At 67.3% G+C, this 57,059-nt stretch carries 49 protein-coding genes and 1 riboswitch (2 of these 50 only partly in view); of the genes, 34 read left to right on the top strand and 15 right to left on the bottom strand.

The window, feature by feature from the left end:
* The 3 genes in view from AC1RNQ_RS07485 to AC1RNQ_RS07475 are tightly spaced (each overlapping or abutting the next) and all read right to left on the bottom strand, a layout consistent with a single transcriptional unit that may run on beyond the window.
* Positions 1–381: the 5' end (the start) of an ABC transporter substrate-binding protein gene (locus AC1RNQ_RS07485; RefSeq protein ID WP_493170135.1), read on the bottom strand. The gene continues 474 nt to the left of window position 1, outside the view; only the first 381 of its 855 coding nucleotides appear in the window; the start codon lies at positions 379–381; the stop codon falls past the left edge of the window.
* Positions 378–989: a cob(I)yrinic acid a,c-diamide adenosyltransferase gene (gene cobO / locus AC1RNQ_RS07480; RefSeq protein ID WP_493170133.1), complete on the bottom strand. Its 612-nt coding sequence runs from the start codon at positions 987–989 to the stop codon at positions 378–380. The genes AC1RNQ_RS07485 and cobO overlap by 4 nt, the downstream gene beginning before the upstream one ends.
* Positions 989–2,839: a TonB-dependent receptor plug domain-containing protein gene (locus AC1RNQ_RS07475; RefSeq protein ID WP_493170132.1), complete on the bottom strand. Its 1,851-nt coding sequence runs from the start codon at positions 2,837–2,839 to the stop codon at positions 989–991. The genes cobO and AC1RNQ_RS07475 overlap by 1 nt, the downstream gene beginning before the upstream one ends.
* A gap of 178 nt (positions 2,840–3,017) precedes the next feature.
* A riboswitch (cobalamin riboswitch) is annotated at positions 3,018–3,238 on the bottom strand.
* A gap of 305 nt (positions 3,239–3,543) precedes the next feature.
* Between AC1RNQ_RS07475 and AC1RNQ_RS07470 the strand changes: the two genes are divergently transcribed.
* The 5 genes from AC1RNQ_RS07470 (at position 3,544) to AC1RNQ_RS07450 (ending at position 9,970) form a co-directional block, all read left to right on the top strand.
* On the top strand, positions 3,544–5,586 hold the full coding sequence (locus AC1RNQ_RS07470) for a transglycosylase domain-containing protein (protein WP_493170130.1): 2,043 nt from the start codon (positions 3,544–3,546) through the stop codon (positions 5,584–5,586).
* A 99-nt stretch (positions 5,587–5,685) separates the two neighbouring features.
* The gene (locus tag AC1RNQ_RS07465) at positions 5,686–5,994 is read left to right on the top strand and encodes a hypothetical protein (protein WP_493170128.1); all 309 of its coding nucleotides are present in this window, start codon (positions 5,686–5,688) and stop codon (positions 5,992–5,994) included.
* Positions 5,991–7,649, top strand: a complete 1,659-nt coding sequence (locus AC1RNQ_RS07460) for a secretin GspD/PilQ domain-containing protein (protein WP_493170126.1) — start codon at positions 5,991–5,993, stop codon at positions 7,647–7,649. Before AC1RNQ_RS07465 ends, AC1RNQ_RS07460 begins: the two co-directional genes overlap by 4 nt.
* Before the next feature lie 30 nt (positions 7,650–7,679).
* Positions 7,680–8,612: a hypothetical protein gene (locus AC1RNQ_RS07455; RefSeq protein ID WP_493170125.1), complete on the top strand. Its 933-nt coding sequence runs from the start codon at positions 7,680–7,682 to the stop codon at positions 8,610–8,612.
* 50 nt (positions 8,613–8,662) lie between these two features.
* A complete protein-coding gene (locus tag AC1RNQ_RS07450; RefSeq protein WP_493170124.1) occupies positions 8,663–9,970 on the top strand; it encodes a hypothetical protein in 1,308 nt (435 codons plus the stop codon).
* 120 nt (positions 9,971–10,090) lie between these two features.
* On the opposite strand, the gene AC1RNQ_RS07445 is transcribed toward AC1RNQ_RS07450, so the two are convergent.
* The 3 genes from AC1RNQ_RS07445 to AC1RNQ_RS07435 all read right to left on the bottom strand — a co-directional run bounded on the left by AC1RNQ_RS07445 (position 10,091) and on the right by AC1RNQ_RS07435 (position 13,991).
* Positions 10,091–11,824 (bottom strand): ATP-binding protein, encoded by a 1,734-nt coding sequence (locus tag AC1RNQ_RS07445; protein ID WP_493170122.1) that lies wholly within the window; start codon positions 11,822–11,824, stop codon positions 10,091–10,093.
* Entirely contained in the window at positions 11,825–12,451 is a 627-nt protein-coding gene (locus tag AC1RNQ_RS07440; protein WP_493170120.1) for a LuxR C-terminal-related transcriptional regulator, read from the bottom strand.
* 67 nt (positions 12,452–12,518) lie between these two features.
* Positions 12,519–13,991, bottom strand: coding sequence for a helicase HerA domain-containing protein (locus AC1RNQ_RS07435; RefSeq protein WP_493170118.1), 1,473 nt, complete (start codon positions 13,989–13,991; stop codon positions 12,519–12,521).
* A gap of 115 nt (positions 13,992–14,106) precedes the next feature.
* Between AC1RNQ_RS07435 and AC1RNQ_RS07430 the strand changes: the two genes are divergently transcribed.
* A complete protein-coding gene (locus tag AC1RNQ_RS07430; protein WP_493170116.1) occupies positions 14,107–14,367 on the top strand; it encodes a hypothetical protein in 261 nt (86 codons plus the stop codon).
* 127 nt (positions 14,368–14,494) lie between these two features.
* On the opposite strand, the gene AC1RNQ_RS07425 is transcribed toward AC1RNQ_RS07430, so the two are convergent.
* Complete coding sequence (locus tag AC1RNQ_RS07425) at positions 14,495–15,148, bottom strand: helix-turn-helix domain-containing protein (RefSeq protein WP_493170114.1); 654 nt, start codon at positions 15,146–15,148, stop codon at positions 14,495–14,497.
* Between the two features lie 128 nt (positions 15,149–15,276).
* Here AC1RNQ_RS07425 and AC1RNQ_RS07420 point away from each other — a divergent pair, with 128 nt between their 5' ends.
* From AC1RNQ_RS07420 to AC1RNQ_RS07380, 9 genes are all read left to right on the top strand, one after another.
* Complete coding sequence (locus AC1RNQ_RS07420; RefSeq protein WP_493170112.1) at positions 15,277–17,256, top strand: serine hydrolase domain-containing protein; 1,980 nt, start codon at positions 15,277–15,279, stop codon at positions 17,254–17,256.
* Complete coding sequence (locus AC1RNQ_RS07415; RefSeq protein WP_493170110.1) at positions 17,256–18,263, top strand: dipeptide epimerase; 1,008 nt, start codon at positions 17,256–17,258, stop codon at positions 18,261–18,263. The genes AC1RNQ_RS07420 and AC1RNQ_RS07415 overlap by 1 nt, the downstream gene beginning before the upstream one ends.
* A gap of 83 nt (positions 18,264–18,346) precedes the next feature.
* Positions 18,347–19,489 carry a dipeptidase gene (locus AC1RNQ_RS07410; protein ID WP_493170108.1) on the top strand — a complete coding sequence of 381 codons (1,143 nt, stop codon included), beginning with the start codon at positions 18,347–18,349 and terminating at the stop codon, positions 19,487–19,489.
* A gap of 4 nt (positions 19,490–19,493) precedes the next feature.
* Entirely contained in the window at positions 19,494–21,680 is a 2,187-nt protein-coding gene (locus tag AC1RNQ_RS07405; protein ID WP_493170106.1) for a TonB-dependent receptor, read from the top strand.
* 20 nt (positions 21,681–21,700) lie between these two features.
* Positions 21,701–22,741 (top strand): N-acetyltransferase DgcN family protein, encoded by a 1,041-nt coding sequence (locus tag AC1RNQ_RS07400; protein WP_493170105.1) that lies wholly within the window; start codon positions 21,701–21,703, stop codon positions 22,739–22,741.
* Complete coding sequence (locus AC1RNQ_RS07395) at positions 22,738–23,877, top strand: YkvI family membrane protein (RefSeq protein ID WP_493170103.1); 1,140 nt, start codon at positions 22,738–22,740, stop codon at positions 23,875–23,877. The genes AC1RNQ_RS07400 and AC1RNQ_RS07395 overlap by 4 nt, the downstream gene beginning before the upstream one ends.
* Positions 23,874–25,451 carry a serine hydrolase gene (locus tag AC1RNQ_RS07390; protein ID WP_493170102.1) on the top strand — a complete coding sequence of 526 codons (1,578 nt, stop codon included), beginning with the start codon at positions 23,874–23,876 and terminating at the stop codon, positions 25,449–25,451. Before AC1RNQ_RS07395 ends, AC1RNQ_RS07390 begins: the two co-directional genes overlap by 4 nt.
* The gene (locus AC1RNQ_RS07385; RefSeq protein ID WP_493170100.1) at positions 25,448–26,635 is read left to right on the top strand and encodes a dipeptidase; all 1,188 of its coding nucleotides are present in this window, start codon (positions 25,448–25,450) and stop codon (positions 26,633–26,635) included. Before AC1RNQ_RS07390 ends, AC1RNQ_RS07385 begins: the two co-directional genes overlap by 4 nt.
* 180 nt (positions 26,636–26,815) lie before the next feature.
* Positions 26,816–28,039: an NAD(P)/FAD-dependent oxidoreductase gene (locus tag AC1RNQ_RS07380; RefSeq protein WP_493170099.1), complete on the top strand. Its 1,224-nt coding sequence runs from the start codon at positions 26,816–26,818 to the stop codon at positions 28,037–28,039.
* 110 nt (positions 28,040–28,149) lie between these two features.
* Here the strand turns inward: AC1RNQ_RS07380 and AC1RNQ_RS07375 are convergent, their stop codons facing one another.
* Entirely contained in the window at positions 28,150–28,785 is a 636-nt protein-coding gene (locus AC1RNQ_RS07375; RefSeq protein WP_493170098.1) for a DUF4126 domain-containing protein, read from the bottom strand.
* A gap of 104 nt (positions 28,786–28,889) precedes the next feature.
* Between AC1RNQ_RS07375 and AC1RNQ_RS07370 the strand changes: the two genes are divergently transcribed.
* Together AC1RNQ_RS07370 and AC1RNQ_RS07365 are read left to right on the top strand one after the other, a co-directional pair.
* Positions 28,890–29,666, top strand: coding sequence for an NUDIX hydrolase (locus tag AC1RNQ_RS07370; protein WP_493170097.1), 777 nt, complete (start codon positions 28,890–28,892; stop codon positions 29,664–29,666).
* A gap of 177 nt (positions 29,667–29,843) precedes the next feature.
* Entirely contained in the window at positions 29,844–30,095 is a 252-nt protein-coding gene (locus AC1RNQ_RS07365; RefSeq protein ID WP_493170096.1) for a hypothetical protein, read from the top strand.
* 594 nt (positions 30,096–30,689) lie between these two features.
* On the opposite strand, the gene AC1RNQ_RS07360 is transcribed toward AC1RNQ_RS07365, so the two are convergent.
* Complete coding sequence (locus AC1RNQ_RS07360; protein WP_493170094.1) at positions 30,690–31,541, bottom strand: carbon-nitrogen hydrolase family protein; 852 nt, start codon at positions 31,539–31,541, stop codon at positions 30,690–30,692.
* A gap of 87 nt (positions 31,542–31,628) precedes the next feature.
* Here AC1RNQ_RS07360 and AC1RNQ_RS07355 point away from each other — a divergent pair, with 87 nt between their 5' ends.
* Positions 31,629–34,550: a M16 family metallopeptidase gene (locus tag AC1RNQ_RS07355; protein ID WP_493170093.1), complete on the top strand. Its 2,922-nt coding sequence runs from the start codon at positions 31,629–31,631 to the stop codon at positions 34,548–34,550.
* Between the two features lie 9 nt (positions 34,551–34,559).
* Here AC1RNQ_RS07355 and AC1RNQ_RS07350 read toward each other — a convergent pair whose 3' ends face one another.
* Positions 34,560–36,344: a cation:proton antiporter domain-containing protein gene (locus AC1RNQ_RS07350; protein ID WP_493170092.1), complete on the bottom strand. Its 1,785-nt coding sequence runs from the start codon at positions 36,342–36,344 to the stop codon at positions 34,560–34,562.
* A gap of 159 nt (positions 36,345–36,503) precedes the next feature.
* The gene (locus AC1RNQ_RS07345) at positions 36,504–37,718 is read right to left on the bottom strand and encodes an NADP-dependent isocitrate dehydrogenase (protein WP_493170091.1); all 1,215 of its coding nucleotides are present in this window, start codon (positions 37,716–37,718) and stop codon (positions 36,504–36,506) included.
* 136 nt (positions 37,719–37,854) lie between these two features.
* Between AC1RNQ_RS07345 and AC1RNQ_RS07340 the strand changes: the two genes are divergently transcribed.
* A complete protein-coding gene (locus tag AC1RNQ_RS07340; protein WP_493170089.1) occupies positions 37,855–38,586 on the top strand; it encodes a phosphatidylserine decarboxylase in 732 nt (243 codons plus the stop codon).
* A gap of 1 nt (position 38,587) precedes the next feature.
* Complete coding sequence (locus AC1RNQ_RS07335) at positions 38,588–39,361, top strand: CDP-alcohol phosphatidyltransferase family protein (RefSeq protein ID WP_493170088.1); 774 nt, start codon at positions 38,588–38,590, stop codon at positions 39,359–39,361.
* Here the strand turns inward: AC1RNQ_RS07335 and AC1RNQ_RS07330 are convergent.
* Positions 39,345–39,659, bottom strand: a complete 315-nt coding sequence (locus AC1RNQ_RS07330) for a hypothetical protein (RefSeq protein ID WP_493170087.1) — start codon at positions 39,657–39,659, stop codon at positions 39,345–39,347. The genes AC1RNQ_RS07335 and AC1RNQ_RS07330 overlap by 17 nt on opposite strands.
* Positions 39,660–39,916: 257 nt before the next feature.
* On the opposite strand from AC1RNQ_RS07330, the gene rpsB reads away from it, so the two are divergent.
* The 12 genes from rpsB to rpmE all read left to right on the top strand — a co-directional run bounded on the left by rpsB (position 39,917) and on the right by rpmE (position 51,545).
* The gene (gene rpsB / locus AC1RNQ_RS07325; protein WP_493170085.1) at positions 39,917–40,783 is read left to right on the top strand and encodes a 30S ribosomal protein S2; all 867 of its coding nucleotides are present in this window, start codon (positions 39,917–39,919) and stop codon (positions 40,781–40,783) included.
* A gap of 141 nt (positions 40,784–40,924) precedes the next feature.
* Positions 40,925–41,851, top strand: a complete 927-nt coding sequence (gene tsf, locus AC1RNQ_RS07320; RefSeq protein ID WP_493170084.1) for a translation elongation factor Ts — start codon at positions 40,925–40,927, stop codon at positions 41,849–41,851.
* A gap of 115 nt (positions 41,852–41,966) precedes the next feature.
* Positions 41,967–42,698 carry a UMP kinase gene (gene pyrH, locus AC1RNQ_RS07315; RefSeq protein WP_493170082.1) on the top strand — a complete coding sequence of 244 codons (732 nt, stop codon included), beginning with the start codon at positions 41,967–41,969 and terminating at the stop codon, positions 42,696–42,698.
* Positions 42,699–42,712: 14 nt separating this feature from the next.
* Positions 42,713–43,267: a ribosome recycling factor gene (gene frr, locus AC1RNQ_RS07310; RefSeq protein ID WP_493170080.1), complete on the top strand. Its 555-nt coding sequence runs from the start codon at positions 42,713–42,715 to the stop codon at positions 43,265–43,267.
* A 158-nt stretch (positions 43,268–43,425) separates the two neighbouring features.
* Complete coding sequence (gene uppS / locus AC1RNQ_RS07305; protein WP_493170079.1) at positions 43,426–44,103, top strand: polyprenyl diphosphate synthase; 678 nt, start codon at positions 43,426–43,428, stop codon at positions 44,101–44,103.
* Positions 44,104–44,295: 192 nt separating this feature from the next.
* Positions 44,296–44,970, top strand: a complete 675-nt coding sequence (locus tag AC1RNQ_RS07300) for a phosphatidate cytidylyltransferase (protein WP_493170077.1) — start codon at positions 44,296–44,298, stop codon at positions 44,968–44,970.
* A 1-nt stretch (position 44,971) separates the two neighbouring features.
* The gene (locus AC1RNQ_RS07295) at positions 44,972–46,135 is read left to right on the top strand and encodes a 1-deoxy-D-xylulose-5-phosphate reductoisomerase (protein ID WP_493170075.1); all 1,164 of its coding nucleotides are present in this window, start codon (positions 44,972–44,974) and stop codon (positions 46,133–46,135) included.
* A complete protein-coding gene (rseP, locus tag AC1RNQ_RS07290; RefSeq protein ID WP_493170599.1) occupies positions 46,128–47,261 on the top strand; it encodes an RIP metalloprotease RseP in 1,134 nt (377 codons plus the stop codon). The genes AC1RNQ_RS07295 and rseP overlap by 8 nt, the downstream gene beginning before the upstream one ends.
* Before the next feature lie 72 nt (positions 47,262–47,333).
* A complete protein-coding gene (bamA, locus tag AC1RNQ_RS07285) occupies positions 47,334–50,030 on the top strand; it encodes an outer membrane protein assembly factor BamA (protein ID WP_493170074.1) in 2,697 nt (898 codons plus the stop codon).
* Entirely contained in the window at positions 50,030–50,719 is a 690-nt protein-coding gene (locus AC1RNQ_RS07280) for an OmpH family outer membrane protein (protein WP_493170073.1), read from the top strand. The genes bamA and AC1RNQ_RS07280 overlap by 1 nt, the downstream gene beginning before the upstream one ends.
* A 34-nt stretch (positions 50,720–50,753) precedes the next feature.
* Positions 50,754–51,203, top strand: a complete 450-nt coding sequence (gene fabZ, locus AC1RNQ_RS07275) for a 3-hydroxyacyl-ACP dehydratase FabZ (RefSeq protein ID WP_493170071.1) — start codon at positions 50,754–50,756, stop codon at positions 51,201–51,203.
* Positions 51,204–51,317: 114 nt separating this feature from the next.
* A complete protein-coding gene (gene rpmE / locus AC1RNQ_RS07270) occupies positions 51,318–51,545 on the top strand; it encodes a 50S ribosomal protein L31 (RefSeq protein WP_493170069.1) in 228 nt (75 codons plus the stop codon).
* 9 nt (positions 51,546–51,554) lie between these two features.
* Here rpmE and AC1RNQ_RS07265 read toward each other — a convergent pair whose 3' ends face one another.
* Positions 51,555–53,027, bottom strand: a complete 1,473-nt coding sequence (locus AC1RNQ_RS07265) for a glycerol kinase (protein WP_493170067.1) — start codon at positions 53,025–53,027, stop codon at positions 51,555–51,557.
* 489 nt (positions 53,028–53,516) lie between these two features.
* On the opposite strand from AC1RNQ_RS07265, the gene AC1RNQ_RS07260 reads away from it, so the two are divergent.
* A complete protein-coding gene (locus AC1RNQ_RS07260; RefSeq protein ID WP_493170066.1) occupies positions 53,517–54,896 on the top strand; it encodes a DEAD/DEAH box helicase in 1,380 nt (459 codons plus the stop codon).
* Between the two features lie 91 nt (positions 54,897–54,987).
* Entirely contained in the window at positions 54,988–56,019 is a 1,032-nt protein-coding gene (locus AC1RNQ_RS07255) for an alpha/beta fold hydrolase (protein WP_493170064.1), read from the top strand.
* On the opposite strand, the gene AC1RNQ_RS07250 is transcribed toward AC1RNQ_RS07255, so the two are convergent.
* Both AC1RNQ_RS07250 and AC1RNQ_RS07245 read right to left on the bottom strand, forming a co-directional pair.
* Positions 55,973–56,725, bottom strand: coding sequence for an alpha/beta fold hydrolase (locus tag AC1RNQ_RS07250; RefSeq protein ID WP_493170063.1), 753 nt, complete (start codon positions 56,723–56,725; stop codon positions 55,973–55,975). The genes AC1RNQ_RS07255 and AC1RNQ_RS07250 overlap by 47 nt on opposite strands.
* A 148-nt stretch (positions 56,726–56,873) precedes the next feature.
* Positions 56,874–57,059: the 3' portion of a hypothetical protein gene (locus AC1RNQ_RS07245; RefSeq protein WP_493170061.1), read on the bottom strand. It continues 54 nt past the right edge of the window; the window shows 186 of its 240 coding nt (coding positions 55–240); the start codon falls outside the window, past its right edge; the stop codon is at positions 56,874–56,876.

Below are 57,059 nucleotides of genomic sequence, written 5' to 3'. Positions count from 1 at the left end.
CAGCCGGTCGGCGGTTTCGAGGTCGAGCAGCGGATAGTCGGCCTCGGGCAGCGCCGCGAGCGCCGCGCTGCGGCTCGCGGGCATGCCGACGATCAGGTCGGGTTCGATCGCCAATATCTGCTCGGCCGAATTGCTGAGCAGCGGGATGCCGTGAGCTTTTGCGGCCTCGCCCGACATTTCGGCGTCGGTCGCATTCTTGGTCAGCCCTGCGATCTGCCCGCGGTCGGCCAGCGCGAGCACGAGCTGGTCGGCGCAGAGGTTGATCGAGACGATGCGCTGCGGGACCGCGGGGGCCTTGGCGGCCGGGGCAGGGGCGGCCGCCCACAGCGCGCCCGCGCCGCCGAGCAGCAGCGCCGCACCGATGGCGTAGGCCGGCCTCAAAACTCGATCCCCGCCTGCGCGCGGACATTCTGTTCGCGGAAGGGATGCTTGACCTGCCCCATTTCGGTGACGAGGTCGGCGGCGTCGATCAGTGCCTGCGGCGCGTTGCGGCCGGTGATCACGACATGCGTCAGCGCGGGCTTGGCGGCGAGCGCCGCCAGCACCTCGTCGACGGGCAGATAGTCGTAGCGCAGCACGATGTTGAGCTCGTCGGCGATGACCATCCTGTACGCGGGGTCGGCGATCATGCGCTTGGCCTCTTCCCATGCGGTGCGCGCGACCGCGATGTCGCGGCTGCGGTCCTGCGTGTCCCAGGTGAAGCCCTCGCCCATCGGCTTGAATTCGGCAAGCTCGGGAAAGCGGTCGAACACCGCCTTCTCGCCGGTCGCCATCGCGCCCTTGACGAACTGGACGATGCCGACCTTCATCCCGTGCCCGATCGCGCGGATCGCCATGCCGAGCGCGGCGGAGGTCTTGCCCTTGCCGGGTCCGGTATGGACGATGATCAGGCCCTTCTCGACGGTCTTTTTGGCGACCTTCTTCGCCTGCGCCGCCTGCAGCTTCTGCATCTTCGCCTTATGCTCGGCGTCGGTGCGGGGCGGCTTCATCAGAAGCGCACCCGCACGCCGCCATAGGCCGAGCGGCCGTAGGTGCCGTAGTTGAAGGCGGTGGCGTAATCGGCGTCGAACAGATTGTCGATGCGGCCGTAGAGCTCGAGATGTTCGCCGATCGGGAAAGACGCGCGCACGCCCGCGAGCGCATAGCCGTCGAGCCGGACATTGTTGGCGAAATCGTCGAAGCTGTCGCCGACCAAGGTCAGCGTTGCGCCGGTCGAGAGGCCGAACGCCCAGTCATAATCGACCGACAGGCTGGCGGCATGCTCGGCGCGGCGCGGCAGGCGGTTGCCGTCGAACCCCGGGCGGCCCGAGCGGTCGCGCGCGTCGATCAGGCTGTAGGAGGCCGTCAGGTTCAGCGCGTCGACCGGGCGCAGCACCAGCGCCGCCTCGATCCCCTTGGCGCGCGTGCGGTCGATATTGCCATAGGTGAAGGTCGCATTGTCGAAATTGATCTGGTCGGTCGTGTTGCGCAGGAAGGCGGTGAGCGAGAGCGTCGCGCGGCCTTCCGCGAGGCTCTGGTCGACGCCGATGTCGTAGCTTTTCGACCGCTCGGGACGCAGTGCGCCATTGCCGCTGAACGCGTCGAAGAGCTGGTACAGCGAGGGTGCCTTGAAACCCTCGCCATAGCTCAGGCGGATGTTCGTCGCGCCGTCGTTCGGCGAATAATTGGCGTTGGCGCCGAGCGTGGTGGCGCCGCCGAACTGGTTGTGGTCGTCGTGGCGGACGCCGCCGGTCAGCGAAAGGCCGGTCAGCGGCTGGACGATGGCGAGCGCGTAGACGCTGTCGATATTCGCCTTCTGGCGGTCGGTCGACCCGAAGCCGAAGAAATCGTAATCGGGGCGCTCATGCTCATAACCGAAGATCAGCTTCGCCGCCTCGCTCGGCGCGACGACGCCCTGATATTCGAAGCGCAGATTGGTGCCCGAATAGCCGTAATCGGGCGCGGTGCCGCGCACGAAATAATAGTCGCGGTCGTTCTGCAGCCAGGTCACCGCGGTGCGGCTGGTGAAGCGGCCGTCGAACAGCGCGACGTTGAGCCCTGCATAGCCCGTATATTGGTCGAGCTTCGCGGCGTCGCCGCTGTCGGCGGGGGTGCCGAAGAAGCTGTCGAAATCGACGTCGGCGTGAATGTAATAGCCGCGCAGGTCGAGGCTGAGCGTGTCGCTGAACGCGATCTTCAGCCGCGCGTTGCCGGCGAAATTCTTGTAGCCGTCCTTCTCCGGCCCGACCGTGACCGCCGGAATGCCGCCGGTGCGAAAGTAAGCAGCGCCGATGCCGCCCGAAATGCGTCCGGTCGTGCCCGACACGTCGGCTTTGGCACCGAGGGTGTCGCTATAGCCGTAATCGGCCGAAGCATTGGCCGCAAAGCCCTCGGCGGGGGTCGCGGTGGTCAGGCTGACCACGCCGCCGATCGCCTGGCTGCCGTGAACGACCGAGTTCGAGCCGCGCAGCACCTCGATCCGGTCGATATTGGCGGTGAGCAGATGGCCGAAATCATAGCCGTCGCCGATGCCGCTCGGGTCGTTGACCTTGACCCCGTCGATCAGCACCAGCGTTTGCGTCGTCTCGGCGCCGCGTAGCGAGATGCCCGTGACCGATCCGGTGCCGCCGGTGCGGCTGAAGCGCACGCCGGGGGTGGTCGCGAGCAGGTCGACGACATCGACCGACTGGCGTGTCTCGATCGTCGCCGCGTCGATGATGGTGATCGCCTGGCCGGCCTCGTCGCGCGGCTGTTCGATGCCCGACGCGGTGACGACGATGTCGTTTTCCGGGCTTTCGGCGGCGAGCGCGGGTGTCGAAACCGCTAGCGCGGCGGTGGAAAGGAGAAGCGGCTTGAACATCGAAAACCCCCGTACGCCATGAGCGAGGGCGGGAGCCTGCCGGGGCGCGGGCGCGACCGGCCGGGCGAGGGGCGGACGGGCGTTGGCGCCAGACCCCTTGCACCGAAGGCGGCTCCAGCCCGCCTTGGTCGTCGCTCGACGGAAGTCTCCGTGCCCTGGCCTTTCCCTGGACCGAGGCATTGAGCGACCCACGCCGGCAGGTCTCCTGGCTCGCGGGTCAGGGCCCGATGCACGCCTTCCCAGGTTGCCCCAGTGGCCGGCGCGGATAACCCGCGCCTGTGCATCGCACTCGCCGCTTACAGTTGCAGGGACAGCCGCGGAATCGAAGGGCTTGCGGGCAAGCCTTCTCACCGCGTTCCCATTTTAAGCCCTTTCGGGCACCGGTGCGATCTTGCGGGGGCCGAGGCTCCCGCGGGGGTGCCCATAAAGGAGCGGCGCATTTTGGCAATCGGCTTTTGCGGCGGTGGATCGGCAGGTCGTGGGCGAAGGCGAACAAGCTGATCCTCCCCGGAACGGGGAGGGGGACCATGCGAAGCATGGTGGAGGGGTACGGGAGATCATGCGCCGCGCCCGACTGCCCGTACCCCTCCACCACCCTTCGGGTGGTCCCCCTCCCCCTGCGGGGGAGGATCGGCGACGTCCACCCCCAACACCCGCCAAGTCATTTGCCAAGGCTGTGTTGGCCATTTAATACGGCCCCGAAGATGTTTTCATTCCGCCGTCCCGTGACCATGCCGCCCGCGACCGAAGAGCCGGGCCTCGCGCCGCTCCCCGACCCCGGCGCGGCACCTCCGCCCGAGTCGCCGCGCCGCCGCCGCTGGCGGCGTTTCCTGCGCGTCCTGACCATCGCCTTCCTGCTCTTCCTGCTGCTCGTCGGCTGGCTCGCGATCACCGCACCGCTGTCGAAATCCCTGGAGCCGATCGCGCCGCCGCAGATCACCCTGCTCGCGTCCGACGGCACGCCGATCGCGCGCATGGGAGCGATCGTCGACGAGCCGGTGAAGGCGGGGGACCTGCCCGACCATGTCAAACAGGCGTTCCTCGCGATCGAGGACCGGCGCTTCTATAGCCATTGGGGCGTCGACCCGCGCAGCATCGCGCGCGCGGTGTGGGCCAATGTGACCGGCGGGCGCACGCAGGGCGGCAGCACGATCACCCAGCAGCTCGCCAAATTCACCTTCCTCTCGCCCAAGCGCACGCTTGGCCGCAAGGCGCGCGAGGCGCTGATCGCCTTCTGGCTCGAAGCCTGGCTCAGCAAGGACGAGATCCTCGAACGCTATCTTTCGAACGCCTATTTCGGCGACAACACTTACGGGCTGCGCGCCGCGTCGATGCATTATTTCTATCGCCAGCCCGAGAAGCTGACCAAGGCGCAGGCGGCGATGCTCGCGGGGCTGGTGCAGGCGCCCTCGCGCCTCGCGCCGACCAAGAATCCCAGGCTCGCCGAGGCACGGATGCGGCTGGTGCTCGGCGCGATGGCCGACGTCGGTTACCTGACCGAGGCCGAGGCGAAGGCGATGCGCACCCCCCGGATCGACGTGCGCACGCGCAATACCTTGCCGACGGGCACCTATTTCGCCGACTGGGCGCTGCCCGAGGCGCGCAAGCAAAGCGACGTCGGCTATTCGCGCCAGACGATCACCACGACGCTCGATTCGCGGCTGCAGGCGGCGGCGCGGCGCGCGGTCAACGGCGCGGCGCTCGGCAAGGCGCAGGTCGCGCTGGTGGCGATGCGCCCCAATGGCGAGGTCGTCGCGATGGTCGGCGGGCGCGACTATGCCAAATCGCCCTTCAACCGCGTGACGCAGGCGCGGCGCCAGCCGGGCTCGACCTTCAAGCTCTTCGTCTATCTCGCCGCGCTGGAAGCGGGATGGGATCCCGACGATATCATCGACAACCGGCCCATCGAGACCGGCAGCTATCGCCCGAAAAATGCGGGCGGGGCCTATTCGGACACGATCACGCTGGAGGACGCTTTCGCCTCGTCGAGCAATGTCGCGGCGGTGCGGCTGATGGGCGAGGTCGGCAGCGAAAAGGTGATCGCCTTGGCGCGGGCGCTCGGCGTCACCGCGCCGCTCGCCGAGGGCGATCCCAGCCTCGCGCTCGGGACGTCGAGCATGACGCTGATGGAACTCACCGCGGCCTATGCGGGGGTCGCGGGCAACAGCTATCCGGTCGAGCCGCACGCCTTCGAGACCGAGGAAGCCGGCTGGTTCGAAAGCCTGTTCTCGGGCCCCGACAGCTTCTCGTCGGACGATCATGAGGCGATCGAGCAATTGCTGCGCGCCGCGGTCAACCGCGGTACCGGGCGTGCGGCGCGGCTGCCGACCGCCAATTTCGGCAAGACCGGGACCAGCCAGGATAGCCGCGACGCGCTGTTCGTCGGCTATGCCAATGGCCTCGTCGTCGGCGTGTGGGTCGGCAACGACGACAACACCCCGCTGGCGGGGGTGACCGGCGGCAGCATCCCCGCGCGCATCTGGCGCGACTTCATGGTCCAGGCGTCGGGCAAGGGCCAGCGCGCGCCGCCGCCGACGAAGAGCCGACCGACCGACCCCGTCCAGCCGCTCGACGTCCCCGATATCGGCGCCATTCCTGTGGGCGAGACGACGCAGATCGGCGTGCAGGACGGCAATGCGGTGATCACGACCGAGATCAACGGCACACGCATCGACCTCAAGCTCCCGATCCCCAAGGACCGCCCGACTGAAACGCCACCGCCCGAACCGCAGCCACCGCCGCCATAAGCGAACCCCGGCCGGGCTAGGCCATCGGGTGTAGCCCGTCCGGGCGATGCGCCCGGCGGCGGCGCGCCGCACACTCTCCTGGCTTGAAGGGGAGTGGCAATGCGGCCTGATCCGGCAGTCGGACTGATCATCGGGATGATCGTGGCAGCGGGTGCGCCGCCGGCGATCGCCGCGCCGCCGGCCGAGCCGTCGGTTCCGCCGGTCTGCCAGCGCGCCAGCCACGAGCGACTGCTCGTCCGCGAGGGGCGCGACGTGTGCGGCGCCAGCCTCAATCGCGCGGGGCAGCCGATGGCGATGGGCTATCTGCCCACCGCCTGCCCGCGCGACAGTGACGTCTATCGCATCGACGCTGCGGGGCGCGCCGATCGCTGCATCCGGCGCCCCGCGGCTCAGGGGGAAAAATCATGATCCGTCATCCGCTCGCGCTGGTGCTCGCCGGCGCGTCGCTGCTCGCCTTCGCCGCGCCGCCCGCCGAGGCGCGCAAGCGCGAAGCCGCACCCGTCGATCTGTCGGGCGAAAGTCCCGCCGCGCTCGCGGGACAGGGCGCCGCGGCGCTCCGCGCGGGCGACAGCGCCAGGGCCATCGGGCTGCTCTCCGAACTCGTTGCGCGCCAGCCGCGCCACGGCGGGAATCAGGCGCTGCTCGCGCTCGCCTGGCAGATGCGCGGCGAGAGCGACGCGCAGGCGCTCGACCTCGCGCAGGCGGGCTACGATCTCGCCGGGCGCGCCGAGCCGGGGCAATATTGGCCCGCGGCGATGGCGGGGCGTGTGGCTTTCGATCAGGGCAAATATGATCAGGCTGCCGACCATTTCGCGCGCGCCGCGCTGCTCCGTCCCGCCGATGGCCGCGCGCTCGCCGCGCTGGCGTCGGCGGCCTATATGAACGGCGACCTCGGGCTCGCGGGGGTCGCCGCCGAGCGCGCCGTCGCGCTCGATCCGGCCGATGTCGCGTCGCAGCGGGTCGTCGCCTTCGCCGCCGCGGCGTCGGGCGACCGGGCGGGAGCGCTGGCGGGGCTCGACCGGCTTGCGGCGCTGGCCCCGGCCGAGGCCGATCGCGACCGCGTGCGTGCGATGCAATTGCTCCAGACCGGCGCGCTCGACACGCCGTCCGAGGCCGAGGGCGAGAGCGGCGTCGCCGCCTCGCCCGACCAGATCTCGCTCGATGTTGCGATCATCCTTGCGCAGAACACCCGCCGCGAGCGCACGGGCATCAATCTGCTCGACGGTCTGGGGCTGCAATATGGGCTGGGGCGCCAGTCGACGCGCACGATCGCCCGCGACGGGCAGGGCAACAACAGCAACAATTACCAGCGCGTGCTGACCGCCTCGATTTCGATCCCGCAGCTCAACTACAACCTCAACCTCTTCAACCGCGGCGGGCAATATTATTCGGTCGTCGCGCGGCCGCAGCTCACCGCCTATCGCGGCGAGCAGAGCGAATTCTTCGTCGGGCGCCAGGTGCGCGTCGCGGTGAGCGGGGTCAATCTCGGCACGCTCGAACAGATCGACATCGGCATCGAGATGAAGGTGACGCCGGTCGAGATCACGCCCGAGGGCACGCGTATCCGCATCGAGACGGGGCGCAGCTTCCTGACCAGCGACCCGGCGGGCAGTTTCACCGAACAGCTCACGACCTTCCGCCAAAAGGTCGCGGCGACCGCCGAGATCCGCTTCGGCGAGACTTTGGTGCTGTCGGGGCTGACCGAGACGGTCGACGACAAGACCTTTTCCAAGACCCCGGTGCTCGGCGACGTGCCGCTGGTCGGCAATCTGTTCAACGAACGCAACACCACGCAGCGGCGCGATTCGGTGCTGGTGCTCGTCACCCCGACGCGGCCGATGGCGCTGCCCGGGCGCCCCTGGGCGCGCTCCGACCAGGTCGATCGGCTCGCGAAGCTGTGGACCGAGGTCATCGACCCGATGAGCGACGCGGGCGTCGCCGGGCAGCGCCTCGCGCGCATGCCTTTCTTCACGCGCATGACCCGCGCCGACGTCGCGATGCCGATGCCCGGCGCGCGCCAGGTCGCCGCCGAAATGATCGGGGAACTCGCCCCGGGAAGCTGAGACTTGTCCAATATTTTGAGGAGGGAAGACATGAACTGGAGACATTTAACGGCGCTGCTCGCGGCGACATCGACCTTCGCACCGGCTTCGGCCGAGGTGCGGATCATCGTCGAACCGCATGACAGCGCCCCCAACGCCAATATCGGCAAGATGGCCGAACATGACAATGACACGCCTTTCGTGTCGCCGGGCGGGACGGTCGAGATCGAACGCAGCAGCGATACCTATTTGTGGGTGTATGAACATGGCATCAACCTGATGCCGACGCAGTTCAGCGACGACGATACGAATGTCACCGGCAGCGAGTTCACATCGAACGACGGGCGGTTGGCGCGCGTGCTGCTCCCGCTGTTTCAGGTTGGAACGCAGCAGACGTTCACGCCGGCCGGAACGAAGGCGTTCAAGGTCAATGTCCGGCGCGAAGCGCAGGCCGGCGACACGGTCAATTTCACCATCTCGAAAGCGAATGGCGCGATCAGGTTCAAGGGGCGCATCACGTGCGCCGTCAATACGACCGAGTCGCTGTCCACGCTGACCGGCCTGACCGCGTCGGCCGAAGCGATCGGCGCGGGCGGGCAGGGCAGTTTCACCTTCCGCTTCGACAAACCGCTGCCGTGCCAGAGCCAGCAGGTGCAGATCAGCCTGCCTGCCTGTTTCGAAAGCGCGGTGCCGGGTTCATCGGCGCGGGGCCGCTTCTTCTCGCCCTTCCTGCGGCCGACCGATCCCAAGCAGCTGACGCTGCCGATCTTCGCTGCCGCGCCGGGCACCTGCACCAATGGCGGCGGCGACATCAAGGTGACGAGCAACGGCGTGACCAAGGCGGTCGCGGTGCGCTTCTTCGACAATTCCACGCTGAGCAAACCCAAGCCGCTGGTGCCGCAGATCCCCGACACGCTGAAGCCCCAGCCGATCAATCCGAATGCCCCCGCAACGCCCAAGCCCAAGGGGCCGGGCGAGGGCTGATGGACATGAAAACAAGGGGTCGTCCCATCCTTTGAATTTCGAGGAGAAAGATGATGCAGAAAGTCCTGATAATAGCCGCGATCAGCCTCGCCGCCATCGCTACGCCGCTGGCGGCGCAAATCCAGCCTTTGCCCGACAATCCGCTGGCGAAGAAACCGACGCTGGAGATCGCGCCGCTCGGCTTTACCGAAGTACCCTCGGGGACGATCCTGCTCCCCGTGACCACTGGCACTGGCGCTGGCGCAACGACCGAAGTACCGCTGCGCATCCGCACCGTCGGCGGCGGGGGCAGGGTGACGCTGTCGATCGCGGTCGATGGCGCCAACGCCAGCCGCTTCACGCTGATCGACCCGCCGCCGATCACGTCGGTCGGCGGACAGCAGATCGTGACCGCGGGCATCCAGCAGCAGCCCGTTATGGCCGCCGCCAGCCTCGAGGCCGATCCGGTGTTCCGGATGCTCAAGGTGACCGGTACCGGCGCCTTCCCCTCGACGATGCCGGGCGAGCACCGCGTCACCGTTACCGCCCGCGAGGGCAACGGCAACAGCATCAGCCGCAGCTTCACCGTGCGCTTCATGCGCGCCGCGGCGAAGCCCGCGCTCGTCGCCTCGGCGACCGCGAGTCAGGAGCGCGCGACCGACCGGTCGGCGGGCTTCAACAGCGCACAGCTCGAAATGGTGCCGACGGGCGAGGTGCCCTTCGTCCCCTTCAACAAGGTGCAGATCCGCCCCGCGTCGGGGTCGGTGATCAATTGGCACCCGCTCGACCCGGGCAGCGAGATCATCTGCCTCTATGGCGGCTTTCGCTATGCCTGCGAGCCGCTGACCCCGCTCGCGCCCGACCGCCTGCCGGGGGCGATCACGGTCAAGGTCCCCGATATCGGTCGCGGCAAGAGCGTGCGCATCGTGCTGACCGGCCCTTATGGCGAGAGCAATGCGGTGAGCGCGACGATCGACAGCGAGGTCAGCCGGACGCAGCGCGAACGCCTGCAGACCGCGCAATTCGGAGGCAAGCATCTGTTCCGCGCCGCGCCGGCGGTGCGCGGCACCGACCTGCCCACAAATGGCGATCCGGTGAAATGCGGCGTGCCCTATCTGGTGTGGAAGGACATGACGGTGGCCGACAAGGTCTTCTATTCGCCGCCGCCGGGCGCGCTGCCGATCGGGATCAAGCTCGGCGGCGAGCCCAAGGTGCGGATCGTCTCGGTCCCGCGCGGGCTGCGGATCACCGACAATCCCGACGCCAGCTGGGCGCAGCTCGAAAGCGACGTGCCCGCAGGCATCACCAACTTCTACGTCTACGACACGACCTATAGCTACACGACGCAGGTCGGGGAGTGCGCCGACCGGCGGCGTTGATGCGTTAAAGCCGAACTACTCGCTTCCGTTCGTGCTGAGCTTGTCGAAGCACCGTCCTTCTTCGTGCGGCGTCAAAAGAAAGAACGACCCTTCGACAAGCTCAGGGCGAACGGTTGGGATTTATAGCACGGTGCTCTGCGACTGGACAGCCGCGGCGAGCGCAGCGGGGTCGACCGGCTTGATGAAGAGGGGCCAGCCCGTCGCCGCGATGTCCTGCGCGGTGGCGGGCGCGGCGTCGCCGGTCATCACCAGCACGCGCGCGTCGGGCCAGGCGGTACGCAGCATCGCGGCCGCATCGGCGCCGGTCAGTTCGCGGCCGATATGCCAGTCGGTAACGATGACGTCGGCTTGCCATGCGCCGTCGCGGAGCGCGGCAATTTCGGAAGCGTCATGCACCGCACGCGCATCGGCCCCGGCCAGCGTGAGCAAGTTGGTTAGCGCGGTCGCACCCGCGCGGTCGTCGTCGATTACCAGCACGGCGATGCCGGTCAGATCGACGTCGCTCGTCGCGTGTTCGGTCACGGGTATCGCGACGGCGTCGGCGACGGGCAGCGCCAGCGCGAAGCGTGCACCCTTACCGCCGCTGTCGAGCGCCAGCTCGCCCCCCATCAGCCGCGCCAGTTCGCGCGCGATCGACAGGCCGAGGCCCATGCCCGTCCCTTGGCCGCCCTGCGAATAGGCGTCGAAGGCGGTGGCGACGAACCCGGCGTCGAAGCCGATCCCGTCGTCGGCAACGACGATCCGGACCTGTGCGCCATCGGCCGCGGCGGCGAGGCGAAGATGCGCGGCGCGCGAATGGACGATGGCGTTCTGCATCAGGTTGCGCAGGATGCGGGTGACCAAAGTCGGGTCGGCGCGCACCCACAAGGGCGTCGCCTCGACATCGATCGCCAGCCCCGCCTGCGCCGCCGCCGGCCGCAGCTCGTCGGCGAGCGCGGCGAACAGCGGCGCGAGCGCGACGGCTTCGGGATGCACCGCGACCGCGCCGCTTTCGATACGCAGATGCTCCATCATCCGCTCGAGCAGCGCATTGGCCTCGGCAAATCCGTGGGTCACGCCCTCGGCCGCCTCCTCTCGCCGCACGGGGTCGGGATGGCGCCGCATCTGCTGGAAAAAGAGCATCGCCGCCTGCAGTGGCTGGCGCAGATCGTGCGACGCGGCGGCGATGAAGCGCGTGCGCGCGTCGCGCGCGTCCTGCGCGTCCTCGAGCGCGACGGCGAGCTCGCCGGACAGCCGCTCGGCGGCGAGGCGGCTCGCGATCGCCGAGCGGATCGCCTGTTTCAGGATCAGCGCGACGACGATCATCAGCCCGCCGAACGCCATCAGGAAGCCCGCGACCGACCCCGCATATTCGGTGTCGGCCTGAAGGAAGAAGATCGCCGCCGACCCGAAGATGCTGAGCACCGCAAAGACATTGGTGCCGATCGATTCGGCGGTCGAGATCACCTGCCCGCTGATCGCCGCCGAATAGAAGATCACCATCAGCAATTGCAGCGGCTCGCTGGCGAAGGGGAGGAGCAGCCACACGCTCGACGCGACCGCGAGGTCGAAGAGGATCGCGACGAGCTTGCCGAACGGGCTCCAGTAACGGTGGATCGCGTCGGCGTCGGGGCGGCGGATAAGGAAGAGGATCGGCGTCACCGCCATCACCAGCGTCACCGCCGCGGTGATCGCCGCCCATGTGCGCAGGTTCGCGGGCGGCACCAGCGGCTCGAACAGGCCGTAGACATAGTATAGCGTGCCGCCGACGAGCAGCGTGAAAATCCCTGCCATCGCGAATTCGAGCCGCGATTCGCTCGCGCGGATTTCGCGATAGGCCTGGCCGCCGTCAGCCTGGGGATCGCTCGCCGACAATCAGATCAGCCCCGCGCGGCGCGCGTTGGCGACCGCCTCGGTGCGGTTGCTCGCTTCCAATATGCCGATGATCTGGGCGACATGGACTTTGACCGTCGCCGGCGAGATGGCGAGTTCGCGCGCGATCTCCTTGTTCGACAGCCCGCGCGCGACATGACCGAGCACGTCGCGCTGGCGGCCGGTCAATGTGTCGGTCCGCGGCGGCGCAGGGGCTGGCTCGGCCTTGCCGAACGCCAGCGTCTCGACGCGTTCGGGCAAATAGCGCCCGCCTGCAAGGACCAGCTTCACCGCCGCCTCGATCACATCGGGCGACGCCGATTTGGGCAGAAAGCCATGCGCGCCCGCGGCGAGCGCGACGCGCAGGTCGGCATCGGCCTCCGACCCCGAAAAGACGAGCAGCCGTGCGTCGGGTGCAGTGGCGCGCAGCGCGGTGAGGCCCGCGGCGCTATCCTCGCCCGGGATATGGAAATCGACGAGGCAGAGGCGGAGGTCGGTCAGCGTCGCGGCGGTCGCCGCGGCGTCGGCGAAACGGTGGACGACGCTCACCTCGGCGCCGAGCGCATGTTCCATTGCCATCGCGAGCGCCCGCGCCATGAACGGATGATCGTCGCAAATCAGGACCTGCATGGCCGCTGTTCCCCCCGCGGCCCAAGCTACGGAAAAGGGCGCGGGGTTTCCAGCGCTGTTTCGCGCGCTATTCGGCCTCGGTGCTGAGCCCCAGTTCGGGGATGCCGATCGAGCGGCGCCCGCCGAAATCGGAGCGGACGACGATCGCGCCCTGCTTTTCCATATAGTCGACGAGCCGGCGGATGCGGCCGGGCGAGCGGCTGCCATAAGCGCGGCCGAGGATCTCGTCGTCGGGGCAGGGCTCGCCGTCCATCGCCGCGCGCACGATCTGCAGGAAAGGCGCGACCATCTCGTCGGGCAGCCGCCCCGCGACGGCCAGCGCCTCGCGCCAGCGCGGCTCGCCGGGGTCGAGCACGCCGCCCTTGGCGAGCGCGAAGCGGCGGCGGAAGGCGGCGAGGTCGAGCGGCACCTTCGCCAGGCGCTGCATCCGGCAACGCACGGTGAAATCCTGATACAGGAACGCCTCGGGGTGGAAGGCGCAGTCGGGATCGGCGAGCATCTCCTCCAGCGTCGCGACGATCACTGCGTCGCTTTGCTCGGCCACCTCGACCGCGGCGACGATGTCGAGCACCGGCGGGCCGTCCTCGCCCTCGTGCGGCGCGTCCTGCGCGGCGATGCGTTCGAGCAGCTCGTCCGCCGCCACCGGCTCGGGCTCCGGCGCGAAGACGCGCGGCGCCGCGGGCGCCTCCATCGCGGTGAACAGCATCGAGCGCATGTCGGCACCATCGGCCGTCGGCAGCGGCATCAGGCTGTGCGTGCCCATCCGCGTCGCCGTGCGCGTCGCGCCGATGCGCACCGACAGCGGGCGGCGCGAGATGGCGGGACCGAGCCCCAGGAAATGCCCGCGTTCGAGGTCGCGGATTGCCTCGGCTTGCCGACGTTCCATCCCCAAGAGGTCGGCGGCGCGCGCCATGTCGATGTCGAGGAAGGTGCGCCCCATCAGGAAATTGCTCGCCTCTGCGGCGACATTCTTGGCCAGCTTGGCGAGCCGCTGCGTCGCGATCGCGCCCGCGAGGCCGCGCTTGCGGCCGCGGCACATGAGGTTGGTCATCGCGCTGAGGCTCGCGCGGCGGACGGTGTCGGAGACGTCGCCCGACACGCTCGGCGCGAACATCTGCGCCTCGTCGACGACGACCAGCGCAGGGAACCAATGTTCGCGCGGCGCATCGAACAGCGCATTCAAAAAGGCCGCGACGCAGGTCATCTGCGCCTCGAGGTCGAGCGATTCGAGACTGAGCACGACTGAGGCGCGATGCTCGCGGATGCGCGCGCCCATCGCCGCGATCTCGCGCTCGTTATAGTCGCCGCCGTTGATCACGACATGGCTGTAGGCGTCGGCGAGGGTGACGAAATCGCCCTCGGGATCGATGATCACCTGCTGCACCATCGCGGCGCTTTCCTCGAGCAGGCGGCGCAGCAGGTGCGACTTGCCCGACCCCGAATTGCCCTGGACGAGCAGGCGCGTCGCCAGCAGTTCCTGGACGTCGATCTGCACCGGCTGCCCCCCGGCGTCGGTTCCGATTTCGATGCTGATGTTCACGCGCGCCGCCCTATCGGGCGCCCTCGCCGATGACAACCGGAGCGCGGCGCGGCCCGTCCGATTTTTGCGCGCGCGGTGCTTGCCAAGCGCGGCGGGCGGGGCGAGGAGGGACGCCATGGATTTCGACGACCAGCTCCGCCGCTATTTCGGCACCGCCGACCTGGCTGCGATTCCGCCCGCTGCGCTCGCGGCGGGGACCGAGCGTATGCAGGTCGATTTCGGGCTGGAAACCAACGGGGCGCGGCGTTTTGCCTTGTGGACTTTGCTCTACATGCTCGGCGCGGCGCCCGATCTGGACGTGGCGTTCAAGGACGAGGCCGACCGCAATTCGGCGCGCGACTTCATGGATTTGATCGATCGGGCTGGGGAGGGTTGATCTCCCCTCCCTTTTAGGGAGGGGCCGGGGGTGGGTAACCGCCGAAGGCGGTGCTCTTCCTCTTGCTCGCTGCGCTCGCTACCCATCCCTAACCCCTCCCTAAAAGGGAGGGGAATGGTTGTTGTCCCTAAAGCCCGCCCTCGCCATCGGCGTGCAGGCTCATCAGCGAATCCATCAGCCCGTCGTCGGCGCTCGAACATACCCCCAGCACCAGCGCCTCGTCGCAGCCGTCGGCGACGACATAGGCGTGGCCCATCGACGAATCGAGGTAGATGCCCTGACCGACCTCGAGCACGATCGGGTCGTAGAATTCGGTGTGCACCGCCATCCGGCCCTCGAGCACATAGATGAACTCCTCGCCCTGGTGATGGACGAGTTCGCCGAATTCGGTCGCGCTGTGCGCGCGGATGCGCGTCAGGATCGGGATCATGCGCTTCTGGCGCAGATCGGTGCAGAGATAATGATAGTCGTAATTGTCGGTGGTCACGCGCACCGCATTGTCGAGCGTGCCGACGCTGCGCCGCCCGGTGACGCGCGGCGAGGCCTCCTCCGATTCCTCGGCAAACAGGTCGGACATGCGCATGTTGAGCCGCTGGCTCAGCTGCTGCAATTTGTCATAGCTGAGCGTCAGCCGGTCATGCTCGACCTTCGACAGCGTCGACACGGGGATGCCCGACTTCGCGCTCATCTCCTTGAGCGTCCAGCGATTTCGCGACCTTATCGCGCGCATCACCTCGCCGAGCGTCGGCGGTTTGGTGCGGTTTGCCATCAAAGTCGCCATAAGCCGTTTGACAATTTTCTAATCAGGATCATTATGTCCCTATTGGGCTAACAGATGTCAGCCCTTGGTAAGGGGTCGCGCTGCTCGCTGCAAGGGCCAGTGAGGGCGCCATAAAATGGGAGGTGGCGATGCGTTTCGTTCGCAAGCTGATGATCGGACTGGCGGCACTCGCCGCGGTCCCGTTGATGGCGCAGGGGCCAGTCCCCGCGCCGCCCGCCAAAAAGGCCGAGGCGTCCGCGCTGCCCGCGGTAAAGACGCCCGCCGCGCCGGTCGCGCTTGACCGCGCCGATCTCGAGGCCTGGCTCGACGGTTACCTCCCCTATGCGCTCGAACGCGGGCGCATTCCCGGCGCGGTGGTCGTGGTCGTCAAGGACGGCCAGGTCGTGCTGGAGAAGGGCTATGGCTATTCGGACGTCGCGAAACGCGCGCCGGTGCTGCCCGAATCGACGCTCTTCCGCCCCGGCTCGGTGTCGAAGCTGGTGACCTGGACCGCGGTGATGCAGCAGGTCGAACTCGGCAAGATCGACCTCGACAAGGACGTCAACGCCTATCTCGATTTCAAGATTCCCGCCTATCAGGGCAAGCCGGTCACGATGCGCAACATCATGACGCACACCGCGGGCTTCGAGGAATCGGTGCGCCACCTGATCAGCAGCGATCCCAAGGCGGTGATGACGCTCAAGAAACAGATGCCGCTGGCGCTGCCCGAACGCGTCTTCGCGCCGGGTACGACCCCCGCTTACTCGAACTACGCCACCGCGCTTGCGGGCTATATCGTCGAGCGGGTGAGCGGCGAGGATTTCGATAATTATGTCGAAAATCACGTCTTCAAGCCGCTCGGCATGACGCATGCGACGTTCCGCCAGCCGCTGCCAAAGGCGCTCGAAGCGCATATGTCGAAGGGCTATCCCGACATCACGCAGAAGGCGCAGCCGTTCGAAATGGTGATCCCCGCGCCCGCGGGCAGCCTGTCGGCATCGGGCGCTGACATGGGCAAGTTCATGATCGCGCACCTCCATGACGGCGCCGGGCTGATGAAGCCCGAAACCGCGAAGCAGATGCACGATTACAAGGCGCCGGGCGTCGGCCCGCTCAACAGCATGGCGCTCGGTTTCTACGAACAATGGGTCAACGGCCACCGCGCGATCGCGCATGGCGGCGACACCGTGTGGTTCCACTCCTATCTGTGGCTGTTCCCCGATAGCGACATCGGCGTCTATATCTCGATGAACGCCCCGGGGCAGGCGGGCGACGCGGGCGCGGTGCGCAGCGCGCTGTTCCACAAATTCGCCGATCGCTATCTGCCCGGCACCGACAAGCCCGGCGCCGTCGATGCCAAGACCGCCGCGCAACACGCGCAGATGATGGTCGGCCATTATGTCAGCAGCCGCGGCAGCTTCACCAATTTTCTGAGCCTGCTCGGCCTGCTCGGCCAGGCGCAGATCGGGATGACCGAGGATGGCAAGCTCAGCTTCCCGGCGCTCGACGGCCTCGGCGCCGGCGCGCGCGACTGGGTCGAGGTCGAGCCTTTCGTGTGGCGCGACACCGGCACCGGCGAACGCCTCGCCGCCGAGGTCAAGGATGGCCGCGTCGTGCGGATGAGCGTCGACGCGGGCTCGCCCTTCATGATATTCGAACCCGCCCCCGCGGGAACCAACGCGGCCTGGCTCAACCCGGCGCTGATCTTCGCCTTCGCGATGGTCGTGCTCGCCGCCTTCGCCTGGCCGGTGCGCGCGCTGGTACGCCGCAGCTACAAGGCCGAATTCGCGCTGGCCGGGCCGTCGCTCCGCGCCTACCGCCTGTCGCGCGTCTTCGCCTGGCTGGCGATCGCGGCGCTGATCGGCTGGATCGGGCTGATCGCGGCCTTCTCGGCCGACATCGGCAGCATTGGCGGGCCGCTCGACTGGCTGATCCACCTGCTGCGTATCCTGACCCCGTTCGCCAGCGTCGGTCTGCTGGCGACCGCGGGCTGGCATCTGATGCGGACGATCAAGGACAAGCGCCGCTGGACGATGAAGCTCGGTGCGGCACTGTTGCTGCTCGCTGGCCTTATCCTCGTCTGGGTGACGCTCGCCTTCCATCTCTACGGCTTCGGCATGGTCTACTGATGGCGACCATGGACCGGCAGAAGCTGGCGCTCGACCTTCGGGTCGAGCGCTTTCCCTACCACCAGCCCTTCCGCATCTCGGGGCATGTCTTCACCGAGACCGCACTGCTTGTCGCCACCCTGTCCGACGGCAGCCACGCCGGGCGCGGCGAGGGGGCGGGGGTCTATTATCTCGGCGACGATATCGACCATATGCTCGCCGAAGCGACCGTCGTGCGCCCGGCGATCGAGGCCGGGGCGACGCGCGCCGAGTTGCAGAACCTGCTGCCGCCCGGCGGCGCGCGCAATGCGATCGACTGCGCCTTCTGGGAGCTGGAGGCGAAGCAGGCCGGAAAGCCCGTGTGGGCGCTTGCCGGGCTTGCGGCGCCCAGGGCGCTGCGCTCGACGCTGACGCTGGGCGCCGACGAACCGGGAAAGATGGCGCGCGCGGCGCTGGCGATCGACCCCGAGGCGCCGGTCAAGGTCAAGCTGACCGGCGACCTCGCCGACGATATCGCGCGCATCGAGGCGATCCGCGCGGCGCGGCGCGACGCGTGGATCGGCGTCGACGCCAACCAGGGCTATGATATCGCGACCTTGCGGGGGCTGCTCCCGGTGCTGACGGCGAACCGCATCGCGCAGCTCGAACAGCCGCTCAAGCGCGGGCGCGAGGCCGATCTTGACGGGCTCAAGCGGCCTTTGCCGTTCGTTGCCGACGAAAGCGCAGTGACGCTCGCCGACACCGCCTCGCTCGTCGGGCGCTTCGACGTGGTGAACATCAAGCTCGATAAATGCGGCGGACTGACCGAGGGGCTCGCGATCGCGCGGCAGGCGCGGCTGCTCGGGCTCGACGTGATGGTCGGCAACATGATGGGCAGCAGCCTGTCGATGGCGCCGTCCTTCGTGCTGGGGCAGCTCTGCGACATCGTCGATCTCGACGGCCCGACCTTCCTCGCGCGCGATCGCGAGCCCGGGGTCGAATATCGCGGCGGGATGATTCATTGCCCGCAGGAAATTTGGGGCGCGTGACAATTGGATGTCCTATTTAGGTTGACAATTTTCTAATTAGGACAATAGTCTCGAAATTGTAGATTTCAGTCGTGGAGGGTGGAATGAGTCGGTCATTCCCGCTGACGCGCCGCGCGCTAGTCGCCGGCGCGGTGGGGAGCGTTTTGTCGGCGCCGATGATCAATCGCGGGGCTTATGCCTTCGCTGCCGCCCCCGCGCGCAGCTATTCGCGCCGCGCGGTCGACCTCGTCGCTTCGTCGCTGGTCATCGATATGCTCGCGCCGCTCAAGATCACGCTGTCGCCCGACTATGTGACGCACCGCCTGACCGACGCCGAGGCGGCCGAGTTCAAAGCCAGCGGCATCACGGGTTTTCACAACGCCTATGGCCTCGGCGGACCCGGCGCCCGCGCGCAGGCGCTCGAATATCTCGCCGCCTGGCAGCATTTCGCCGGGCATAATGCGCATGTCTTCACGCTGGTCGGCGACGTCGCCGACCTCGACCGCGCCAAGGCCGGGCAAAAATGCGCGGTGATCATGGGCATCCAGAATGCCGAGCATTTCGAACGCGTCGAGGATGTCGCGACCTTCCGCCGGCTGGGCCTGCGCTGCGCGCAGCTCACCTACAACAGCCAGAACATGATCGGGTCGGGCAGCACCGAGCGCGTCGACGGCGGGGTCAGCGACTATGGCGCCGCGATCATCGCCGAGATGGAAAAGCAGCGCATGCTGATCGACGTCTCGCACTGCGGCGACCGGACGACGCTCGACGCGATCGACCTCGCCAAGGGGCCGATCGCGATCACCCACAGCAATGCCCGCACGCTGGTCGACCACCCGCGCGTCAAGACCGACGCGGCGATCAGGGCGCTCGCCGCGAAGGGCGGCGTGATGGGGATCACCGGGGTGCGGATGTTCGTGCGCGCGAGCGACCCGACCAACGTCGGGCACATGGCCGACCATATCGACCATGTCGCGAAGCTGACCGCGATCGAGCATGTCGGCATCGGCTCCGACGCCGACCTGCACGGCTATGACGACATGATCCCGGAAGAATATGCCGCGCTCAAGGGCAGCTACAAGGGCAGCTACGCCTTTCGCGACAAGATCGACATCGACGGCTTCGACCATCCGCTGAAGGTCTTCGACCTGACCGAGGAACTCATTCGCCGGGGATATTCCAACGAAAACATCATTGCCGTGCTGGGGGGCAATTTCCGCCGCCTGCTCGGCCAAGTCTGGGGGTAAGACGATGAACAAGGGTCTCTTTATAGCTGGAAGCCTGGCCGCGCTGGTGGCCGCGATGCCCGCGCAGGCGCAGGACGCCGCCGCGGGCGGGACGGAGGGCGAGATCGTCGTCACCGCGCAGAAGCGCGTCCAGAACGTCCAGGACGTGCCGATCTCGATCGCCGTGGTCAGCGGCGAGGCGCTGCAGGAACAGGGTTCGGCCTCGCTCGTCGACTATGCGGGCTATGTCCCCGGGATGAACGTCAGCAATGGCGGTACGCCCGGCCAGACCACGATCACGCTGCGCGGGGTCGCGCCCTTGAGCGCCGCGCAGACCGTCGGCATCTATCTCGACGACGCGCCGGTGGGGTCGAGCGCGATCTACAATCGCGCGGGCGCCTTCACCATCGACCTGATGCCCTATGACCTCGAGAGGATCGAGGTGCTCAAGGGTCCGCAGGGCACGCTCTATGGCGCGAGCTCGATCGGCGGCCTCGTCAAATATGTCACCGTCCAGCCCGATACGACGCAGTTCAAGGTGCGCGCCGGGGTCGAGGGTTTCGCGATCAAGGGCGGCGACGGGCTCGGCTGGGGCGGCCAGGTGTTCGTCAACGCGCCGATCGCGACCGACACGCTGGCGATTTCGGGCAGCTTCGCGTGGCGCAAGACCCCGGGCTGGGTCGACAGCGTCAACAATGCCGCGCTCGACGACCAGAACGACTATGAACAGCGCGGTGGCCGCCTCGCCCTGCTGTGGCAGCCGGTGCCCGAACTCAGCGTCAAGCTCGCCGGCATCTGGCAGTCGCTCGATTCGGACGGCAACGGCACCTACGCCGCCGACCTTACGGGCAAGCGGCTCGGCGACGGGCGCTCGTTCAACAATTATGTGGCCGAAAGCTTCGACATCGACCTCGACTATTATTCGGCGACGATCGACTATGATTTCGGCGCGGCGACGCTGACCTCGGCGACGACCTACAGCAAGACGCAGAGCCGGCAGGTGCAGGACGCGAGCTATGCCTTCGGCGTGCTCTTCCCGCTGCTCACCGGCGGCGCGATCGCGCCGGGGATCACGCCCTTCTACCTCGACCTCGGGCTCGAAAAATGGACGCAGGAATTGCGGCTCGCTTCGCCGAGCGGCGGGCGCTTCGAATGGCTCGTCGGCGGCTTCTTCACCGACGAGGAGACGAGCAATGCGCAGCTCGTGCGCTCGTTCGACATGGCGGGCAACCCGATCGCGCCGCTCGACCCGCTCGCGATCGTCGGGCTGCCCGCGACCTACAAGGAATATGCGGTCTTCGGTAACGCAACCTTCAAGCTCAGCGAGCAGTTCGAGATCACCGGCGGCCTGCGCTGGGCGCGCAACGAACAGACCTTCCGCCAGATCAGCCAGGGCGCGATCGTCCCCACCGCCAATGATCCGGGCGAGTCGGCCGAGAGTGTGTGGACCTTTTCGGTCAGCCCGCAATTCCACCTCAATGAGGACGCGATGCTCTATGGGCGCGTCGCGACCGGCTATCGTCCCGGCGGCCCGAACGTCATCGTGCCCAATGTGCCGCCAACGGTCGATGCCGACCACATGACCAATTACGAGGTCGGGCTGAAGGCCGATTTCGCCGACCGCCTGGTGTCGGTTGATGTCGCTTTGTTCTGGATGGACTGGACCGACATCCAGGTCGTGCGCGCCTTCGGCGGCGTCTCGGGCGGCGCCAACGGCGGCAAGGCGACCAGCAAGGGCATCGAAGGCAGCTTCGCGCTGCGCCCGACCCCCGGGCTCACCATCAGCGCGACCGCGAGCTACACCGACGCGACCTTGAGCGAGGACGTGCCCGAGATCAGCGGCGCCGACGGCGACCGCCTGCCCGCGGTGCCCAAGTTCGCGGGGGCGTTGCGTGCCGATTACGAGTTCGAGCTGGGCGGCGGCACCAAGGGCAGCTTCGGCGCGGGCATCCGCCACGCCAGCAACCGCCTGTCGCTGGTCGAAAGCGATCCGCTGGTCGCGGTCGCCAAGCCCTATACGTCGGTCGACCTCAACGCCTCGATCACGTTCAACGACCATTGGACGCTGCGCGCCTATGCGCGTAACCTGCTCGACAACAAGGGGGAGATGGCGCGCTCGACGCTGGCCGACGGGCTCAACCGGCCGAGCTTCCTGGCGATTTCGCCGCTGCAGCCGCGGACGGTCGGCGTCGCGCTCGACATGTCCTTCTGACGCGGACCGGAGTGACCAAGATGAACGCGCCCACCGGACGCCTGTCCGACCGATTGACGCTGCCGCAGCCCTATCTGCTGTTCCTCGGCGATACCACCGAGGCGGGCTATGCCAAGACCGCCTTCGGCCTCGCCGACTGGGCCGCGGATCGCTGCGTCGGCGAATTTTCGACCGCGGGCTGTACCGTCACCACCGGCCTGCCGCGGCTCGACCCCGCGGCAGCGCGTGCGGCGGGCGCGCGGTCGCTGGTGATCGGGGTCGCCAACCAGGGCGGGGTGATCGGCGAAAGCTGGGTCGCGGTGCTGGTCGAGGCGATGGAGGCGGGGCTCGATATCGTCAGCGGATTGCACACAAGGCTGAACAGCGTGCCCGCCCTGGTCGAGGCGGCGCGGCGCTCCGGCCAGCGGCTGATCGACGTGCGCACCCCGCCGCCCGACATCCCGATCGGCAACGGCCGCAAGCGCACGGGCAAAAGGCTGTTGACCGTCGGCACCGACTGCGCGCTCGGCAAGAAATATACCGCGCTCGCGCTGCACCGCGCGTTCGTCGAATGCGGGCTCGATGCCGATTTCCGGGCGACCGGCCAGACGGGCATCATGATCGCCGGCGGCGGCATCCCGATGGACGCGGTGGTGTCGGACTTCGAGGCGGGGGCCGCCGAAATCCTCAGCCCCGACGCGCCCGCCGGTCATTGGGACGTGATCGAGGGGCAGGGGTCGATCTTCAACCCCGCCTATGCCGCGGTGTCGCTCGGCCTGCTCCACGGCAGCCAGCCCGACGTCTTCGTCGTGTGCCACGACCCGTCGCGCAAGGTGATCCTCGGCATGGAGAGCTTCGCGCTGCCCAGCGTCGAGGAGGTCATCGACCTGACGATCCGCCTCGGCAGCCGCACCAACCCCGCGATCCGCTGCGGCGGGGTCAGCCTCAACACCTCGAGCCTCGGCGCGGGCGAGGCCGAGGCGCTGCTCGGCGCCGAAAGCCGGCGGCTCGACCTGCCGGTCGCCGACCCGATCCGCGGCGGCGCGGCCTTTGCCGCGCTCGTGGACGCTTGCCTCGCATGAACGGTGCCGAACCAGCCGGGACGTCGAGCTGGTTCCAGCGCTTCCTGCTCCCCGGTTTCGCGCTGAAGGCGGTGATCATCGGCGGCGGCTATGCCACCGGGCGCGAGCTCGCCGAATATTTCGTGCCCGCGGGGCCGTGGGGCGGGCTCGCCGCGATGCTGCTCGCGACCTTGATCTGGAGCGTCGTCGCGGCAGTCACCTTCGCGCTCGCGCGGCGGCTCGGCGCCTATGACTATCGCGCTTTCTTCCAGGGGCTTCTCGGCCCCGGCTGGATCGCGTTCGAGATCGCCTATCTCATCTTTGTCATCCTGATCCTCGCGGTGTTCGGCGCCGCGGCGGGGGCGATCGGCGCCGCGACCTTCGGCTGGCCCGAATGGGCGGGGTCGCTGCTGCTCGGCGTGTCGATCACCGCGGTGGTCGCGTGGGGGACGGGCGTTGTCGAGCAGATGTTCAAATATGTCTCGATCCTGCTCTACACCGTCTATGCGCTGTTTCTCGTCATCGCGCTCGCCAGCTTCGGCAGGCTGATCGGCGAGGGGTTCGCGAACGCGCCGCCGCCGTCGGGCGACTGGATGTCGGGCGGGCTGACCTATGCGAGTTACAATATCGTCGGCGCGGTGGTGATCCTGCCGGTGCTGCGCCACCTGACGAGCCAGCGCGACGCGGTGCTCGCCGGGATCATCGCGGGCCCGCTGTCGATGCTGCCCGCTATCCTCTTCTTCGTCGCGATGATGGCCTTTTATCCGGCGATCGGCGCCGAGACGCTGCCGTCGGATTTCCTGCTCCGCCAAATGACGGTGCCGGGGTTTCATGTGCTGTTCCAGGTGATGATCTTCGGCGCTTTGCTCGAAAGCGGCGCGGGCGCGGTGCATGCGATCAACGAGCGCATCTCGGGCGCGGTCGAAAGCCATGGTCGTGCGCCGCTGACCACCGGCGCGCGCGCGGTGATCGGCGCGGTGATCCTCGCGGGCTGCATCTTCGTCGCGGGGCGCATCGGTCTCGTCGACCTGATCGCTAGCGGCTACCGCTTCCTCGCCTGGCTGTTCCTCGGCGTGTTCGTCCTGCCCTTGCTCACCGTCGGCGTGTGGCGCCTGCTGCGCCGCCAACCCATTCCCTCGATGGAGGCTTTGTCATGAAACCGATCCACCTGCTCACGCTGACCTTGCTCCTGGCTGCGTCGGTGCCCGCCTGGGCCGAACCGCCGAAGAATCTGGGCGAAGAAGTCGAGGCGCTGCGCAAGAAGATCGGCGCCACCGGCGTGTCGATCGCGATCGTTGAGGATGGCAAGACGACGCTGTCGCGCGGCTGGGGCGAGCGCAAATTGGGCGAACGCGGGGCGGTCGACAAGGAAACGATCTTCCAGACCGGATCGACCGGCAAGGCGATGACCGCCGCGGCGCTCGCGATCCTCGTCGACGAGGGCAAGATCGGCTGGGACGATCCGGTCATCCAGCATATGCCGTGGTTCCGCATGTACGACCCCTGGGTCACGCGCGAAATCACGATCCGCGACCTGCTCGTCCACCGCAGCGGGCTGGGGCTGGGGCAGGGCGATTTGATGTTCGTGCCGCGCACGCACCTCACCCGCAAGCAGACGGTCGAGCGCGTCGCCTATCTCAAGCCGCAGACGAGCTTTCGTTCGGCCTATGCCTATGACAATATCCTCTATGCGGTCGCAGGACAGCTGATCGAGGAGGTCAGCGGCAAGACGTGGGAAGCCTTCATGCGCGAGCGCGTGCTGCGCCCCGGCGGCATGAAGAATGCGACGAGCGACAGCGAGGACCGCTTCCGCATCCCCAACCGCAGCTGGCCGCACGCGCGGCTGAACGGGCCGCTGCGCGGGCTCGGCGACCAGCAGGCGCTCGACGAGCGCGACGAACTCGGCCGCAACGGCGCGCCGGCGGGCGGGCTTGCCTTGAGCGCCGACGATATGGCGGCATGGCTCAAGATCCAGCTCGCGCATGGCGCGCTGCCGGGCGGCAAGAGGCTGTTCAGCGAGGCGCAGGCGGCGGAGATGTGGAAGCCGGTGACCCCGATGCCGATCACCCCGCTGCCCGACACGCTCAAACCCGCGCAGCCGATGCAACAGGCCTATGCCCTCGGCTGGCAGGTGCAGGATTATCGCGGTCACCGCATCATCCAGCATAGCGGCGGGGTCTTCGGCTCGATCACCCGCGTCGTGATGATCCCCGACAGACAAGTCGGCTTCGCGATCATGATGAACAGCGAGGAAAGCGGCATGCTGCTCGGGCTGACCTTCCGGCTGCTTGATCACTATCTGGATCAGCCCGACCATGGCTGGACCACCAAATGGCAGGACTGGTACGCCGAGCGGCTCGAGGGCGGGCGCCAGTTCCTCGCGCAGGCGCAGGCGTCGCCCGCGAAGGTCGGCCCGTCGCTCGACCCCGCGCGCTACGCCGGGCGCTACCGCGATCCCTGGTATGGTGACATCGTCGTCGCGAATACGGCCAAGGGGCTGACGATCGACTTCACCTCGACCCCGCGCATGATCGGGCGGCTGAAGCATTGGCAATATGACAGCTTCGTCACCGAATATGACGACCCCGCGATCGAGCCCGCCTATGTGACCTTCGCGCTCGACGCCGATGGGAAGGTGACCGGGGTGACGATGAAGGCGGTGAGCAAGATCGCCGACTTCAGCTGGGACTATCACGATCTCGACCTGAAGCCGGTGGAGGATAAGAAGTGAGATACCTGCCCCTGCTGCTCGCGACCGCCGCGCTCGCCGCCTGCACCGCCGCGAAGGAGGAAGGTGCGGCGGCGCCTGACGATGACCGCCCGTTGCACAGCCGTTTCCTGACGCTCGACACTCACCTCGACACTTCGCTCCATTTCGAGCGCGCGGGGTGGAGCTTCGGCGATCCGCACACGCTGGGGGGCGACATCGTCCAGGTCGATATCCCGCGGATGAAGGCGGGGGCGCTCGATGGCGGCTTCTTCGTCATCTACACCGAGCAGGGGCCGCTGACGCCGCAGGGCTATGCCGACGCGCTCGCCTTCGCGCGCGGCCGCTCGGACCTGATCGACGCGACGATCGAGAAGCATGGCGAGCTGATCGGTCCCGCGCTGACCGCCGCCGATGCGCGCGCGCTCGACAAGGCGGGCAAGCTGATCGCCTATAAGTCGATCGAGAACAGCTATCCGCTGGGCGAGGATGTCGCGCTGCTCGCCGAATTCCACAATAGGGGCGTCCGCATGGCGGGCCCGGTGCATTCGAAGACCAACCAGTTCGCCGACAGCGCGACCGGCGAGGCGCGCTGGAAGGGGCTGAGCCCGCTCGGCAAGCAATGGGTCGCCGAGATGAACCGGCTCGGCATGGTGATCGACGCGAGCCATGCGTCGGACGCCACCTTCGACCAGTTGCTGGCGCTGTCCAGATATCCGATCATCCTATCGCACTCGAGCCTGCGCTCGGCGAATGACCATGTGCGCAACCTCGACGAGGGGCGGCTGAAGGCGCTCGCGGCGAAGGGCGGGGCGATGTGCATCTCGACCATCTTCCTATCCGACATGAACATGACACCCGCACGCGGCGCGCTGTTCGGCCAATATGAGCGGATCGGCAAATTGTCGCCCGATGAGCAGGCCGAACTCAACAAGAAGTGGCGCGAACTCGACAAGAGCGAGCCTTTGTGGGCTGCCGATTTCGAGGCCTATATGACGATGGTGCTGCGCGCGATCGAGGTCGGCGGCGTCGATCATATCTGCTTCGGCGCGGACTGGGACGGCGGCGGCGGCCTGCCGGGCATCGAGGACATCTCCGCGCTGCCCAAGGTGACCGAGCGGCTGAAGGCCGCGGGCTATTCGGACGCCGACCTCGAGAAGATGTGGAGCGGCAATGTGCTGCGCATGCTCGCGGCGCAGGGGAAATAGCGCCTTCGGCAGGCTGGAAATCGGCGGCCGATGCGCATGGCACGCCCGTCATGACCACCGCCGCACCGGCATCGCCGCCCCAAGAATTTCTATTCCCCTACGGCCTCGCCGCCGCTTGCCTCGTCTCCGCCTGCGTGCAAGGGACAGCCTCGCATAAACCTATGCGGGAGAGATTTGGCGATGCGGTTCGATGTGGTGATCGTGGGAGCCGGGCACGGCGGCGCGCAGGTCGCGGTGGCGCTGCGAACCCAGAAGTTCGAGGGCAGCATCGCGATCGTCGGCGACGAACCCGAACTTCCCTATGAGCGTCCGCCGCTGTCGAAGGAATATTTCGCGGGCGAAAAGGAATTCGAACGCATCCAGATCCGTCCCGCCAAATATTGGGACGAGCGCGAGGTGACGATGCTGCTGAGCAAGCGCGTCGTCTCGGTCGATCCCGCGGCGCACAGCGTCACCACCGATGGCGGCGAGACAATCGGTTATGGGAAGCTCGTCTGGGCGACCGGCGGGAGCCCGCGCATGCTGCCGATCCCCGGCGGCGACCTGCCCGGGGTGCAGGGTGTACGCACCCGCGCCGATGCCGATGCGATGAAGGCGGCGTCCGAAACCGCGAGCCAGGTCGTCGTGATCGGCGGCGGCTATATCGGGCTCGAGGCGGCGGCGGTGCTGCGCAAGGCGGGCAAGCCGGTGGTGCTCCTCGAAGCGCTCGACCGCGTGCTCGCGCGCGTCGCGGGCGAGGACCTCTCGCGCTTCTACGAAAAGGAGCATCGCGATCATGGCGTCGACCTGCGCCTCGGTGTGCAGGTCGAAGCGATCGAGGGCGAGGACCGCGCTACGGGCGTGCGCCTGTCGACCGGCGAGGTCATTCCCGCCGACCTGGTCATCGTCGGCATCGGCATCGTCCCCGCGACGCAGCCGCTGGTCGCGGCGGGCGCGCATGGCGGCAATGGCGTGCTCGTCGACCATCATTGCAAGACCAATCTCGCCGATATCTACGCGATCGGCGATTGCGCCGCGCACGCAAACGACTTCGCCGAGGGCGCGGTCATCCGCCTCGAATCGGTGCAGAATGCCAACGACCAGGCGAATGTCGTCGCGAAGGGCATCTGCGGCGACGAAGCCCGTTATCACGCGATCCCCTGGTTCTGGTCGAACCAATATGACCTCAAGCTCCAGACCGCGGGCCTGTCGACCGGACATGACGCGACGGTGCTGCGCGGCAACCCCGACGAGCGCAGCTTCTCGATCGTCTATCTGAAGGCGGGCCGGGTGATCGCGCTCGACTGCGTCAACGCGACCAAGGATTATGTCCAGGGGCGCATGCTGGTCACCGCGGGGCTGGAAGCGACGCCCGAGCAGCTCGCCGATGTCGAGACGCCGCTGAAGAGCCTGCTTCCGGCCTGATCACTTTTCTTCGTCACGCTCTACCGTAGCCCTGAGCCTGTCGAAGGGGCTTCTCAGCGAGGCGCCCTTCGACAAGCTCGGGCCTAGGGTTTTTAGGAAAAGCCAAGTGTTTAGGCTGTGGGCGGTGAAGCGCCAGCCTCCGACTGGTCGCCCAGCGTCCGTTTCAGCGTCGCCCTGATATTCCGCAGCAAGCGCCGCAGCGCGATGATCACGATCACCGCCGCGACCAGCATCAGCACCGCGATGACGATCGCGACCGGCGGATAGGCGATGGCGAGCGCCAGCAGGCCGCCCGTCGCGACATCCTCGCCGGTCGACACCACGACATTGCTGAGCGGTTCGGGGCTGACGTTGACGACCGCGCGCGTCGTCGCCTTGGCGCCGTGGCTGAGCAGCGCGCCGCCGCCGCCGAGCAGGAAGGCGACCACCTGCCACGCCGGGTCCGAGCTGTCGACCAGCGCCAGCGCGAGCAGTGCGCCGCCCAGGGGGCGGACGATGCTGTGCACGCCGTCCCAGATCGAATCGACCCAGGCGATCTTGTCGGCGAGGAATTCGGCGACCGTCCCGATCCCGGCGACCCCGAGCACCCACGGGTTGGCCAGGATCTGCAGCGACTGCAGATGCTCGGGCAGCGGCAGCCAGCCGAAATGCATCGCGATCCCCGTCGCGAGGATGGTGAGGTAGAGCCGCCAGCCCGCGAGCAGGCTGAGACTGCCCGCGACGCCCAAAATCTCGACGATACCCATCGACCCGCTCCCGCCCATGCCTTGCGATTGCCATCTTGCACCCGGCTCCCGGCCTCGGCAATGCCGGATGACAAGTCGAACGGAGAGGGTTATCGCCGATGATAATGAGCGATAGTGAAAAACTGCCCGACGGCGCGATCCCCGCCGCCACCCTCGTCATCATGCGGCCGTCCGAGGGCGGCGGACCCGACGAGATTTTGATGGTCAAGCGTGCCGCGACGATGGTGTTCGCCGCAGGCGCGATGGTCTTTCCGGGCGGCCGGATCGACCCCGACGACTATCTGGTCGCGCATCGGCACGGCTATGCCGAAATGGACCCAGACGGCGCCGCGCGCGTCGCGGCGTTGCGCGAGACGCTCGAGGAAACCGGGCTGGCCGTGGGGTGGCCGGCGCTCGCCGAGGAAGAGGTGCCCGCGGTGCGCCAGGCGCTGCTCGCCGAACGGCTGCTCTCCGAAATCCTCGCCGAACGCGGCGACCGGCTGGCGCTGGGTGCGCTGGTGCCTTTCGCGCGCTGGTGCCCGAATTTCAAGGAAGCGCGGACCTTCGACACGCGCTTTTTCGCGGTCGAGGCGCCCGAGCACGGCCACGAACTGACCATCGAGGAAGCCGAGCACAGCCATATCTTCTGGGCCAGCGCGCGCGAAACGCTCGCCATGGCCGACCGCGGCGAGGTGTCGATCATCTTTCCGACGCGGCGCAATCTCGAGAAACTGGCGCAGGCCGATGATTTCGGCGCATTTTCGGCACATGCCGCCGCCCACCCGGTCGAACTGGTGACGCCGTGGATCGAGGATCGCGCGGGCGTGTCGCATCTCTGCATCCCCGGCCACCTCGGCTATCCCGTGACCAGCGAGCCTTTCGAGCGCGTGCGACGCGGTTAATGCGGGGGCTGCGGAGGAACTTTCCCGAGATTTAGCAGAATCATAAGAAATGGTGCAGTACGGCAAAACGCCTTGCAATATCTGGCAGCGCTGCCTAGAAGGGCGAGGCAGAAGCGGTTTGGGGTGATTCCCCGGAGCGATTCGAGAAGATCAAAATTCCAGTGGATGGAGAAAATGATGAACCTGCTCAAGAAAGCTGCGATCTCCCTCGCCGCGACTTCGATGCTTGCGGCTCCGGTCGTTGCTTCGGCTGCGCCCGCCATGTCGGCAGTGTCGTTCGATGACGTCAGCGCCGTTTCGGCGGTTGAAGGCCAGAGCGAGCTTGAAGGCAGCACCAGCTGGATCATCGCGCTTCTGGCGCTGATCGCCATCATCGGTGGCATCGTGATCGCGGCTGGCAACAACAGCGACGATCCGACCAGCCCGTAAGCGGCTCGTCCACACAAGAGTTTCAAAAGGCTCCGAGCAATGTTCGGGGCCTTTTGCACATCTGGGTGATGCGCGGCGTGTGAGCGCGCCGGGTGACCGGTATCGGGTGATTGCGGACAAAGCCGATCCTCCCCGGAACGGGGAGGGGGACCATGCGAAGCATGGTGGAGGGGTACGTGCAGTCGCACGCCGGGCATGACCTCCTGTGCCCCTCCACCACCCTTCGGGTGGTCCCCCTCCCCCTGCGGGGGAGGATCGGCAACGTCCGCTCGCCACCCCAAGGCGGGAATCACCTTCAAATAAGCCTTTCCTACATTATCCGGCTGTGCCAGCCTTCAACCGGCTCTTTCATTTGGTGGACAAAAGCGATCGCTGCCCGGCTTGCCGGTGCGACCACGGCGCGCCGCGCCGGGCGCGTCCAGCACGCCGCGAGGTCCAAAGCGGGCGCGCGCATAGGGCTGAACTTTACTGAACTTTGGAATGTCACGCGGCCCTTGCGCCGACCGGATTCCACCCGGGACGACGAAAGAAGGCCATGGCGGTTTACCACCCCAAAGCCGAACATGGCCGCGTCGCTTCCGGCGACCGCGTCGCTCAGAGAGCCAGCCCGCGGTTCTCACGCGAGCGCGCGAGCGGTATCGCTTGCCGTGCCCTGACCGTCGCTCCAGGATCGACCGGCGCCACGACCAATGCGAAGCCATCGTCCGGTACATCCCGCGCTTCGCCCAGCACGTCGCCCCATGGCCCGATGGCCAGGCTGTGGCCATAGGTCGAACGGCCGTCGACGTGCGTCCCCGCTTGCGCTGCGGCAAGGACATGGCAGCCGCTCTCGATCGCCCGCGCGCGGAGCAGGACGTGCCAATGCGCCTCGCCGGTCGACACGGTGAAGGCGGCGGGGATCGCGAGCATTTCGGCGCCGCGATCGACCAGCGCGCGATAGAGTTCGGGGAAGCGCAGGTCGTAACAGATGCTGAGCCCCAGCTTCCCCAGCGGCGTACCGACCACGACGAGCGACTCGCCCGCGGCATAGCTCGACGATTCGCTCCAATTCTCGCCCGAAGGCAGCGAGACGTCGAACATATGGATCTTGTCGTAGCGCGCCGCGACCGAACCGTCGGCGGCGATCACATGGCTGCGGTTGACCCGGCGGGTGCCATCGTCCGACAGGAAGGGCGCCGACCCCGTGTGAAGCCAAAGGCCGTGGCGACGCGCCATGTCGCCATAGGTGTCGATCCACGGGCTGTCGGTTTCGCGCCGGATATGCGCCCCCGACCGCACCCGGTCGCGGTCGAGCAGAACCGACATTTCAGGGAAAAAGGCCATGACCGCCCCCGCCCCCGCCGCGGCGGCGAGCGCGCGATCCATGACCCTGAGATTGGCGTCGGGATCGATACCGCTCGTCATCTGGACGAGGGCGATCAGCGGCGGGGAAGGGGTGTCGGTCATATGCAAGGGCTAGGCAGATGCGGCGAAGAGGGCAAGCACCGCGACAGTTCAGTGGCGAGCAAGGTTCGGACGCGTTAAGATGGGGCAATGTCCAGCCTGTCCGCGCCGCTCCCGCGCTTCGCCCGTTCCTTCCTTTCCGCCGGCATCGCCGCCGCCCTGCTCACCGCGTCCCCCGTCGCGCTCGCGCAGCAAGGGGCCGGCATCGTCCAGGTCCAGCCCGACAGCTGGCTCTACGAAGGCAGCGATATCCCGCGCGATACCGCGTGGCAGTTCGGCGAACTGCCCAACGGGGTGCGCTATGCCGTGCGCAACAATGGCGTGCCGCCGGGGCAGGTGTCGATCCGCGTGCGCATGGACGTCGGATCGATGTTCGAAACCGAGGGCGAGCGCGGCTTTGCGCACCTGCTCGAGCATCTGACCTTCCGCGGTTCCGAACATATTCCCGACGGCGAGGCCAAGCGCATCTGGCAGCGTTTCGGGGTCAGCTTCGGCAGCGATTCGAACGCGCAGACCACGCCGACGCAGACGGTGTACCAGCTCGACCTGCCGAGCGTCACGCCCGCCAATCTCGACGAAAGCATGAAATTGCTCGCCGGCATGGTGCGCGAACCGCGCATCTCGGAGGCCGCGGTGACCGCCGAGCGCGGCGTCGTGATGTCCGAGCTGCGCGAATCGGACGGGCCGCAGAAGCGGATCGGCGACGCCACCAACGCGCATCTCTTCGCGGGGCAGCTGCTCGGCGACCGGTCGCCGATCGGCACCAATGAATCGCTCGCCGCGGCGCGCGCAGATACCGTCGCGGCCTTCCACGACCGCTGGTATCGGCCCGACCGCGCGGTGGTGGTGATCGTCGGCGACGGCGACCCTGCCGAATTCGCGCGGCTGATCGCCAAATATTATGGCGACTGGAAGACCGGCGACCCGGCCCCGAAGATCCCCGATTTCGGCAAGCCCGATCCGAAGGCGGCCGCCGCGCTCCAGATCGTCGAGCCCAACCAGCCGCTGTCGCTCACGCTCGCGACGCTTCGCCCATGGGTGAAGCGCATCGATACCGTCGAGAATACCCGGCGGCTCTATCTCGAATTCCTCGCGATCGCGCTCGTCAACCGGCGGCTCGAAAACCGCGCGCGGACGGGGGGCAGCTATCTCGTCGCGACCGCCGAGCAGCAATATGTCAGCCGCGCCGCCGACGTCACGCTCGCGCAGATCGTGCCGCTCGGCGACTGGAAGGCAGCGCTGGCCGACGTGCGTGGGGTGATCGCCGACGCGACACAGAATCCGCCGTCGCAGGCGGATATCGACCGCGAGGCGAACGAGATCCAGGCGTTTCTGGTGAAGGAATTGCAAAACGCGCGCAACGAGCCCGGCGCGCGGCTCGCCGACGACATGGTGCGCGCGGTCGACATCGGCGAGACGGTGACCAGCCCGCAGGGCCAGGTCGACATGTTCGCCGCGATCCGCGCCTCGGCGACGCCGCAGGTGATGCTTGACATCAGCAAGGCAATCTTCTCGGGCGCGGCGACGCGCGTCGTGCTGACCACGCCGACGCCGATCGCGGGCGGCCAGCCATCGCTGCTCGCCGCGCTCAAGGCGCCGGCGGTGATTCGTGATGACCGGCTGACCGCCGCCGACGTCAATTTCAGCCAGCTGCCCGCGCTCGGCACCCCGACGCCGGTGGTCAAGAGCGAGCGACTGCTGGGCCTGCGCGCCGAGCGGCTCGAATTCGGCAACGGCGTCACCGCGCTCGTCTCGAACAATATGGTCGAGCCGGGCAAGGTGCGCGTGAACGTCCGCTTCGGCACCGGCAACCGCAGCGTCGCGGCGAACGAGCCGAACCTCTTGTGGACCGGCGACTATGCGGTGGTCGCGAGCGGGGTCGGCCCGTGGGGGCAGAACGAGATCGATGCGATCACCAACGGGCGCCAGATCCAGCTCAATTTCGCGATCGACGACGACGCCTTCGAGCTGTCGGCCGAGAGCAAGCCCGAGGATCTCGACGATCAGCTGCGCCTGATCGCGGCAAAGCTCGCCAGCCCGCGCTGGGACGCTGCGCCGGTCGAGCGGCTGCGCATCGGCTATCTGACCGGCTACGACCTCAACGATGCGACGCCGAACGCGGTGCTCGACCGCAATCTGCGCGGCTGGCTGACCGCCGACGACAAGCGCTGGTCACCCCCCGACAAGGCGGCGATCGAGGCGCTGACGCCCGCGGCATTCCGCGCCTTCTGGGAACCGCGGCTCGCGAGCGGGCCGATCGAGGTGCAGGTTTTCGGCGACCTGTCGGTGGTCGATTACCGGAAAATCCTGTCGGAGACGCTGGGCGCGCTCGCGCCGCGGGGGGCGATCCTGCCCGCGGGCGGCCAGCAGGTCGCCTTCGCGCCGCACGTCGCGACCCCCGCGCTCGCCTATCACCGCGGCGACAAGGGGCAGGCGGCGGCGATGACCGCCTGGCCGACCAGCGGCGGTTTCGCCAATCCGCGCGACGCGCGTGCCTTCGACGTATTGGGCGCGATCTTCAACGACCGGCTGTTCGATCGGCTGCGCGCCGATCAGGGCGCGAGCTATGGCCCGGTGGTCGACAATCACTGGCCGACGGGCTTCGACAGCGGCGGTTATCTGCTCGTCGGCAGCCTGCTCGCGCCGAAGGATATCGACGGCTTCTACGCGATCGCGCGCGATATCGCCGCCGACCTGGCGGCCAATCCGGTCAGCGCCGACGAACTCGCGCGCAACGCCGGGCCGATCCGCGAACAGGTGACGCGCGCCTCGACGGGCAACGTCTATTGGATGTACCTGCTCGAAGGCGCGACGCGCGACCCGCGCGTCGCGGCGTCGGCGCTGTCTATGGAGCAGGATATCGCCGCGGTGACCGCCGCCGACATCCAGCGACTCGCGAAACAATATCTGGTCCCCGCGAAGCAATGGTCGCTCGCGATCCTGCCGACGGGGATGACGCTTGCCGAGGCGTCCGCGCTGAACAAGCCGGCGGGGGCGGCGGGCGGGCGTTAGCCCCCGAGCTTAGCCAGCGTCGCTCCGCTCGATCGGGCGCCGTGTCCGGCGGATGCGCGGCTCGCGTTCGAGTTCGCCCTTGGTCATGATCTCGTGCCGCATCTTGGCGCGCACGTCGTGGATCGAGGCGATCACCGGCCCCATTGCGACGCCCAGGTCGATCAGCACCGCTTCGGCGAGCTGCAGCGAGCTTTCGAGCGTTTCGGGCACCGCGTCGGTCGCACCCGCCTGGTAGAGCGCGGCGGCATGGTCCGAATCGCGCGCGCGACTGATGATCGGCAGGTCGGGATATTTGCGGCGCATCTGCTTGGTCATGCGCAGCTGCTGGACCGGGTCGTCCATCGTCAGCACGATCGCATGCGCGCTCTCGATGCCCAGCTTGTCGAGGCTGCCCGGCCGCGCGACGTCGGCGAAGCGCACGATGAACCCTTCGCGTCGCGCCGCCGCGACGGTGTCGATATCGGCATCGACCGCCACATAAGGCCGGTCATGCTCGCGCAGCAGCTGCGCCACGGTGTGGCCGACGCGGCCGAAGCCGACGACGACGGTGCGGCCCTCGGGGGTTTCGTCGGCCTGGGTATCGCCGCTGCGCATCTCGATCCGCCGCGCGATATCGTGGCCGACGCGAGCCAGCAAAGGCGTGATCGTCAGCCCGATCGCGGTGACGATCTGCCAGAATTCGGCGGTGTCGCGGCTGATCAGCTGCGCCTGCAGCGCGGTCGCGAGGACGATCAATGTGGTCTCCGACGGGCTCGCCATCAGCAGGCCGACTTCGGCCGCGGTGCCGCGCCGCGCCGCGCCCGAGAAGCGCAGCAGCGCGGCGGTGACCAGCGCCTTGACGACGACGACGCCGACCACCGCGGCGATCAGCGCGGGCCATTGCGCGGCGATCGTCTTGAGATTCAGCCCCATGCCGACGCTGATCAGGAACACCCCGAGCGCGAGGCCCTTGAAGGGCGCGGTGATCGCCTCGACTTCCTCATGATATTCGGTCTCGGCGATCATCAGCCCCGCGAGCAGCGCGCCGACGATCGGCGACAGGCCGACCGCGGCGGTCGCGAGCGCGGCGACGATGACGACGAGCAGGCTCGCGGCGAGGAACAGCTCGGGATCCTTGGCGCGCGCCGCCTGCGCGAAGATGCGCGGCAGCAGGAACCAGCCGCCGATCGCGAGCGCCGCGACGACGAGCACGCCCTGCCACAGCGTCGTCAGCGCCAACTCGGCGCTGTCGCCAGCCGCGGTCGGCGAGAGGGCGGCGAGGATGAAGATGATCGGGACAAGCGCCAGATCCTCGAACAACAGCATCGAGAAGCTCGCGCGCCCGACCGCCGACTTGGTCCCCGCGATCGGCAGCACGAGCGCGGTCGACGACAGCGCGAGCGCGATGCCGAGGCCATAGGCGGCGGCGGTCGAATGATTGCCGAACAGCAGCAGCGCGGTGCCGAGGATGCCGCCCGCGACGAACAGCTCGGCCGCGCCGATCCCGAACACCAGCTTCCTGAGCTGCCACAGGCGGCGGAACGAGAGTTCGAGCCCGATCGAGAAGAGCAGCAGGATGATGCCGAACTCGCCGAAGAGCGCGATATCCTCGGTCGAGGCAATGGTGACATGTTGCAGCCACGGATAATCGATCGCGAGCGCGCCCAGCCCCGACGGGCCGACGAGCAGCCCGACGAGGATGAAGCCGATCACCGGCGAAATCTTGAAGCGCGCAAAAGCCGGGATAACGACGCCCGCGGCGCCGAGGACCACCAGCGCGTTGCCGATGGCCGAAGTGTCGGTTTCAGATACCATAGGGGCCGACCTTATGCAGGCCGGCCCCGATTGGCTAGATCATTGTAATGTCATCCCGGCGAAGGGTGTTGAGAGGCGCGTGACTCTCAACACGATCTCGACCTGGCATGGTGACGCACCGGCGAGATTCCGGCTTTCGCCGAGATGACGAAAGGGGAATCAGGCGCCCATCTTGGCTTCGAGATTGTCGACGATCGCCTCGAAGAAACCCTCGGTGGTCAGCCAGTTCTGGTCGGGGCCGATCAGCAGCGCCAGGTCCTTGGTCATCTTGCCGCTCTCGACCGTCGCGACGCAGACCTTTTCGAGATCGTCGGCGAATTTGATCAGCGCGGCGTTGTCGTCGAGCTTGCCGCGATGCTTGAGCCCGCCGGTCCAGGCAAAGATCGACGCGATCGGGTTGGTCGAGGTCGCCTTGCCCTGCTGGTGCATGCGGTAGTGGCGGGTGACGGTGCCGTGGGCGGCTTCGGACTCCACGGTCTGGCCGTCGGGGGTCATCAGCACGCTGGTCATCAGGCCGAGCGAACCGAAGCCCTGCGCGACGGTGTCCGACTGGACGTCGCCGTCGTAATTCTTGCAGGCCCAGACGAACTTGCCGCTCCACTTGAGCGCCGAGGCGACCATGTCGTCGATCAGGCGGTGCTCGTAGACGATGCCGAGCGCGTCGAATTTCGTCTTGAATTCGGCGTTGAACACTTCCTCGAACAGGTCCTTGAAGCGGCCGTCATAGGCCTTGAGGATCGTATTCTTGGTCGAGAGGTACACCGGCCATTCGCGGGCGAGGCCGTAGTTCAGGCTGGCGCGCGCGAAGTCGCGGATCGAATCGTCGAGGTTGTACATGCCCATCGCGACGCCCGACGAGGGGAAGTGGAACACTTCCTCGTCGATCAGCGTGCCGTCCTCGCCTTCGAACACCAGGCGCAGCTTGCCGGGGCCGGGGACGCGGAAGTCGGTCGCCTTATACTGGTCGCCGAAGGCGTGGCGGCCGACGACGATCGGGTCGGTCCAGCCGGGGACGAGTCTGGGCACATTCTTCATCACGATCGGCTCGCGGAAGACGACGCCGCCCAGGATGTTGCGGATCGTACCGTTGGGCGACTTCCACATCTTCTTGAGGCCGAATTCCTCGACGCGGGCTTCGTCGGGGGTGATCGTGGCGCATTTCACGCCAACGCCATATTTCTTGATCGCGTTCGCGGCCTCGACGGTGATCTTGTCGTCGGTGCGGTCGCGTTCCTCGATGCCGAGGTCGTAATAATGGAGGTCGACGTCGAGATAGGGGAGGATCAGGCGCTCGCGAATCCATTGCCAGATGATCCGCGTCATTTCGTCGCCATCGAGTTCGACGACCGGGTTCGCTACCTTGATCTTGCCCATATGCGTGCCTTTTCCTTGGGGAGTCGAGTTGCAGCGGGCCTTAGGCAAAGCCGAGGCTTTGGTCAAACGTCGCAGTGGAACGACCAGCGGCTTATTCCGTTGTCAGTGAGAAGTCGCGACTCTAGAAGAAGCCCCCATGTCTTTCATCTCTTCCAACCGCCCCGGTGGCGGTATCAAATGGCACTGGCCCTCGATCCACCCCGAGGGGCGCAAATTCGTCCTGATCGCGGCGATCGTCACCCTCTGTTTCTTCCTGCTCGGCTGGCCGATCGTGCCGTGGCTGATGCTCGGCATCACCGCCTGGGTTGCGGCTTTCTTTCGCGATCCGGTGCGCGTCACCCCGGTGGGCAGCGACTTTATCGTCGCGCCCGCCGACGGGCTGATCACGCAGATCGCCGAAGTGCCGCCGCCGCCCGAGATCGCGGGCCCCGACGGATTGGGCGCCGCGCCGATGCTGCGTGTGTCGATCTTCATGAGCGTATTCGACGTCCACATCAACCGCACGCCGATCGCCGGTGTGCTGCGCAAGATCGTCTATATCCCCGGCAAATTCGTCAACGCCGACCTCGACAAGGCGAGCGAGGAGAATGAGCGTCAGCATTTCGTCGTCGAGCGCGCCGATGGCCTGCGCGTCGGTTTCACCCAGATCGCCGGGCTCGTCGCGCGGCGCATCCTGCCGTTCGTCGGCATGGGGCAGGAGGTTTCGACCGGCCAGCGCATCGGCCTGATCCGCTTCGGCAGCCGCGTCGACGTCTATCTCCCCGCCGGCACTACGCCGCAGGTGCTGCTCGGCCAGCGCACGCTCGCGGGCGAGACCGTGGTCGCGCGCATCGGCACCGCCGCGGTCATCGACGGTATCGGGCAATAGCATGGCCGAGCGCGAGGAGGTTCCGGCGGACGCCGCGGGGCGCCGCATCGGCGGGATCAGCCTGCGCGCCTTCGCGCCCAATGCGATCACCGTTCTTGCGCTCTGCTTCGGGCTGACCGGGGTTCGCTTCGCGATCGGCGGCCAGTTCGAATATGCGGTCGGCGCGGTCGTCCTGGCCGGCGTGCTCGACGGCATGGACGGACGCATCGCGCGGCTGCTGCGCGCGCAGAGCAAGTTCGGCGCCGAACTCGATTCGCTCTCCGACGTGATCGCCTTCGGCGTCGCGCCGGCGATGATCCTGTTCCTCTGGTCGCTGACCGACGCGCCGAAGTTCGGCTGGACCGCGGCGCTTGCGCTCGCGGTGTGCTGCGCGCTCCGCCTCGCGCGCTTCAATTCGCGCATGGACGCCGATTTCCAGCCGCACAAGTCGGCGGGCTTCATGACCGGCATCCCCGCGCCCGCGGGGGCAGGGCTGTCCTTCGTCCCCGTCTATCTGTGGCTGGTGACCGGCGACGATCTGTTCCGCCAATGGTATATCGTCATGCCCTGGGCGCTCGGCGTCGCGATGCTGATGATCTCGGCGATCCCGACCTACAGCTGGTCGTCGTTCCGCCTGCGCCGTTCGTGGCGGCTCTTCGCGCTCGCGGGGGTCGGCCTGTTCGGCGCGGCGCTCGTCACCGCACCGTGGCTGACATTGCTCGGGGTATGCGCGGTCTATCTGGCGCTGCTGCCTTTCGGGCTCGCGAGCTACGCGCGGGTCAGGCGGCGCGGCTGAGCTGGGGCGCGGCGTGGCCGGTCAGGCGCGCAGCGTCGCGGCGATCCGAACGGTGGCGCAGCTTGACGACATTGGCGGCGGGGCCGGGCCGCGGCGCACCGGCGGCCGGGAAGGCACCCTCGCCGAGCAGCGACGAGAGAATCGCATTTTCGTTGGTTTTGAGCATCGCCAGGATCACGATGATGCCCAGCCCGGCGGCAATCGCGAAGAGGAGAGCGGCGGCGACCTGAACCATCATCTTGTCCTTCCGGTTTCTTTGTGCGAAACCATGCCCATCGGCGACGGTTTCGTTACGCAAATCGTTCCATGTTCCCGCTTTGTTCTCAAGCGCTTTGCGACGAATGGAGTCATTTTGTCGCCAGGATGAGGCCGCCCGCCGTGCAGGGCGGCGCGGCGAATGCGACGAAAATCGCCGCTTGGCCCTTGCTTTTGACGGCGGCTGCCGCTAACGGCCCGCCCATTCCACATGGAAGGCGCACATAAACCGGTGCCGGGTCATCCGCTTGCGGACCCCGGTTCTTGCTTTCCAGAGGACCAACCGGAAGGAGAAAGACCATGGCGGCACCTGTCGTCACGATGCAGAATCTTATCGAAGCTGGCGCCCACTTCGGCCACCAGACCCACCGTTGGAACCCGCGCATGAAGCCGTATATCTTCGGCGCGCGCAACGGCATCCACATCCTCGACCTGTCGCAGACCGTGCCGCTCTTCGCGCGCGCGCTCGAATTCGTCGCCTCCTCGGCCGCCTCGGGCGGTAAGGTGCTGTTCGTCGGGACCAAGCGCCAGGCGCAGGGCCCGATCGCCGATGCGGCCCGCGCGTCGGGCCAGCATTTCGTCAACCACCGCTGGCTGGGCGGCATGCTCACCAACTGGAAGACGATCTCGAACTCGATCAAGCGTTTGAAGACGCTCGAAGAGCAGCTTTCGGGCGACACCTCGGGCCTCACCAAGAAGGAAGTGCTCAACCGCACCCGCGAACGCGACAAGCTCGAAATGTCGCTCGGCGGCATCCGCGACATGGGCGGCATTCCCGACGTGATGTTCGTGATCGACGCGAACAAGGAAGAGCTGGCGATCAAGGAAGCCAATGTCCTTGGCATTCCCGTCGTCGCGATCCTCGATTCGAACGTCTCGCCCGACGGCATCGCCTTCCCGGTACCGGCGAACGATGACGCCGCGCGCGCCATCCGCCTGTACTGCGACGCGATCGCCCAGGCGGCGACGCGTGGGGGCCAGCAGGCCCGCGCCGATCGCGGCGAAGATCTGGGCGCGGCTGTCGAGCCCGTCGCCGAGGAAGCGCTGACCGAAGCCGCTCCGGCTCCCGAAGCGACCGCGGCTGAAGAGGCTGCTGCTCCGGTGACTGAAGACGAGCAGGTCTCGCCCGAAGCCGCTGCTGAAACCGAACGCCAGAGCGACGCCTAAACAGCCGCTCGTTTGACTTGAGCGGCGCGCTGCGATCGACGCACGCGCCGCCTCGTCATCAGTTTGACTTATCGCCTCGCCATGCGCGCGGCGGACTGCAGGCGGTCATGACCGCCTGCCCCTTTTGGAAAGGATCACTCCATGGCTGAGATTACGGCCGCTCTCGTCAAGGAACTGCGCGACCGCACCGGCGCCGGCATGATGGACTGCAAGAAGGCGCTGGCCGAAAACGGCGGCGACATCGAAGCGTCGATCGACTGGCTGCGCACCAAGGGCCTTGCCGCCGCCGCCAAGAAGGCCGGCCGCGTCGCCGCCGAAGGCCTGGTCGGTGTCGCCACCGACGGCACTCGCGGCGCAATGGTCGAAGTGAACAGCGAGACCGACTTCGTTGCCAAGAACGAACAGTTCCAGGGCTTCGTCCGCGACGTCACCAACGTGGCGCTCGCCGGCAACCTGACCGACATCGATGCGCTGGGCGCGGCGGCCTATCCGGCCGGCGGCACCGTCGCCGAAGCGCTGACGCAGAACATCGCCACCATCGGCGAGAACCAGTCGCTGCGCCGCTCGGCGATCATGTCGGTGAACTCGGGCGTCGTCACCGCCTATGTCCACAACGCTGCGGCGCCGGGCATGGGCAAGATCGGCGTGCTCGTCGCGCTCGAATCGACCGCCGGCGCCGATGTCCTCGAACCGCTTGGCAAGCAACTCGCGATGCACGTCGCCGCCGCCAACCCGCTGGCGCTGAACGGCGACGACCTCGACGCCGATCTCGTCGCGCGCGAGCGTGCGATCGCCGAGGAGAAAGCAGCGCAATCGGGCAAGCCCGCCGACATCGTCGCCAAGATGGTCGACGGCGGCATCGCCAAGTTCCGCAAGGAAAATGCGCTGCTGTCGCAGCTGTTCGTGATGGACGGCAAGACCCCGGTCGCCGAAGTCGTCGCCGCCGCCGGCAAGGATGTCGGCGCGACGATCACGCTCAAGGGCTTTACCCGCTTCCAGCTCGGCGAAGGCATCGAGAAGGAAGAAAGCGATTTCGCGGCGGAAGTCGCGGCGGTCGCCGGCGTCTAAAAAGAAACGCGGGATTGCGGCGCGTGCGCGCGGCAGTCCGCTTGGCAATGGCGCGTGCCCGCTCTAGGGTGCGCGCCATTCGCATATTACAGATAGCGAGAGGTTCCCCCCCGACATGGCATTGCCCGGCATGAAACGCATTTTGCTCAAGCTGTCGGGCGAGGCGCTGATGGGCTCCACCCCCTTCGGCATCGACCCCGAGACGGTCGCGAGCATGGCGGCCGAGGTCAAGCAGGCCAAGGACAGCGGGCTCGAAATCTGCCTCGTCATCGGCGGCGGCAACATCTTCCGCGGCATGGCGGGCGCCGCCAAGGGCATGGACCGCGCGCAGGCCGACTATATGGGCATGCTCGCCACCGTGATGAACGCGCTCGCGATGCAGAATGCGCTCGAGCAATTGGGCGTCGAGACGCGCGTCCAGTCGGCGATCGAGATGGACAAGGTGTGCGAGCCGGTGATCCGCCGCCGCGCCGAGCGCCATCTCGAAAAGGGCCGCGTCGTGATCTTCGCCGCGGGCGTCGGCGCGCCCTATTTCACCACCGACAGCGGCGCCGCGCTACGCGCCGCCGAGATGAAGTGCGACGCGCTCTTGAAGGGCACCAGCGTCGACGGCGTCTATAACGCCGATCCCAAGCAGGATCCAAGCGCGGTGCGTTATAACACGCTCGGCTACGACCGCGTGCTCGCCGACAATCTTAAGGTGATGGACGCAAGCGCGGTGGCGCTGTGCCGCGACAATCATATCCCGATCGTGGTGTTCAACATCCGCGAGGCGGGCAATCTGGCACGCGTGCTGGCGGGCGAGGGTGTCTCGACCGTCGTCAGCGACGCTGCCGGGCATGCATAAGAGAGGAAGTTACCATGGCGAAATATGACAAGGCTGACCTCGAGCGCCGCATGCACGGCGCGGTCGAATCGCTGAAGAGCGACCTTTCGGGCCTGCGCACCGGCCGCGCGCACACCGCGCTGCTCGATCCGGTGACGGTCGAGGTCTATGGCAGCCACATGCCGCTCAACCAGGTTGCCTCGGTCAGCGCGCCCGAGCCGCGCATGCTGTCGGTGCAGGTGTGGGACAAGTCGAACGTCGGCCCGGTCGACAAGGCGATCCGCTCGGCGGGCCTCGGCCTCAACCCGATCGTCGACGGCCAGACGCTGCGCCTGCCGATCCCCGAAATGACGCAGGAGCGCCGCAAGGAGTTGTCGAAACTCGCCGGCCAATATGCCGAAAAGGCGCGCATCGCGGTCCGCAACGTCCGCCGCGACGGCATGGACAATCTGAAGACCGACGAGAATAAGAAGGAAATCAGCGAGGACGAGCGCAAGCGCCACGAAACCGAGGTGCAGAAGCTGACCGACGCGACGATCGCCGAACTCGACGCCGCCGCGACCGCCAAGGAAAAGGAAATCCTGGGCTAACGCATGCGCGACGGTACCGCCATCGCGCTCCTCCCCGGAACGGGGAGGGGGACCATGCGAAGCATGGTGGAGGGGTACCCTCTATCATGCGCTCCGTATGGCCTCACATGCCCCTCCACCACCTTTGGTGGTTCCCCTCCCCGTGCCGGGGAGGACCTATGAGCCAGGGCGCGCGCCATGTCGCCATCATCATGGACGGAAACGGCCGCTGGGCGAAGAAGCGGCTGCTGCCGCGCGTCGCCGGGCACAAGGCCGGGGTCGAGGCGGTGCGCACGATCGTGCGCGCGGCGGGCGACATGGGGCTCGAGGCGCTGACGCTCTACGCCTTCTCCTCGGAAAACTGGAAACGGCCCGAGGAGGAGGTCGCCGACCTGATGGGGCTGATGAAGCGCTTCATCCTCTCCGACCTCGACGAATTCGCCGCCAACGACGTCAAGCTGAAGGTCATCGGCAACTGGCGCGCGCTCGCGCCCGACGTCGTCGCGCTGATCGACAATGCGCTCGAACGGACGTCGGGCAACAAGCGCACCACGCTCGCCGTCGCGCTCAATTACGGCGCGCAGGACGAACTGGTACGCGCGGCGACCGCCGCCGCCGCCGGGGGCGCGATCACCGCCGAGGCGATCGAGGCGCATCTGGACACCGCCGACATGCCGCCGCTCGACCTCTTGATCCGCACCTCGGGCGAGGTGCGGCTGTCGAACTTCCTGCTGTGGCAGTCGGCCTATGCCGAGCTCTATTTCACCGACAAGCTCTGGCCCGATTTCGCACCCGCCGATCTGCAGGCGGCGCTCGACCAATTTGCGCGGCGCGAACGCCGCTACGGGGGACTTTGATGCTATCCTCCCGTGACTTGTACACTCTTAAGCCCCTCCCCTTCAGGGGAGGGCAGCGAGACTTGCGAACTTGTTCGTTAGTCGCTGCGGGTGGGGGCCATCGGCCTTGCGCAAGGCCGATGGCCCCCACCCCGACCCCTCCCCTGAAGGGGAGGGGCTTTATCCCTTTCCAGCAAGAAGGCTTCTGAACATATGAGCGCTGGAAAATCGGACCTGATGGTGCGCGTCGGATCGGCGATCGTGCTGCTCGCCATTGCGGGCGCGGCGCTGTGGTTCGGCGGCATCGCCTTCGCGCTGCTGCTCCTCGTCGGCGCGGCGCTGCTGCTCGTCGAATGGTTCGCGCTGGTGCGCGCGATGACGCTTTCGGGCGCAGCAAAAGGCGCGCTGATGGTCCTCGGCCCGCTACTGACGCTCGGCGCGGTCGGCGGCCTGTGGTTCATCCGCGACACGCTCGGCATGACCGCGGCCTTGTGGGTCTTCGCGATGGTGTGGGCGACCGACATCGGTGCCTATTTCGCGGGGCGCGCCTTCGGCGGCGCACGGCTTGCGCCCAAGATCAGCCCGTCGAAAACCTGGTCGGGGCTGTTCGGCGGCATGGTCGCCGCGCTCGTCGCGGGCGCGACGCTCGGCGACCGCGCGGGCATCATCGGCGTGCCCTTGTGGATCGGCCTCGTCATGGGCCTGCTCGCACAGCTCGGCGATCTCGGCCAGAGCTGGATGAAGCGCCGCGCGGGCGTCAAGGATTCGGGCAAGCTGATCCCCGGTCATGGCGGCGTCTTCGACCGCGTCGACGGGCTGCTGCCGGTCGCGCTGATCCTCGGCGGGCTCGCTTTCGCGGGCGAGCTCATCGTGCGGACGGCGCACTGATATGACGCGCCGCCTCTCGCTGTTCGGTGCGACGGGATCGGTGGGGCAATCGACCCTCGACCTCGTGCGCCGCGACGGCGAGGGCTGGCAGGTCGCGGTGCTGACCGCGCACAGTGACGTCACCGAACTGGCGAAACTCGCAAAGGAATTCCGCCCCGCGCTGGCGGTGATCGCCGACGAGGCACGCTACACCGACCTCGCCGAGGCGCTCGCGGGGACGGGGATCGAGGTGGCCGCGGGTGCCGACGCGCTGGTCGCGGCGGCAAAGGCGCCGACCGACCTCGTCATGGCGGCGATCGTCGGCTGCGCCGGGCTCGCCCCGACGATGGCGGCGCTCGAAGCCGGCACCCCGGTGGCGCTCGCCAACAAGGAGGCTTTGGTCTCGGCGGGCGCGCTGATGACCGCCGCGTCGCGGGCGTCGGGCGCACCGATCCTGCCGGTCGACAGCGAGCATAATGCGATCTTTCAGTGCCTCGCGGGCGGCCGGATCGATCAGGTCCGCCGCATCATCCTGACCGCGAGCGGCGGCCCGTTCCGGACGATGAGTGCCGACGACATGGCGCGCGTCACCCCCGCGCAGGCGGTCGCGCATCCCAACTGGTCGATGGGCGCCAAGATCAGCGTCGATTCGGCGACGATGATGAACAAAGGCCTCGAGCTGATCGAGGCGTTTCACCTCTTCCCCGTCGGGCTCGACCGCATCGAGATCCTCGTCCACCCGCAATCGGTGATCCACAGCCTCGTCGAATATATCGACTGCTCGACGCTGGCACAGCTGGGCTCGCCCGACATGCGCATCCCCATCGCCAGCGCGCTGGCCTGGCCCGACCGCATGGCGACGCCCTGTGCGCCGCTCGATCTCGCCAGCATCGCGCGGCTCGATTTCGAGGCGCCCGACGAGACGCGCTTTCCCGCCACCGCGCTCTGCCGCGCCGCGATCGGCGAGGGCGGCGCGCGCCCGGCGCAGCTCAACGCCGCGAACGAGGTGGCGGTCGCCGCCTTCCTCGCGGGCCGCATTTCCTTCCCCGCGATCGTCGACACGGTGCAGCGGGTGCTCGATGCCGCCGCGCCCGCCGCGCCGGCATCGCTTCACGACATATTCAGCGTCGATGCGTCATCGCGCACGGCTGCGCAGCATTTTGTGGATCGATACGAACATGCTTGAATCCCCGGGGTTCCTCTTCACCGTTCTGGCCTTCCTGCTGGTGCTCGGTCCGCTCGTGTTCGTGCACGAATATGGCCATTATATCGTCGGCCGCTGGTGCGGGGTGAAGGCCGACACCTTCTCGATCGGTTTCGGCCGCCGCATCCTCGGCTGGACCGACAAGCGCGGGACCGAATGGAAGGTCGGCTGGCTGCCGCTCGGCGGCTATGTCCAGTTCGCGGGCGACCGCGACGCGGTCAGCCAGCCCGACGCCAATTGGCAGAAATTGCCCGATGCCGAGCGTGCGCATAGCTTTCCCGCCCAGCCGGTGTGGAAGCGCGCGCTGATCGTCGCCGCGGGCCCGGTGACCAATTTCCTTTTCGCGATCCTGATCCTTGCGGGCTTCGCCTGGATCGGCGGGGTCGCGACCAACCCCGCGGTGATCGGCCTCGTCGAACCCAAATCGGCGGCGGCGGTCGCGGGACTGCAGCCGGGCGACCGTATCCTGTCGATCGACGGCCGCGCGATGGAGCGCTTCACCGATCTCCAGATGGCGGTCGCGCATCGCCCCGGCGAGACGATGAATATCCGCATCGAGCGCGGCGGCGCCGAACAGACGATCCAGCTCGCGCCGCGGCTGGTGAAGGACAAGGATCCGTTCGGCAATGATTTCGAACGCGCGGTGATGGGCGTCTCGCCCGGGCCGCCGGTGTTCGAACCCGTGCCATTGGTCGAGGCACCCCGCGTGGCGGTGCGCCAGACGGCGCAGATCGTCCGCCAGACAGTCGAAGTGCTCGGCCAGTTCCTCACCGGCCACCGCTCGATCAAGGACCTCAGCGGCCCGGTCAAGATCGCCAAGGTTTCGGGCGAGGCGGCGACGCTGGGCCCCGAAGCGCTGATCTTCTTCATCGCGCTGATCTCCATCAATCTGGGGTTCATAAATCTCTTGCCATTGCCGATGCTCGATGGTGGCCATTTGGTTTTTTACGGTTATGAAGCGGTGCGGCGGCGGCCGGCGCCCCCGCAGGCCCAGGAATGGGCCTTTCGTTTCGGCTTTGCGGCGATCGTCACGCTGATGCTGGTCGTGACTTTCAACGATTTGGGCTCAATCGGGGTTTGGGACCGGATCGCGCGCTTGATTGGATAAGCGGACTGGGGCAGGAGTGCGCGCGGACCCGTGGGCAAGCGGGTTCGTCGCTTTTTCGAGTTATTTTGCGGGATGAACAGCGTGGCTTCACACAAATTTTCGGCGCAGGCGCGTTTGGCTGCGTTCCTCATGGCGGGGACCATGCTCGCCGGCCCCGCGCTGGCGCAGGGCGTCCAGCCTCCCGTCGTCCCCGCGCCGACCGTTCCGGCGCCCGCTCCCGAAGCCGTCCCCGCGGCAACCACCGTCCGCTCGATCACCGTCACCGGCAACCAGCGGCTCGAGGCGCAGACGATCCTGTCGTACCTGCGCCTGCGCGTCGGTCAGACCTATAATCGCGCGACGCTCGACCAGGCGCTCAAGGATCTCGCTGCGACCGAGCTGTTCAAGGATTTCCAGATCAACGACGACAATGGCGCGCTGACGATTCAGGTCGTCGAAAACCCGGTGATCAACCGCGTCATCCTCGAAGGCAACAAGCGCCTCAAGGAAGACAAGATCCGCCCCGAGATCAAGCTCGCGCCGCGCCAGATCTTCACGCGCTCGAAGGTCCGCGCCGACGTCGCGCGCATCATCGAACTCTACAAGCGTCAGGGCCGCTTCGCCGCGACGGTCGAGCCCAAGATGGTGTCGCTCGATCAGAACCGCGTCGACGTCGTCTTCGAAATCAACGAGGGGCCGAAGTCGAAGGTCCGCCAGATCAACATCATCGGCAACGAGAAGTTCGGCGACGGCGATCTCAAGGACGAGATGGCGACCAAGGAATCGGGGCTGCTGACGATCCTGTCGTCGAACACCAGCTACGATCCCGACCGCCTGGCCTATGACCAGCAGAAGCTGCGCCTCTTCTATCTCTCGAACGGCTATGCCGACTTCCGCGTGATCTCGGCGGTCGCCGAACTGACGAGCAACAAGCAGGACTTCATCATCACCTATGTGGTCGAGGAAGGCGAGCGCTACAAATTCGGCAAGGTCGACGTCGAGAGCGAGCTGCGCGACTTCCGGCCCGAGACGCTGAAGACGCTGCTGCCGATGAAGGAAGGCGACTGGTACGACGCCAAGATGGTCGAGGACACGGTCGAAAGCCTCAGCGAGACCGCGGGCCTGTTCGGCTACGCCTTTGCCGACATCAATCCCGAATTCCGCCGCGACCCCGAAACGCGGACGATGGCGATCACCTTCAACGTCGCCGAAAGCCCGCGTACCTATGTCGAGCGGATCGACGTCAACGGCAACACGCTGACGCAGGACAAGGTCGTGCGCCGCGAATTCCGCCTGAACGAGGGCGATGCCTTCAACAGCTTCGGCGTCAAGCGCACCGAGAACCGCATCAACAGCCTCGGCTATTTCCAGGAAAATCTGGAGATCGAGCGCAAGGAGGGCAGCGCCCCCGACCGCATCATCCTCGAAACCAATGTCGAGGAAAAGCCGACGGGCGAGCTGTCGCTGTCGGCGGGCTTCTCGTCGATCGAGAATTTCCTGCTCCAGGCGTCGGTGCGCCAGCGCAACTTCCGCGGCCTCGGCCAGCAATTGCAGGCGTCGGTCAATTATTCGAGCTATTCGAAGTCGGTCGAACTGGGCTTCACCGAGCCTTATCTGTTCGACCGCAACATCTCGATCGGCGGCAGCATCTATCGCCGCGACCTCAATTCCTTCGGTTTCGGCGTCAACAACGATCGCCGCACGACCTTCGAACAGGTCACCACCGGCGCGCAGGTCACCGTCGGCGTGCCGCTGACCGAATATCTGTCCGCGTTTGGGCGTTACAGCCTGAACTACGACGATGTGTCGCTCAGCCGCGACCCCGCCGACGGCTTTTACTTCGGCGGCCAGTGCGACATTCTCCGCGCCGGCCGCTACCTGTGCGATGCGATCGGCAAGCGTACGACTTCGCTGCTGGGTTTCACCATCGCCTATGACGACCGCGATAACCGTCTGCGCCCGACGCGCGGCCAGTCGCTGTCGCTCAGCCAGGATTTCGCCGGCCTCGGCGGCAGCGTCAAATATGTTCGCACGCGCCTGTCGGGCAGCAAGCATTTCAACCTCGGCAGCCGCTTCATCCTCAATATCTCGGGCGAGGGCGGCTATATCTATCCCTTCGGTAGCGCGCCGACCGCGACCAGCGACAAGGTCCGCCTGACCGATCGCTTCTTCCTGGGTGAGCCGCAGATGCGCGGCTTCGATATCCGCGGCATCGGCCCGCGCGTCATCCGCTTCACCGATGTCGACCTGGCCGATCCCGCCAACCCGGTGCTCAACGCCAGCCTGGCCGACCGTCGCAACCTGTTCGACGATGCGCTGGGCGGCCGCGCTTATTATCAGGGCCGCGTCGAGCTCGACATTCCGCTCGGCACCGGCGCGAAGGAACTGGGGCTGCGTCCGTCGGTGTTCCTCGACATCGGTTCGGTGTTCGGCGTGAAGCGCCCGACACTCACGACCTTGGCGAGTTTCAAGGACCCGACCGACAATCTCACCAAATTCCTGTGCCGCAACGCCACGACGGGCGTTCAGCAGTTCGCGACGCGCGATTTGAACACCGACGGCACGCCGAACGGCAACAGCTATACCACTTGCCCCACCGGCTTCTCGCAGCTCGCGCCGTTCGAGGAACGCTTCTACGGCGACAGCTGGAAGCCGCGCGTCGCGATCGGTGCCGGCGTCAACTGGAACTCTCCTTTCGGTCCCTTCCGGATCGATTTCGCTTACGCCCTTCGCAAAGAAGAGGGCGATGACACCAAACGCTTCTCATTCAACGTAGGAACCCAATTCTAATGAAGAAAATTCTTGTCGCATCGGCGCTGGCGATCGCCACGCTGTCGGTTTCGCCGATGCTCGCCGCCCCGGCCTTCGCCCAGGCGAAGGGCGTTGCCGTCGCCGACGTTCGCGTCGCCGCCGCGCGTTCGAATGCCTTCACCGTCGCCAGCGGTCAGATCGAAACGACCTACAAGGCGCAGATCGATCAGCAGAACACCCGCGCCCAGACGCTGCAGGCCGAAGTCAACGTCCTCATCGCCAAATATAACGAGGAAGCGAAGAAGAGCCCGCAGAACCAGACCGCGCTCCAGGCCGCCGGCAAGGCGGTGCAGGACAAGCGTCAGGCCGCGAGCGCCGAACTCGGCCAGATCGGCGCGCCTGTCGAGCTCGCCGTCGCCTATGTCGAGGACCAGATCAGCGTCCGCATGAACGAGGCGATCAAGGCCGCGATGACCGCGAAGAAGGTCGACCTGCTGCTCAACCCCGACGCGGTGCTCGCGCGAGAGAATAATGTCGACATCACCGACGCGGTGGTGACCGAGCTCAACCGCATCCTGCCCAACGTCTCGATCGCGGTGCCGGCCGGCTATCAGCCCGGTCAGCTCGTCCAGCAGCGCAACCAGCAGCTGATGGACGCGGCGCGCGCGGCACAGGGCACGACCCCGGCCGCTCCGGCGCCGACCGGCAGCGCGCCGACCACCCGCTAAGATCGTGGCGGACGGGGAAATCTCGGACGGCGCCATGGGTCCGGTGGATATCCGCCGGATTCTGACGCTGCTGCCGCATCGTTATCCGATGCTGCTCGTCGACCGGGTGGAATCGATGGTGAAGGACACCTCGATCCACGCGGTCAAGGCGGTGACGATGAACGAGCCCTATTTCCAGGGCCATTTCCCCGGCCGGCCGATCATGCCCGGCGTGCTCATCGTCGAGGCGCTGGCGCAGGCCGGCGGCATCCTCGCGGTCGAATCGCTCGGCCTCGGCGGTTCGGGCAAGCTCGTCTATTTCATGGGGATCGACGGGGTGAAGTTCAGGAAGCCGGTCGAACCCGGCGTCCTGCTCGACCTTCACGTCACCATCCTCCAGGCGAAGCGCAACATCTGCAAGTTCGAGGGCAAGGCGATGCTGGGCGGCCAGCTGGCGACCGAATGCCAGTTCACCGCGATGATCGCCGACCCGCCGAGCGACTAACCACCTACTTGCCAAATCCAGCTTTCGCCGTTAGGGGACGCCGCTTCGCGGCCCCCGACGGGGCGGCATCGACTCACGCTGCTGGTCGGTAACCAGTGGCACAGGAGCCCAGACATGAAAAAAGACATTCATCCCGCTTATCACATGATCACGGTCAAGATGACCGATGGCACCGAATATCAGACGCGCTCGACCTGGGGCAAAGAGGGCGACACGATGACGCTCGAAATCGACCCGACGGCGCACCCGGCATGGACCGGCGGCACCGGACGTCTGCTCGACGCGGGCGGCCAAGTCGCGAAGTTCAACAAGCGTTTCGGTGGGCTCACCCTCAAGCGTTAATTCGCGTCCTCAGCCGAGGACTTTCGCAAGCGCGCTTTGCCACCCGGCAAGGCGCGTTTCGCGTTTCCGGGCATCGAGCGCCGGGGTGAAGCGCGTCGCGGTGCCGCGCATCGCCTGCGCCGCGCTCGCCAGATCGGGGTAGAGGCCGGCCCCGGTGGCCGCCAGCATGGCCGCGCCCAACGCGGTGCTCTCGACGAAACCAGGCCGCTCGACCACCAGGTCCAGCATGTCGGCCAGGTCCTGCGCCATCCAGTCGTTCGCCGCCATGCCGCCGTCGATGCGCAGTTCGGCCCAGTCGACCCCGTCGGCGGCGAAGGCGGCTTTCAGGTCGTGGGCCTGATAGGCCTGCGCTTCCAATGCCGCGCGCGCGACATGCGCCTTGCTGCTCGCGAAGCTCAGCCCCGACAGCGCCGCCAGCGCCTCGGGCCGCCAATGCGGCGCGCCGAGCCCGGCGAGTGCGGGAACCAGATAGACCCCGCCATTGTCCTCGACCGATCGCGCCAGCCCCTCGCTCTCGCCCGCGCTGGCGAGCAGCCCCAGTCCGTCGCGCAGCCATTTGATCAGGCTGCCCGCGACGAACACCGAGCCTTCGAGTGCGTAGCTGCGCACCTCGCCTTCCTGCACCAGCACCGTCGCGAGCAGGCGGTTGTTCGATACCGGGCGCGTCGTGCCGCTCGCCGACAGGATGAAAGCGCCGGTGCCGAAGGTCGCCTTGGTCTGGCCGGGCGCAAGACACGCCTGGCCGATCGTTGCCGCCTGCTGGTCGCCCGCCATGCCGCTGATCGGAATCGCGCCGCCGAACAGCGCCGGGTCGGTCGTCCCGACCGTCGCCGTGCAGCCGGCGATTTCGGGGAGCAGATTCATCGGCACGCCGAGCATGTCGCACAGGCCCGCATCCCAGCCGCCTGTGCCATTGATGTCCATAAGCAGCGTGCGCGAAGCGTTGCTCGCATCGCTGACATGCACCCCGCCGGTCAGGCGATAGACGAGGTAGGATTCGATCGTCCCGACCGCGAGCCGATCACGCGCCTCGCGAAGCTGCGGCCAGTTCCGGAACGCCCAGCCGATCTTGCTGCCCGAAAAATAGGGGTCGAGCAGCAGCCCGGATTTCGCCTGCACCGCCGGCTCGTGCCCCGCTTCCTTCAGCGCCGCGCAGTCGGCGGCGGTGCGCCGGTCCTGCCACACGATCGCGGGCGCCAGCGGCTCGCCGGTGGTGCGGTCCCAGAACACCACCGTCTCGCGCTGGTTGGTGATGCCGATCGCCGCGACGGCATCGGCGCCGCCTGCCTGCGCCACCATCTCGCGCGTGCAGGCGAGGGTGGCCTCCCAGATTTCGGCGGCATCATGCTCGACCAGCCCCGGGGCGGGATAATGCTGCCGGAACTCGCGCTGCGCGCTGCCGAGCGGGGTGCCGTCGACGGCGAAGAGCATCGTGCGGGTCGAGGTCGTGCCCTCGTCGATCACGATGATCTTTTCGGCCAATGCACATCCCCTCTTTGCCGGAGAGTCTGCCAAAGGCGGTGGGGTAGGACAAGGGTTCACGCGGAGACGCGGAGACGCGGAGATGAAAAATGCGCGCAGAGGCGCTGAGGGCGCAGAGAAGAGGAAATGGCGGCGAAGCCGCCGATAGTCTCCTCCTTTTCCTCCGCGCCTCCGCGTCTCCGCGTGAACCAATCTCGGCGACCTCTGCGCCTCTGCGCGAGTCCTCCTTCTTTCTTCCCACGACGCCTGAGCAATAATCTTGCAATTCCGCGCAACCCATGCCATATGTTGTGCAGCGCAGCATGGCGGGTTCCCCGCCGCAACCACCGGCAGCGTGATTTTCCCGCCCAGATCAGGCGCGGGACGAGCCGGACCAGCGCTTTGTCCCCAGAGGCACCCTTTCACGCGGGTCGTTTCGAACCCGCGGCCCGTGCGCCGTCCGTTCGATGCGAACGGATGCGCCTGCGCGTCGCCCATAGTGAGTATTTTATGACGACTTTTAACGACTTTGGCCTGCACGCCGACATCAATCGCGCGCTCGCCGCCAAGGATTATACCGTTCCCACCCCGATCCAGGTGCAGGCGATCCCGCCGCTGATGAAGGGCCGCGACCTGTGCGGCATCGCGCAGACCGGCACCGGCAAGACCGCCGGTTTCTCGCTGCCCTCGATCCATCACCTTTTGACCTATCCGCACCGCCCGACACCGCGCGGTTGCCGCATGCTCGTGCTCGCGCCGACGCGCGAACTCGCCGCGCAGATCGCGCAGAGCTGCCGCGACTATGGCCGCTTCACCAAGCTGCGCGTCTCGACCGTCTTCGGCGGCGTGCCGATCAACAAGCAGATCCGCGACCTCGCGCAGGGCGTCGAAATCCTCGTCGCCACGCCGGGCCGCCTGCTCGACCTGATCGACCAGCGCGCGCTGCGCCTCGACGACGTCGAAATCTTCGTCCTCGACGAGGCCGACCAGATGATGGACATGGGCTTCATCCACTCGCTGCGCCGCATCGCCAAGCTGCTGCCCTCGCGCCGCCAGAACCTCTTCTTCTCGGCGACGATGCCGAAGGAAATCGCGCACCTCGCCGAACAGTTCCTCGAGGATCCGGTGACCGTGTCGGTGACGCCGCAGGCGACCACCGTCGAAAAGATCCGCCAGTTTTCGACCTTTGTCGAGCAGAAGGAAAAGCAGGCGCTGCTCCACTCGGTCGTCGCCAGTGAGGATATCGACCGCGCATTGATCTTCACCCGTACCAAGCATGGCGCCGACCGCGTCGTGCGTCACCTTGCGGGCGCCGGGATCAAGGCGATGGCGATCCATGGCAACAAGAGCCAGTCGCAGCGCACCCATGCGCTGCAGGCCTTCCGCTCGGGCGACATCAAGCTGCTCGTCGCGACCGATATCGCCGCGCGCGGCATCGACGTGTCGGGCGTCAGCCATGTCATCAACTTCGAGATCCCGAACGTTCCGGAGCAATATGTCCACCGCATCGGCCGCACCGCGCGTGCCGGCGCCGAGGGCAAGGCGATAAGCTTCATCGCCCCCGACGAGCGTCCGTATATGCGCGACATCGAGCGCGTTACGCGGAGCAAGTCCGAGCCGATGCCGCTGCCCGAGAATTTCAACGAGCTGGTGCGCAACCTGCCGAAGCCGGCACAGCCGCCGCGCGACACCGGCAGCCAGGGCCGGAACCCGCAGCGCCAGCGTCAGGACGCCATGCGCGGCCGCGGTGGCGCCAAGCCCGGCGGCGATCGTAGTCCGCGCCGTGACGGCGCCGCCGGCGAGGGTGCGGAGGGGCAGCGCAAGCGCCGCTTCCGCCCGCGCAACAAGAGCGTCGGTGCGCACAAGGGCGCGGTGACCCGCGTCAACTGATCCGGACCGCCGCCGTTCGATGCGCCAATTCTTGGTACATTGACGGCGGCCCCGGGTGCGGTAGGGTCTCCCCAGGGTCTGGGGAGGCACGATGATCGACGACGACGAATATGAGCCGTTGCCGCCGCGTCCGATGATGCGGCGCAAGCGCGTGCTGATCCCGCTCGGACTGCTGCTTGCGCTCCTTATCGTCTTTCTGTGGCTGCGCACCCCCGACACCGACCGCGATGAAATGATCGCCAAATATGGCGGCCCCGCGGCGACCTTCGTCGCGGGGCCCGCCGGCCAGCGCATCCATTACCGAGACCAGGGCAAGCGCGACGGCCCCGCGATCATTCTGCTCCACGGCTCGAACGCCAGCCTCCACACCTGGGAGCCGCTGGTAAAGCGGCTCCGCGCGGATTACCGCATCGTCACGCTCGATCTGCCCGGCCACGGCCTCACCGGCGGCACCCCTGACAAGGATTATGGCGCCGACGGCATGGGCGCTGCGGTCGACGTCGTTGCGGCCAAGCTCGGGCTCGACCGCTTCGTTCTCGGCGGCAATTCGATGGGCGGCTGGGTCGCATGGCGCTATGCGCTCGGTCATCCGGACCGCGTCGACGCGCTGCTGCTGCTCGACGCCAGCGGTATGCCGCTGCGCGAAGGGGAGAAACGCCCCGAATCGAACATCGGCTTCCGCGTGCTCGAATATCGCCTCGGCCGCTGGCTCGCGACGCGGATCACCCCGCGGATGCTCGTCGAACAGTCGCTGCGCGGTTCGGTCGAGAAACAGGGCATCGTCGACGAGCCGATGATCGACCGCTATTGGGAGCTGCTGCGCTTCCCCGGCAACCGCGAGGCGACGGTGCTGCGCGCGCGCATGGACCGCGAACCCGCGATGGCGGCGCGGGTGGGCGAGATTGAAGCTCCCACATTGATCCTCTTCGGCAAGCAGGACAGGCTGATCAACGCGACGGCGGCCGATACTTTCCACCAACGGATCGAAGGCTCGGAGGTCGTGCTGCTGGACGGCATCGGCCATCTGCCGATGGAGGAAGCGCCCGACGCAACCGCCGCGGCGATCGCCGACTTTCTCAAGCGGCGGCTTGCGCCCGCGCCGGCCGGTCCAGGAACGCGCTGATCCGCGTCGAAATTGCCGCCGCATGGGTGAAGGGGAACAGGTGCGATCCCGGCACCACCTCGAGCACCGCGCCGTCGATCAGCTCGGCGAGCATCTGGCCATAGCAGGCGGGCATCACGCCATCCTGCTCGCCCATCAGCACCAAAGTCGGGATCTCCTTGAGCCCGGGCAGGAAGGCCATACTGGTCCATCCGGCCATCGCGGCGGTCTGATAAGCGATGCCGAGCGGCGTCGCGGTCTGGATCTTGAGCCCGCTCGCCTGCATGTCGCTATCGAACAAGGCGCCCCATCCGATGCCGGGCGCCCCCATCACCGGGGTCGTCGCCATCAGCACCAGATGCCCGACGCGGCCGGGAAACTGTACTGCGATCTGCTGGGCCAGCGCGCCGCCCCAGCTGAAGCCCGCAAGGTCGACCGTCCGGTGATCGAAGCGGCCGGCGATTTCCATCACCACCGCCGCCATCGTCGGCGCGCCATAGGGGATCAGCGCATCGGGCGAACCGCCCACGCCGGGCATGTCGAGCGTCCACACCTCGCGTCCCATGATCTGCGCCAGCAGCGGCGCCGCGGCGCCGATATCGGCGCCGATGCCGTTGAGGAACAGCAGGGGCGTTCCCGGCGCCCCGGCCCGCCAGCGCGCGACGCGCAGCGTCAGGCCATAAACATGTTCGGTGCTGAGGGCGGGCTTGCCGCTGATCCTGCTCATGGCCCGTGCCTTGGCAGCTTTTGGTGACCGGCGAAAGTCCGCTAATCCCCGCTTCGTCATCCCGGCGAAGGCCGGGATCTCGCTGGTGCGTTTTGCAGCGAGGTCGAGATCCCGGCCTTCGCCGGGATGACGGAAGGAAATCAACCGCCTAGACTTGCTGTTGCGCTTCGCGATCGGCCTTTTCGTAGCGCAGGCAGTCGAAAATCTTCGCGCCCGCCAGGAACACCGAGCCGCTGCATGCGAGCAGCAGCAGCTTGCCGCCGACCCCCGGATATTCGTCGATATAGATCATCCCGCGCGCGATCGCGCCGACCCCGAGCGCATAGATGATGAG

This window comes from Sphingopyxis sp. GW821-FHT12F08 (genome assembly GCF_058806755.1).
The sequence above is the reverse complement of the archived record's forward strand: the minus strand, read 5'-3'. Positions and strand labels throughout refer to the sequence as shown.

Bases quoted from the DNA above. Each gene is read 5' to 3' on its own strand.
- AC1RNQ_RS07440 (WP_493170120.1), bottom strand. From the start codon at position 12,451: ATGCAGGTCCTGATTTGCGACGATCATCCGTTCATGGCGCGGGCGCTC.
- AC1RNQ_RS07470 (WP_493170130.1), top strand. From the start codon at position 3,544: ATGTTTTCATTCCGCCGTCCCGTGACCATGCCGCCCGCGACCGAAGAG.
- AC1RNQ_RS07405 (WP_493170106.1), top strand. From the start codon at position 19,494: ATGAACAAGGGTCTCTTTATAGCTGGAAGCCTGGCCGCGCTGGTGGCC.
- AC1RNQ_RS07425 (WP_493170114.1), bottom strand. From the start codon at position 15,148: ATGGCGACTTTGATGGCAAACCGCACCAAACCGCCGACGCTCGGCGAG.
- AC1RNQ_RS07430 (WP_493170116.1), top strand. From the start codon at position 14,107: ATGGATTTCGACGACCAGCTCCGCCGCTATTTCGGCACCGCCGACCTG.
- fabZ (WP_493170071.1), top strand. From the start codon at position 50,754: ATGGGTCCGGTGGATATCCGCCGGATTCTGACGCTGCTGCCGCATCGT.
- AC1RNQ_RS07345 (WP_493170091.1), bottom strand. From the start codon at position 37,718: ATGGGCAAGATCAAGGTAGCGAACCCGGTCGTCGAACTCGATGGCGAC.
- AC1RNQ_RS07295 (WP_493170075.1), top strand. From the start codon at position 44,972: ATGACGCGCCGCCTCTCGCTGTTCGGTGCGACGGGATCGGTGGGGCAA.
- AC1RNQ_RS07300 (WP_493170077.1), top strand. From the start codon at position 44,296: ATGAGCGCTGGAAAATCGGACCTGATGGTGCGCGTCGGATCGGCGATC.
- rpmE (WP_493170069.1), top strand. From the start codon at position 51,318: ATGAAAAAAGACATTCATCCCGCTTATCACATGATCACGGTCAAGATG.
- AC1RNQ_RS07380 (WP_493170099.1), top strand. From the start codon at position 26,816: ATGCGGTTCGATGTGGTGATCGTGGGAGCCGGGCACGGCGGCGCGCAG.
- pyrH (WP_493170082.1), top strand. From the start codon at position 41,967: ATGGCATTGCCCGGCATGAAACGCATTTTGCTCAAGCTGTCGGGCGAG.
- AC1RNQ_RS07415 (WP_493170110.1), top strand. From the start codon at position 17,256: ATGGCGACCATGGACCGGCAGAAGCTGGCGCTCGACCTTCGGGTCGAG.
- AC1RNQ_RS07335 (WP_493170088.1), top strand. From the start codon at position 38,588: ATGGCCGAGCGCGAGGAGGTTCCGGCGGACGCCGCGGGGCGCCGCATC.
- rseP (WP_493170599.1), top strand. From the start codon at position 46,128: ATGCTTGAATCCCCGGGGTTCCTCTTCACCGTTCTGGCCTTCCTGCTG.
- AC1RNQ_RS07420 (WP_493170112.1), top strand. From the start codon at position 15,277: ATGCGTTTCGTTCGCAAGCTGATGATCGGACTGGCGGCACTCGCCGCG.
- cobO (WP_493170133.1), bottom strand. From the start codon at position 989: ATGAAGCCGCCCCGCACCGACGCCGAGCATAAGGCGAAGATGCAGAAG.
- AC1RNQ_RS07360 (WP_493170094.1), bottom strand. From the start codon at position 31,541: ATGACCGACACCCCTTCCCCGCCGCTGATCGCCCTCGTCCAGATGACG.
- uppS (WP_493170079.1), top strand. From the start codon at position 43,426: ATGAGCCAGGGCGCGCGCCATGTCGCCATCATCATGGACGGAAACGGC.
- AC1RNQ_RS07400 (WP_493170105.1), top strand. From the start codon at position 21,701: ATGAACGCGCCCACCGGACGCCTGTCCGACCGATTGACGCTGCCGCAG.
- AC1RNQ_RS07365 (WP_493170096.1), top strand. From the start codon at position 29,844: ATGAACCTGCTCAAGAAAGCTGCGATCTCCCTCGCCGCGACTTCGATG.
- AC1RNQ_RS07355 (WP_493170093.1), top strand. From the start codon at position 31,629: ATGTCCAGCCTGTCCGCGCCGCTCCCGCGCTTCGCCCGTTCCTTCCTT.
- AC1RNQ_RS07390 (WP_493170102.1), top strand. From the start codon at position 23,874: ATGAAACCGATCCACCTGCTCACGCTGACCTTGCTCCTGGCTGCGTCG.
- AC1RNQ_RS07475 (WP_493170132.1), bottom strand. From the start codon at position 2,839: ATGTTCAAGCCGCTTCTCCTTTCCACCGCCGCGCTAGCGGTTTCGACA.
- frr (WP_493170080.1), top strand. From the start codon at position 42,713: ATGGCGAAATATGACAAGGCTGACCTCGAGCGCCGCATGCACGGCGCG.
- AC1RNQ_RS07410 (WP_493170108.1), top strand. From the start codon at position 18,347: ATGAGTCGGTCATTCCCGCTGACGCGCCGCGCGCTAGTCGCCGGCGCG.
- AC1RNQ_RS07455 (WP_493170125.1), top strand. From the start codon at position 7,680: ATGAACTGGAGACATTTAACGGCGCTGCTCGCGGCGACATCGACCTTC.
- AC1RNQ_RS07460 (WP_493170126.1), top strand. From the start codon at position 5,991: ATGATCCGTCATCCGCTCGCGCTGGTGCTCGCCGGCGCGTCGCTGCTC.
- AC1RNQ_RS07375 (WP_493170098.1), bottom strand. From the start codon at position 28,785: ATGGGTATCGTCGAGATTTTGGGCGTCGCGGGCAGTCTCAGCCTGCTC.
- AC1RNQ_RS07255 (WP_493170064.1), top strand. From the start codon at position 54,988: ATGATCGACGACGACGAATATGAGCCGTTGCCGCCGCGTCCGATGATG.
- bamA (WP_493170074.1), top strand. From the start codon at position 47,334: ATGAACAGCGTGGCTTCACACAAATTTTCGGCGCAGGCGCGTTTGGCT.
- tsf (WP_493170084.1), top strand. From the start codon at position 40,925: ATGGCTGAGATTACGGCCGCTCTCGTCAAGGAACTGCGCGACCGCACC.
- AC1RNQ_RS07395 (WP_493170103.1), top strand. From the start codon at position 22,738: ATGAACGGTGCCGAACCAGCCGGGACGTCGAGCTGGTTCCAGCGCTTC.
- AC1RNQ_RS07260 (WP_493170066.1), top strand. From the start codon at position 53,517: ATGACGACTTTTAACGACTTTGGCCTGCACGCCGACATCAATCGCGCG.
- AC1RNQ_RS07450 (WP_493170124.1), top strand. From the start codon at position 8,663: ATGATGCAGAAAGTCCTGATAATAGCCGCGATCAGCCTCGCCGCCATC.
- AC1RNQ_RS07465 (WP_493170128.1), top strand. From the start codon at position 5,686: ATGCGGCCTGATCCGGCAGTCGGACTGATCATCGGGATGATCGTGGCA.
- AC1RNQ_RS07280 (WP_493170073.1), top strand. From the start codon at position 50,030: ATGAAGAAAATTCTTGTCGCATCGGCGCTGGCGATCGCCACGCTGTCG.
- AC1RNQ_RS07250 (WP_493170063.1), bottom strand. From the start codon at position 56,725: ATGAGCAGGATCAGCGGCAAGCCCGCCCTCAGCACCGAACATGTTTAT.
- AC1RNQ_RS07340 (WP_493170089.1), top strand. From the start codon at position 37,855: ATGTCTTTCATCTCTTCCAACCGCCCCGGTGGCGGTATCAAATGGCAC.
- AC1RNQ_RS07350 (WP_493170092.1), bottom strand. From the start codon at position 36,344: ATGGTATCTGAAACCGACACTTCGGCCATCGGCAACGCGCTGGTGGTC.
- rpsB (WP_493170085.1), top strand. From the start codon at position 39,917: ATGGCGGCACCTGTCGTCACGATGCAGAATCTTATCGAAGCTGGCGCC.
- AC1RNQ_RS07370 (WP_493170097.1), top strand. From the start codon at position 28,890: ATGAGCGATAGTGAAAAACTGCCCGACGGCGCGATCCCCGCCGCCACC.